Source organism: Bradyrhizobium sp. MV1.5 (assembly GCF_055807615.1).
In genome coordinates this window covers 1-55132 of sequence record NZ_JBVVPL010000015.1, presented here as the reverse complement: position 1 = coordinate 55132, position 55132 = coordinate 1, and the positions used below count along the sequence as shown (strand labels likewise).

The 55132-nt window shown below is 64.5% G+C and carries 59 protein-coding genes and 1 pseudogene (1 of these 60 cut by a window edge); 29 read left to right on the top strand and 31 right to left on the bottom strand.

The window, feature by feature from the left end; translation table 11 throughout:
* The 4 genes from AC0L2J_RS16500 to AC0L2J_RS16485 form a co-directional block, all read right to left on the bottom strand.
* Nucleotides 1–814 carry the 5' portion of a glycosyltransferase family 39 protein gene (locus tag AC0L2J_RS16500; RefSeq protein WP_473392028.1) on the bottom strand. Its footprint begins 689 nt before the window's first position, so 814 of the gene's 1503 nt are visible here — the first part of the coding sequence; its start codon is at nt 812–814; the stop codon falls past the left edge of the window.
* A 6-nt stretch (nt 815–820) separates the two neighbouring features.
* Entirely contained in the window at nt 821–1954 is a 1134-nt protein-coding gene (locus tag AC0L2J_RS16495; RefSeq protein ID WP_007602465.1) for a glycosyltransferase family 2 protein, read from the bottom strand.
* Between the two features lie 274 nt (nt 1955–2228).
* On the bottom strand, nt 2229–2432 hold the full coding sequence (locus tag AC0L2J_RS16490) for a hypothetical protein (RefSeq protein ID WP_007611954.1): 204 nt from the start codon (nt 2430–2432) through the stop codon (nt 2229–2231).
* A gap of 89 nt (nt 2433–2521) precedes the next feature.
* Nucleotides 2522–2902, bottom strand: coding sequence for a hypothetical protein (locus AC0L2J_RS16485; protein ID WP_473392022.1), 381 nt, complete (start codon nt 2900–2902; stop codon nt 2522–2524).
* Between the two features lie 117 nt (nt 2903–3019).
* On the opposite strand from AC0L2J_RS16485, the gene AC0L2J_RS16480 reads away from it, so the two are divergent.
* Both AC0L2J_RS16480 and AC0L2J_RS16475 read left to right on the top strand, forming a co-directional pair.
* A complete protein-coding gene (locus AC0L2J_RS16480; protein WP_007611963.1) occupies nt 3020–3841 on the top strand; it encodes a DUF72 domain-containing protein in 822 nt (273 codons plus the stop codon).
* Nucleotides 3842–3863: 22 nt separating this feature from the next.
* Nucleotides 3864–4325, top strand: a complete 462-nt coding sequence (locus AC0L2J_RS16475; protein ID WP_473392017.1) for a DUF488 domain-containing protein — start codon at nt 3864–3866, stop codon at nt 4323–4325.
* A 146-nt stretch (nt 4326–4471) separates the two neighbouring features.
* Here AC0L2J_RS16475 and AC0L2J_RS16470 read toward each other — a convergent pair whose 3' ends face one another.
* The 6 genes from AC0L2J_RS16470 to AC0L2J_RS16445 all read right to left on the bottom strand — a co-directional run bounded on the left by AC0L2J_RS16470 (nt 4472) and on the right by AC0L2J_RS16445 (nt 10516).
* On the bottom strand, nt 4472–5386 hold the full coding sequence (locus AC0L2J_RS16470; protein WP_473392014.1) for a PhzF family phenazine biosynthesis protein: 915 nt from the start codon (nt 5384–5386) through the stop codon (nt 4472–4474).
* 221 nt (nt 5387–5607) lie between these two features.
* Nucleotides 5608–6915: an adenylate/guanylate cyclase domain-containing protein gene (locus AC0L2J_RS16465; RefSeq protein WP_007611971.1), complete on the bottom strand. Its 1308-nt coding sequence runs from the start codon at nt 6913–6915 to the stop codon at nt 5608–5610.
* A gap of 31 nt (nt 6916–6946) precedes the next feature.
* Nucleotides 6947–8110 carry an ABC transporter permease gene (locus AC0L2J_RS16460; protein WP_473392010.1) on the bottom strand — a complete coding sequence of 388 codons (1164 nt, stop codon included), beginning with the start codon at nt 8108–8110 and terminating at the stop codon, nt 6947–6949.
* The gene (locus AC0L2J_RS16455) at nt 8107–9039 is read right to left on the bottom strand and encodes an ABC transporter ATP-binding protein (protein ID WP_007611975.1); all 933 of its coding nucleotides are present in this window, start codon (nt 9037–9039) and stop codon (nt 8107–8109) included. Before AC0L2J_RS16455 ends, AC0L2J_RS16460 begins: the two co-directional genes overlap by 4 nt.
* Complete coding sequence (locus tag AC0L2J_RS16450; RefSeq protein WP_063995809.1) at nt 9036–9824, bottom strand: HlyD family secretion protein; 789 nt, start codon at nt 9822–9824, stop codon at nt 9036–9038. The genes AC0L2J_RS16455 and AC0L2J_RS16450 overlap by 4 nt, the downstream gene beginning before the upstream one ends.
* The gene (locus AC0L2J_RS16445) at nt 9821–10516 is read right to left on the bottom strand and encodes a TetR/AcrR family transcriptional regulator (RefSeq protein WP_156527101.1); all 696 of its coding nucleotides are present in this window, start codon (nt 10514–10516) and stop codon (nt 9821–9823) included. Before AC0L2J_RS16445 ends, AC0L2J_RS16450 begins: the two co-directional genes overlap by 4 nt.
* 109 nt (nt 10517–10625) lie before the next feature.
* On the opposite strand from AC0L2J_RS16445, the gene AC0L2J_RS16440 reads away from it, so the two are divergent.
* From AC0L2J_RS16440 to AC0L2J_RS16430, 3 genes are read left to right on the top strand one after another with little or no spacing between them, the layout of a single operon-like run.
* Entirely contained in the window at nt 10626–10961 is a 336-nt protein-coding gene (locus tag AC0L2J_RS16440; protein WP_063995808.1) for an ArsR/SmtB family transcription factor, read from the top strand.
* On the top strand, nt 10958–11422 hold the full coding sequence (locus AC0L2J_RS16435; protein WP_473392004.1) for an SRPBCC family protein: 465 nt from the start codon (nt 10958–10960) through the stop codon (nt 11420–11422). The genes AC0L2J_RS16440 and AC0L2J_RS16435 overlap by 4 nt, the downstream gene beginning before the upstream one ends.
* A gap of 12 nt (nt 11423–11434) precedes the next feature.
* Nucleotides 11435–11848, top strand: a complete 414-nt coding sequence (locus AC0L2J_RS16430) for a GFA family protein (protein WP_473392001.1) — start codon at nt 11435–11437, stop codon at nt 11846–11848.
* 159 nt (nt 11849–12007) lie between these two features.
* Here the strand turns inward: AC0L2J_RS16430 and AC0L2J_RS16425 are convergent, their stop codons facing one another.
* From AC0L2J_RS16425 to AC0L2J_RS16380, 10 genes are all read right to left on the bottom strand, one after another.
* Nucleotides 12008–12418 (bottom strand): DUF2000 family protein, encoded by a 411-nt coding sequence (locus AC0L2J_RS16425; protein WP_473391997.1) that lies wholly within the window; start codon nt 12416–12418, stop codon nt 12008–12010.
* A gap of 63 nt (nt 12419–12481) precedes the next feature.
* Nucleotides 12482–12871, bottom strand: coding sequence for a DUF4189 domain-containing protein (locus tag AC0L2J_RS16420; RefSeq protein WP_007611990.1), 390 nt, complete (start codon nt 12869–12871; stop codon nt 12482–12484).
* A 162-nt stretch (nt 12872–13033) separates the two neighbouring features.
* Nucleotides 13034–14638, bottom strand: coding sequence for an NTP transferase domain-containing protein (locus tag AC0L2J_RS16415; RefSeq protein WP_473391993.1), 1605 nt, complete (start codon nt 14636–14638; stop codon nt 13034–13036).
* Complete coding sequence (locus tag AC0L2J_RS16410) at nt 14635–15336, bottom strand: XdhC family protein (RefSeq protein WP_473391990.1); 702 nt, start codon at nt 15334–15336, stop codon at nt 14635–14637. The genes AC0L2J_RS16415 and AC0L2J_RS16410 overlap by 4 nt, the downstream gene beginning before the upstream one ends.
* 2 nt (nt 15337–15338) lie before the next feature.
* On the bottom strand, nt 15339–15662 hold the full coding sequence (locus tag AC0L2J_RS16405) for an XdhC family protein (protein ID WP_007602422.1): 324 nt from the start codon (nt 15660–15662) through the stop codon (nt 15339–15341).
* Between the two features lie 9 nt (nt 15663–15671).
* Nucleotides 15672–16874 (bottom strand): vWA domain-containing protein, encoded by a 1203-nt coding sequence (locus tag AC0L2J_RS16400; protein WP_473391987.1) that lies wholly within the window; start codon nt 16872–16874, stop codon nt 15672–15674.
* A gap of 145 nt (nt 16875–17019) precedes the next feature.
* Nucleotides 17020–17958, bottom strand: coding sequence for an AAA family ATPase (locus tag AC0L2J_RS16395; protein ID WP_007612006.1), 939 nt, complete (start codon nt 17956–17958; stop codon nt 17020–17022).
* A gap of 62 nt (nt 17959–18020) precedes the next feature.
* Entirely contained in the window at nt 18021–18827 is an 807-nt protein-coding gene (locus AC0L2J_RS16390) for an FAD binding domain-containing protein (protein ID WP_473391984.1), read from the bottom strand.
* Nucleotides 18828–18860: 33 nt separating this feature from the next.
* A complete protein-coding gene (locus AC0L2J_RS16385) occupies nt 18861–19346 on the bottom strand; it encodes a (2Fe-2S)-binding protein (RefSeq protein ID WP_007602418.1) in 486 nt (161 codons plus the stop codon).
* Nucleotides 19347–19510: 164 nt separating this feature from the next.
* A complete protein-coding gene (locus AC0L2J_RS16380) occupies nt 19511–19957 on the bottom strand; it encodes an SRPBCC family protein (RefSeq protein WP_018455582.1) in 447 nt (148 codons plus the stop codon).
* 186 nt (nt 19958–20143) lie between these two features.
* On the opposite strand from AC0L2J_RS16380, the gene AC0L2J_RS16375 reads away from it, so the two are divergent.
* From AC0L2J_RS16375 to AC0L2J_RS16365, 3 genes are all read left to right on the top strand, one after another.
* Nucleotides 20144–21520: a 3-carboxy-cis,cis-muconate cycloisomerase gene (locus tag AC0L2J_RS16375; protein WP_473391980.1), complete on the top strand. Its 1377-nt coding sequence runs from the start codon at nt 20144–20146 to the stop codon at nt 21518–21520.
* A 15-nt stretch (nt 21521–21535) separates the two neighbouring features.
* Nucleotides 21536–22318, top strand: coding sequence for a 3-oxoadipate enol-lactonase (gene pcaD, locus AC0L2J_RS16370; RefSeq protein ID WP_007612022.1), 783 nt, complete (start codon nt 21536–21538; stop codon nt 22316–22318).
* Nucleotides 22319–22447: 129 nt separating this feature from the next.
* Nucleotides 22448–22840 carry a carboxymuconolactone decarboxylase family protein gene (locus AC0L2J_RS16365; RefSeq protein ID WP_473391976.1) on the top strand — a complete coding sequence of 131 codons (393 nt, stop codon included), beginning with the start codon at nt 22448–22450 and terminating at the stop codon, nt 22838–22840.
* Here AC0L2J_RS16365 and AC0L2J_RS16360 read toward each other — a convergent pair.
* Entirely contained in the window at nt 22802–23338 is a 537-nt protein-coding gene (locus AC0L2J_RS16360; protein ID WP_473391973.1) for a hypothetical protein, read from the bottom strand. The genes AC0L2J_RS16365 and AC0L2J_RS16360 overlap by 39 nt on opposite strands.
* 342 nt (nt 23339–23680) lie before the next feature.
* Here AC0L2J_RS16360 and AC0L2J_RS16355 point away from each other — a divergent pair, with 342 nt between their 5' ends.
* The 5 genes from AC0L2J_RS16355 to AC0L2J_RS16335 all read left to right on the top strand — a co-directional run bounded on the left by AC0L2J_RS16355 (nt 23681) and on the right by AC0L2J_RS16335 (nt 28772).
* Nucleotides 23681–24598, top strand: a complete 918-nt coding sequence (locus AC0L2J_RS16355; protein ID WP_018455577.1) for an ABC transporter permease subunit — start codon at nt 23681–23683, stop codon at nt 24596–24598.
* Nucleotides 24599–24609: 11 nt separating this feature from the next.
* Entirely contained in the window at nt 24610–25929 is a 1320-nt protein-coding gene (livM, locus tag AC0L2J_RS16350; RefSeq protein WP_007612033.1) for a high-affinity branched-chain amino acid ABC transporter permease LivM, read from the top strand.
* Nucleotides 25926–26759, top strand: coding sequence for an ABC transporter ATP-binding protein (locus tag AC0L2J_RS16345; protein WP_007612034.1), 834 nt, complete (start codon nt 25926–25928; stop codon nt 26757–26759). Before livM ends, AC0L2J_RS16345 begins: the two co-directional genes overlap by 4 nt.
* Nucleotides 26756–27496 carry an ABC transporter ATP-binding protein gene (locus AC0L2J_RS16340; protein ID WP_007612035.1) on the top strand — a complete coding sequence of 247 codons (741 nt, stop codon included), beginning with the start codon at nt 26756–26758 and terminating at the stop codon, nt 27494–27496. The genes AC0L2J_RS16345 and AC0L2J_RS16340 overlap by 4 nt, the downstream gene beginning before the upstream one ends.
* Before the next feature lie 157 nt (nt 27497–27653).
* Nucleotides 27654–28772, top strand: coding sequence for a branched-chain amino acid ABC transporter substrate-binding protein (locus tag AC0L2J_RS16335; RefSeq protein ID WP_473391967.1), 1119 nt, complete (start codon nt 27654–27656; stop codon nt 28770–28772).
* An 81-nt stretch (nt 28773–28853) separates the two neighbouring features.
* Here AC0L2J_RS16335 and AC0L2J_RS16330 read toward each other — a convergent pair whose 3' ends face one another.
* A complete protein-coding gene (locus AC0L2J_RS16330) occupies nt 28854–29240 on the bottom strand; it encodes a response regulator (RefSeq protein ID WP_007612037.1) in 387 nt (128 codons plus the stop codon).
* A 240-nt stretch (nt 29241–29480) separates the two neighbouring features.
* On the opposite strand from AC0L2J_RS16330, the gene AC0L2J_RS16325 reads away from it, so the two are divergent.
* Genes AC0L2J_RS16325 through AC0L2J_RS16315 form a run of 3 tightly spaced genes read left to right on the top strand, consistent with a single transcriptional unit; the run spans nt 29481 to nt 33608 of the window.
* Entirely contained in the window at nt 29481–32291 is a 2811-nt protein-coding gene (locus AC0L2J_RS16325; RefSeq protein WP_473391961.1) for a PAS domain S-box protein, read from the top strand.
* Between the two features lie 58 nt (nt 32292–32349).
* Nucleotides 32350–33345 carry a P1 family peptidase gene (locus tag AC0L2J_RS16320; protein WP_473391957.1) on the top strand — a complete coding sequence of 332 codons (996 nt, stop codon included), beginning with the start codon at nt 32350–32352 and terminating at the stop codon, nt 33343–33345.
* A gap of 50 nt (nt 33346–33395) precedes the next feature.
* The gene (locus AC0L2J_RS16315; protein WP_473391954.1) at nt 33396–33608 is read left to right on the top strand and encodes a KTSC domain-containing protein; all 213 of its coding nucleotides are present in this window, start codon (nt 33396–33398) and stop codon (nt 33606–33608) included.
* A gap of 12 nt (nt 33609–33620) precedes the next feature.
* Here AC0L2J_RS16315 and AC0L2J_RS16310 read toward each other — a convergent pair whose 3' ends face one another.
* Nucleotides 33621–34424, bottom strand: a complete 804-nt coding sequence (locus AC0L2J_RS16310; RefSeq protein ID WP_473391951.1) for an EF-hand domain-containing protein — start codon at nt 34422–34424, stop codon at nt 33621–33623.
* A 251-nt stretch (nt 34425–34675) separates the two neighbouring features.
* Between AC0L2J_RS16310 and rpe the strand changes: the two genes are divergently transcribed.
* From rpe to AC0L2J_RS16290, 4 genes are all read left to right on the top strand, one after another.
* Nucleotides 34676–35377, top strand: coding sequence for a ribulose-phosphate 3-epimerase (gene rpe, locus AC0L2J_RS16305; protein ID WP_063995791.1), 702 nt, complete (start codon nt 34676–34678; stop codon nt 35375–35377).
* A 148-nt stretch (nt 35378–35525) separates the two neighbouring features.
* Nucleotides 35526–35666 carry a hypothetical protein gene (locus tag AC0L2J_RS16300; protein WP_007612044.1) on the top strand — a complete coding sequence of 47 codons (141 nt, stop codon included), beginning with the start codon at nt 35526–35528 and terminating at the stop codon, nt 35664–35666.
* A 4-nt stretch (nt 35667–35670) separates the two neighbouring features.
* Entirely contained in the window at nt 35671–35847 is a 177-nt protein-coding gene (locus AC0L2J_RS16295; protein WP_167552300.1) for a hypothetical protein, read from the top strand.
* A 21-nt stretch (nt 35848–35868) separates the two neighbouring features.
* Nucleotides 35869–36060: a hypothetical protein gene (locus tag AC0L2J_RS16290; protein ID WP_007602380.1), complete on the top strand. Its 192-nt coding sequence runs from the start codon at nt 35869–35871 to the stop codon at nt 36058–36060.
* 24 nt (nt 36061–36084) lie between these two features.
* Here AC0L2J_RS16290 and AC0L2J_RS16285 read toward each other — a convergent pair whose 3' ends face one another.
* The 5 genes from AC0L2J_RS16285 to AC0L2J_RS16265 form a co-directional block, all read right to left on the bottom strand.
* Nucleotides 36085–37509, bottom strand: a complete 1425-nt coding sequence (locus AC0L2J_RS16285; RefSeq protein WP_473391942.1) for a protein kinase domain-containing protein — start codon at nt 37507–37509, stop codon at nt 36085–36087.
* Between the two features lie 6 nt (nt 37510–37515).
* Entirely contained in the window at nt 37516–38256 is a 741-nt protein-coding gene (locus AC0L2J_RS16280) for a metallophosphoesterase family protein (protein WP_473391939.1), read from the bottom strand.
* A gap of 116 nt (nt 38257–38372) precedes the next feature.
* Nucleotides 38373–38978 (bottom strand): hypothetical protein, encoded by a 606-nt coding sequence (locus tag AC0L2J_RS16275; protein WP_473391935.1) that lies wholly within the window; start codon nt 38976–38978, stop codon nt 38373–38375.
* Nucleotides 38971–39657 carry a hypothetical protein gene (locus tag AC0L2J_RS16270; RefSeq protein WP_063995787.1) on the bottom strand — a complete coding sequence of 229 codons (687 nt, stop codon included), beginning with the start codon at nt 39655–39657 and terminating at the stop codon, nt 38971–38973. Before AC0L2J_RS16270 ends, AC0L2J_RS16275 begins: the two co-directional genes overlap by 8 nt.
* Nucleotides 39654–40439, bottom strand: a complete 786-nt coding sequence (locus AC0L2J_RS16265) for a MotA/TolQ/ExbB proton channel family protein (RefSeq protein WP_473391931.1) — start codon at nt 40437–40439, stop codon at nt 39654–39656. The genes AC0L2J_RS16270 and AC0L2J_RS16265 overlap by 4 nt, the downstream gene beginning before the upstream one ends.
* A gap of 179 nt (nt 40440–40618) precedes the next feature.
* Here AC0L2J_RS16265 and AC0L2J_RS16260 point away from each other — a divergent pair, with 179 nt between their 5' ends.
* From AC0L2J_RS16260 to AC0L2J_RS16235, 6 genes and pseudogenes are all read left to right on the top strand, one after another.
* Nucleotides 40619–41989: a sensor histidine kinase gene (locus tag AC0L2J_RS16260; protein ID WP_473391927.1), complete on the top strand. Its 1371-nt coding sequence runs from the start codon at nt 40619–40621 to the stop codon at nt 41987–41989.
* 7 nt (nt 41990–41996) lie between these two features.
* The gene (locus tag AC0L2J_RS16255) at nt 41997–42647 is read left to right on the top strand and encodes a response regulator (RefSeq protein ID WP_473391924.1); all 651 of its coding nucleotides are present in this window, start codon (nt 41997–41999) and stop codon (nt 42645–42647) included.
* 233 nt (nt 42648–42880) lie between these two features.
* On the top strand, nt 42881–43918 hold the full coding sequence (locus tag AC0L2J_RS16250; protein ID WP_473391920.1) for an MBL fold metallo-hydrolase: 1038 nt from the start codon (nt 42881–42883) through the stop codon (nt 43916–43918).
* A 102-nt stretch (nt 43919–44020) separates the two neighbouring features.
* On the top strand, nt 44021–44320 hold the full coding sequence (locus AC0L2J_RS16245) for a hypothetical protein (RefSeq protein WP_063995783.1): 300 nt from the start codon (nt 44021–44023) through the stop codon (nt 44318–44320).
* A gap of 92 nt (nt 44321–44412) precedes the next feature.
* Nucleotides 44413–44523: pseudogene (locus AC0L2J_RS16240) on the top strand (DNA-binding response regulator); the annotation flags it as partial.
* 179 nt (nt 44524–44702) lie between these two features.
* A complete protein-coding gene (locus tag AC0L2J_RS16235) occupies nt 44703–45899 on the top strand; it encodes a calcium-binding protein (protein WP_473391915.1) in 1197 nt (398 codons plus the stop codon).
* A 139-nt stretch (nt 45900–46038) separates the two neighbouring features.
* Here the strand turns inward: AC0L2J_RS16235 and AC0L2J_RS16230 are convergent, their stop codons facing one another.
* Nucleotides 46039–46626 (bottom strand): TetR/AcrR family transcriptional regulator, encoded by a 588-nt coding sequence (locus AC0L2J_RS16230; RefSeq protein WP_473391912.1) that lies wholly within the window; start codon nt 46624–46626, stop codon nt 46039–46041.
* A 562-nt stretch (nt 46627–47188) separates the two neighbouring features.
* Here AC0L2J_RS16230 and purB point away from each other — a divergent pair.
* Both purB and AC0L2J_RS16220 read left to right on the top strand, forming a co-directional pair.
* A complete protein-coding gene (gene purB, locus AC0L2J_RS16225) occupies nt 47189–48496 on the top strand; it encodes an adenylosuccinate lyase (RefSeq protein WP_473391908.1) in 1308 nt (435 codons plus the stop codon).
* Between the two features lie 107 nt (nt 48497–48603).
* Nucleotides 48604–49776 (top strand): M20 aminoacylase family protein, encoded by a 1173-nt coding sequence (locus AC0L2J_RS16220; protein ID WP_007612084.1) that lies wholly within the window; start codon nt 48604–48606, stop codon nt 49774–49776.
* A 33-nt stretch (nt 49777–49809) separates the two neighbouring features.
* On the opposite strand, the gene AC0L2J_RS16215 is transcribed toward AC0L2J_RS16220, so the two are convergent.
* Both AC0L2J_RS16215 and AC0L2J_RS16210 read right to left on the bottom strand, forming a co-directional pair.
* Entirely contained in the window at nt 49810–51624 is a 1815-nt protein-coding gene (locus AC0L2J_RS16215) for a caspase family protein (protein WP_371258289.1), read from the bottom strand.
* A 194-nt stretch (nt 51625–51818) separates the two neighbouring features.
* Nucleotides 51819–53726: an acyl-CoA synthetase gene (locus tag AC0L2J_RS16210; RefSeq protein ID WP_473391901.1), complete on the bottom strand. Its 1908-nt coding sequence runs from the start codon at nt 53724–53726 to the stop codon at nt 51819–51821.
* A 269-nt stretch (nt 53727–53995) separates the two neighbouring features.
* Between AC0L2J_RS16210 and AC0L2J_RS16205 the strand changes: the two genes are divergently transcribed.
* A partial coding sequence (locus tag AC0L2J_RS16205) for a SecDF P1 head subdomain-containing protein (RefSeq protein WP_473391897.1) occupies nt 53996–55132 on the top strand: 1137 nt, incomplete at its 3' end.

Sequence of the window (55132 nt, the reverse complement as noted above, 5' to 3'; positions counted from 1 at the left end):
CGCCGGCCCGGCGCCAGGTCAGGGCGTGCAGCCCCATCGCGCCGAGGATGAACACCAGCGGGGTTGCGAACGCGATCTGGGTCGGGATCAGCTCGGCAATGAAGACCGGACGAAAATCCTCGATCCTGGCGCGCCCGAGCTGCTTTGCGAACGACACCCATTGATGATCGGCGTTCCAGAGGATCACCGGCGCGAACAGCGCCAGCGCAACGCAACCGCCCAGATACGGCCAGGGCGAGAGAAACCAGTGCCGCAGTTTCGGCACGGCAGCGAGCCAGATCAGGATCGCCAGCCCGAAGAACATCGCGGTGTATTTCGACAGGAGCGCTGCGCCGACGGCTGCGCCGACCGCGAGCCACCAGACGCCGCGGCCGCTCTCCAGCACCTTGGCGAGAAAGAACAGCACGAAGCTGGAGGCAACCAGCAGCGGCGCATCGGGCGTGACGATCAGCGTGCCGACCGAGGCCAGCAGCGTCACGTTGAGCAGGATGGCGCTGGTCGCGGCCACCCGCGCGCCGCCGATCAGGATCGCGGCGGAGCGATAGATCGCATAGCTCATCGGCAGCGCGAGCAGGATCGAGACCAGCCGGACGCCGAGTTCGGTGTCACCCGCGATCAGGGTGCCGGCGCGGATGACGTAGGCAACCATCGGCGGGTGGTCGTAATATCCCCCGGCGAGGTTCTGCGACCACATCCAGTAATAGGCTTCGTCGAAGGTGATCGGCGTGACGGCGGCTGCGACGAGCCGCAAGCCGACCAGCGCAAGGATCACCAGCGCCGTATTGCGGACGATCCGCGCATCAGCCCCGCCCATCGTGAGCTATTTCTTGCGCCAGACGAACAGTCCGGACATCGCGTAGTTCCACACCACGCCCATCAGCGCCCCGGCCGCGCCCGCAAGCCACCAGATCGGCTCCTGGTCGTAGACCGAGAAGGCGACGCCGACATTGGCCAGCAGGCCGACGCTGCACACGATGTAGAACGCGATCAGGCCGCGCAGCAGCGCAAAGCCCTTCAGCCGCTGGTCGCGATAGGTGAGGAAGTTGTTGAGAACGAAATTGCTGGTCATCGCGACGATGGCGCCGGAGGCCTGCGCTTCCGCGAACGGTTCCTTGAACAGCTCGAGTGATATGAACAGCGTCGTGAGATGCACCACGAGGCCGATGCCGCCGACCATCGCGAACAGGAGGAAGCGTAACGAGACAGCATCGTTGGTGAACTTCGCCAGCACCAGGCCAAGAAAATCCAGCGCGACCATGGAATCGAGCTTGCTTTCGCCGTGCTGACGCTCACCGAAGGTGTAGGGAATTTCGATGGCGCGCAAGGTGCCGTTCGCGCTCGCGACGAGGTCGAGCAGGATCTTGAAGCCGTGAACGGAAAGTTTCGGCGCGAGCTGCTCGAAACGGTCGCGGCGAACCATGAAGAAGCCGCTCATGGGATCGGCGATCTCGACCCGCAGCGCTTTCCTGGCGAGTTCCGTCGCCAGCGCACTGGCGCCGGCGCGCTGCTTGTTGAAGCCTTCGCTCTTGTAGCCCTCGATGTAGCGGCTGCCGACCACGAGTTCGGCCTGCCCGCTTGCGAGCAGTGACAGCATCTTCGGCAGTTGCGTCTCGTCGTGCTGGAGATCGGCGTCGATCACGGCTGCATAGGGCGCGCTGGAGGCCAGGATGCCCTCGATGCAGGCCCCCGACAGGCCGCGGCGGCCGATGCGGCGGACACAGCGCACGCGGCTGTCGCGCTGGGCCAGCGCACGCACGACGTCCCAAGTGCCATCAGGCGAATTATCGTCGACGAACACGACCTCCCAGGCGATGCCGGCCAGCACTGCCTCCAGCCGCCGGTACAGCACCGTGACATTGTCGCGCTCGTTGAAGGTCGGGACGACGACCGACAATTCCGGCGCCGGCGAGGCCGCCTGTGGGGTATCGGAGCCCGGTCTGATCGCTTGATTCATGACGGCAGCGTATATCCGCCACGTCCTGTGCTGCCAAGAACTTGTGCTGGCAAGAACTTGTGCTGGCAAGCCGGGGTTTCTCTGGGGAGCGGCCCAAAAGGGGCCCAAAAATGCCAACGACCCCGGAACGGCGGGCTGCGCGTACATCCGGCGCAGCCTGTGCTATTCCAAGGTCGTTCCAGCGCCGGAGTTTTTCGCTCAACGTCGCCGTTAGAAGCTAAATGGGAACGGCAACGCCGCTTTACAAGGGTCGAAAGAGGCCTTTTTCACGCCCTTACTGGTTCGGGACTTCCTTGATTACCGGCCCTCGCGGCACGGGCGCGGCAGGGGCCGCCGGCGCCGCAACCCCGGCCGGCTCAGCCTTCGCAGGTTTGGGCGGCTTGCCGTACTGGCCGATCGGCCCAAAGACGACGGCGACCGCGAGCACGATCGCCGCGACGATCGCGCCCAAAATGCCCCCCACGGACTCAGACGACATGGAAACCCATCCCTGTTCCAGATGCGCCCAGTGATACCATGGATGAGCGCGCTGCCGGAAGGGCTTGCCGGACGCACCGGTTCAATGGGCTATTTCTGCGGCGGCTTGTGCTTGACGAAGGCCATCACGATGTCCTTCTGCGCCGCCTCCACCGCCCTGTTCGCGGTCGCGAGATGGGCGCCGGCATCGATAGCCGGATATTGCGTGGTGAGATAATCGAGCAGTGCCACCCGGTAATATTGCCGCTCCGACGGACAGGCTCCGGCGACGGAGCGGCCAAAATCCTGTTCCGACAGGCCCTGATTGCCGTCGCGCGAATATTCCCGCGCCAGGCAATGCCAATAATCGTCGCGGCCCTGCATGGCGAGCTTCTGCGCACCCTTGGCATCGTCATCGTCGGCCATGACTGAAGATATCATGGCAGCAGATGTCATCATGACGAGCGCCGCTCCCACTATCAGCATCCGCATCTTGTTCTCCATTTCTTCGCAGATCCCGTCGCAAGCTTAGACTGGACGTCGAAACTGGCCAATCACAACTGGTTTGATTAGGATGGAGGTCCTCCTCCCGTCATCCGAGATCCTCCCGTGGCCAAAGCAAAAACCGCGTCCAAAAAATCCGGCAACATCTTCATCGGCATCGGCGGCTGGACCTTCGAGCCCTGGCGCGGTGTGTTCTATCCGGAGAAGCTCACGCAAGCCAAGGAGCTGTCCTACGCCGCCTCGAAGCTGACCTCGATCGAGATCAACGGGACCTATTACGGCTCGCAGAAACCGGAGAGCTTTCGCAAATGGGCGAGCGAGGTGCCCGATGGTTTCGTGTTCTCACTCAAGGGACCGCGCTTCGCCACCAATCGGCGTGTGCTGGCCGAGGCCGGAGATTCCATCAAGCGGTTCTATGATTCCGGCGTGCTGGAACTCGGCGATCATCTTGGGCCGGTGCTGTGGCAGTTCGCGCCGACCAAAAAATTCGACGGCGCCGATTTCGGCAAATTCCTCGAGCTGTTGCCGCGCAAGCTCGACGGACGCGCGCTGCGCCACGTCGTCGAGGTCCGTCACGACAGTTTCTGCACGCCGGACTTCGTCGCGCTGATCCGCGAATTCGAGACGCCCGTCGTCTTCGCCGAGCACGGCAAATATCCGGCGATCGCCGACGTCGCCGGCGATTTCGTCTATGCCCGGCTGCAGAAGGGCAATGACGAGATCAAGACGTGCTATCCGCCGAAGCAGCTCGATGCCTGGGCCAAGCGCTTTCAGGACTGGGCCGAGGGAAGTGAACCCGACGACCTGCCGAAGGTCGACAAGGCCAAGCCGAAGAAGGAGCCCCGCGACGTGTTCGCCTATGTCATCCATGAGGGCAAGGTGCGTGCGCCGGCCGGCGCCATGGAACTGATCGCGCGAGTGAGTTGAGGTGTTTCGCTAAAGGTGTCTCATGGCAAAGCCGAAAAAACTCTTCACCATCGGTTATGAGCAGACGCCGCCCAAGGCGGTGCTGGACGAGCTGGAGCAATCCGGCGTCAAGCTGGTGGTCGACGTGCGCGCGGTGACGTCATCGCGCCGGCCCGGCTTTTCCAAGAAGCAGTTGTCCGCGGGCCTCGATGAACGCGGCATCGCCTATGTCCACCTCGCCGCGCTCGGCACGCCGAAGGAAGGCCGCCTCGCCGCCCGCAGCGGGCAATACGATGTGCTGGAGAAGATTTTCTCAAAGCACCTGAAAACGCCGGAAGCCAGGGAGCAGATGGACGAACTCTCGGCACTGGTGAAGAAAGCCGGCCCCGTCTGCCTGCTCTGCTACGAGCGCGATCACACCCATTGCCACCGCCGGATGATTGCGGAGATCATCGAGGATCGGGGTGGCGTGACCGTGAAGAATTTGGCGGGACGGCAGATGTAGCTGCCGCCGTAGCCGTCATCTGAGGTGCCGTAGCGAAGCGAATGCCTCGAAGGACGACGGCGTGACGCCAATGCAGCACCTCGGCCGTACATCCTTCGAGGCTCGCTAGAGCTCGCACCTCAGGATGACGGGGAGAGAGCGGCTACCTACCCCTCCCCAGCGAGCCTAAACGTCCCTTCCATCATCTGCACGCATTGCCCGCCGACATGAGCGGAGACGATCTTGCCGTCCTGCTTGCGCACGCGCGTCAGCAAGTGGCTCGGCCGGCCCATGTCAAAGCCCTGGCCGACCGTGAGCTTCAATTCGCCATCGCGCGTGGCATCGAGCTCGGCGAACAGCGCGGCCGCTGCGACCGTGGCGCTGCCGGTGGCGGGATCCTCGGTGAGGCCGCTGGCGCCGCGCATGAACATGCGCGCCTGCCGCTGGCACGGCGCCTCCGCCGCGGGCACATCGCGCGTATAGAACCACGCCGAGAACGCGCCGTCGCACGGAAATACCTTGCCGAAGGCCGCCGCGTCGGGCCGCGCCCGCTTGAGCGCATCGCGCGAGTTCACCTCAATCACCAGAAACGGCGTTCCAACGCTGACGACCTGTGGCGCGTGACGGTCGACCTTGATGTCGTCTGCACTGAGCGAGATGCAGCTCGCGGCATCGGCGGCAGACAATTGCGACAGGCGGGTCAGAGGCTGCGGCGCGGTAAGCTCGGTGCTGATCACGCGGCTCTGGTCGCGCACAATATCGACGGGCACCAGCCCCGCCTTCTCCTCGAACCGCAGGCGCGGCTTCGGCTCTTTCGCGATCGTCGCAAGCACGAAGGCGGTACCGACATTGGGATGGCCCGCGAAAGGAAGCTCCCTGACAGGCGTGAAGATGCGCACCTCGGCATCGTTCGCCTTGTCGCGCGGCGGCAGCACGAAGGTCGTCTCGGAATAGTTGAACTCGGTCGCGATCGCCTGCATTTGCGTGGTCGACAACCCGCCGGCATCGAGTACCACGGCGAGCTGGTTGCCGCCGAAGGCGCGGTCGGTGAACACGTCGACGGTGATGTAGCGGCGCTGCATCTTTCATTCCCTCATGCAAGGCGCGGCCGCAACCGGCCGCATCGCGCGCCAGTCTACAAGCCGGCGGCACCGCTCGTCATGCCCCACAATTCGGTGCAATCGGAGCAATCGCGATGACGCGTTGAAGCCGAGAGCCGGCTTCCACAATGCAAGACCCGAAAGCTAGCGGAGATAGTCCATCACGCGCCTTCACCGAAGCGCAACTCGCGCTTGAAGACCGGTTACCCCAATTGAAACACTGCCACCTTTTGCTCATAGCCGCGCACCTCGACCTCGCCGAGCGCGACGGCATCGCTGCCGTCCTCGCCCAGCGCCTCGCGCACAGCCGCCGAGATCAGGAGCTGCGAACCGAACTCCTTGTTCAGCGCCTCCAGCCGGGAAGCGAAGTTCACGGTGTCTCCGATGACGGTGTATTCCTTGCGCCGGGGCGAGCCGATATTGCCGGCGACGACCTCGCCGAAATGGATGCCGATTCCGATTCTGAGCGGCCAGCTCGTCTGCGCGTTGATGCGCTCCATCGCGGTCAGCATCTCGCGGCCCGCGGCGACCGCGCGGTGCGCGGCGTCGGAGGCCTCGAGCGGCGCACCGAACAGCGCGAGAAAGCCGTCGCCCAGAAACTTGTTCACGATGCCACCCTCGCGGTCGAGAATGTCGACCAGCACGGCGAAGGCGCCGTCGAGCCGGTCGACCACCTCCTGCGGAGTGCGCGACTGCGCGCCGGCGGTGAAGCCGCGGAAATCAACGAACATCACGGCGACGCGGCGTAGGTCGCCGGCGGCGCTTGTCCCTGCCGCCATCAGCCGCTCGACGACCTGCGGCGAAACGTGCTGGCCGAACAGGTTAGTCACCCGGTCGCGCGCGGTCGCAGCCGCAATGCTCGCGGCGAACTGGCGGCGGAGCTGCGCACCGACCGCGCCTGCAAGCACGCCGCAGATCAGGATGATGGTGCTTCGTACCGCGTGAAAATAGATCTGCGGCTCGCCGCTCCCGCTGGCAGGATCGAAGATCAGCGCCACGGCGAACAGCTCGGCCGCGGCGACAAAACCGGTGAAGGTGGAGAGCCAGAAATCCAGCCGCAGGGTCGAGAGGATGACGAAGATGAAATAGATCAGTGGCACCGCGAAGCCCAGCGCCTGATTCGCGCCCATGGTCCGGATCTGGAGGATCAGGATCACCGTGGGTACCGAGGTTTCGATCAGCGCGCCGATATAGCGCCTGACAACCGGCAGATCGCGATCTAGCTTGAGGTTCTTCCTGATCTGGGTGTGGACCCAGACCTCGAACAGGATGAAGCCGACGAGCAGGCCGTAGACCTCGGCCAGCCCTTCGGTGCCGCGCCAGACCCGGCCGACGACGGCGGGATCGACCAGGTTGATCGCAGTGAGGAACAGCATCATGACGCAGCCCGTCATGATCAGCGCCCTCACCCGCAACAGCTCGGTCCGCAGCACCTCCCGCGTCAGCTCGCGCTCGAAGTCCTCGGACATCACGGCGTGTTGCCGGGCCTTCCTGCTCGCAAAACTGACCATTCCGCCCCCTTGATTCCAGGGGCATCTTGCCTCAATCCAGCGTGCGGCGGAAGCGCGTCACGGCGATGGTCATGGCGAGCAGCATCAGGACAGCCAGGGCCAACGCATCGAAACGCAAATTTTGCATGCTCGCGCCCTTCAGCATGATGGCGCGGACGATGCGCAAATAATGCGTCAGTGGCAGGCACTCACCGACATATTGCGCCCAGGCCGGCATCCCGGCAAACGGGAACATGAAGCCGGACAGCAAGATGCTCGGCAGGAAGAACATCATCGACATCTGCATCGCCTGGAGCTGGTTCTGCACCAGCGTCGAGATCGTATACCCGATCGCCAGGTTGGTCGTGATGAACAGCGTCGAGAGCAGGGCCAACAGGAACAGATTGCCGAGCACCGGCACGCCGAACACGCCGACCCCGATGCCGATGATGAGGAACGCCTGGACGAAACCGACCAGCACGTAGGGAATGATCTTGCCGAACATCACCTCGACCGGCTTGATCGGCATCGACAGCAGGGCCTCCATCGTGCCGCGCTCGACCTCGCGCGTGACCGAGAGCGCGGTGAAGATCAGCATGGTCATGGTCAGGATGGTGCCGACGAGGCCCGGCACGATGTTGAGGCTCGACGCGGCGGCGGGGTTGTAGCGGGCGTGCGCGCGGATCTCGAACGGCATCTCAGGAGGATCTCCGATGTAGAGATCGTGCTTGAGCGCGGTCTGCACGACCATGCCGAGCGAGCCGATCGCCGCGCTCGCCGCCACTGGATCGGTGGCGTCGGCCGCGACCAGCAGCGCGGGCTTATCGCCGCGCCGCACTGCCCGCTCGAAGCCACGCGGGATCTCGACGCCGAACAGCACCTTGCCGGATTTCAGGAGATTGTCGAAATCCTCGACGTCGTGGACTTCGTAGAGAAAGCGGAAATAGGCGGTGTTCTCCAGCGCCTTCAGGATCGAGCGTGCGAGATCGGAGTCCTCCTGGAGCAGCACCGCGCTCGGCAGATTGTGCGGCGTGGTGTTGATGGCGTAGCCGAACAAGAGCAGCTGCATCACCGGCAGCATCACGATCATCGCAAACGACACCCGGTCCCGCCTGAGCTGGATGAACTCCTTGATCAGCATCGCATAGGAGCGCCTCCAGAAGCCGAAGCGCTCCCGGATCGCGTGCCGTGGTTCGGGACGATCGACGGCGGTCATTGGAAATTGTCCTTGGAACGGCCCATCAACTCGATGAACACATCTTCCAGTGACGGCGACGATTTGTGCCAGTGCAGCCCGCTTTTCTCGCACCATGGTGCGATGCTGGCTTCGAGCGCGGCGACGTCGCGGCCGGAGACGTGCAGCGACGTGCCGAACGGCGCCACCATGTCGATTCCCGGCTTGCCGGTGAGCGCAGCCGCGAGCTCGTTCAGGTCCTCGCCCGTCACGGTGTAGGTCGTCAGCGCGGATTTCGCGATCACCTCCTCCACGGTGCCGTGCACGAGCAGATGGCCATAGGCGATATAAGCGATCTCGTGACAGCGCTCGGCCTCGTCCATGTAGTGGGTCGAGACCAGCACGGTGAGACCGTCGGCCGCGAGTGCATGAATTTCGTTCCAGAAATCGCGCCGCGCCTTCGGGTCGACGCCGGCGGTCGGCTCGTCGAGCAGCAGCAGTTTCGGACTCGGCAATGTGCAGGCACCCAGCGCCAACCGCTGCTTCCAGCCGCCGGAGAGCTCGCCCGCGAGCTGTTCCTCGCGCCCCGAGAGCCCGATCCGCTTGATCATGTCGCGCGCGGCGCCGCGTGCATCGCGAAGGCCGTACAGCCGCGCGACGAATTCGAGGTTTTCGCGGACTGAGAGATCCTGATAGAGGCTGAACCGCTGGGTCATGTAGCCGACCTGGCGCTTGATCTTTTCGGCATCGCGCCTGATGTCGTAGCCGAGGCAGGTGCCCTCGCCGCTGTCGGGCGTGAGCAGGCCGCAGAGGATGCGGATGGTCGTCGTCTTGCCGGAGCCGTTTGGGCCGAGGAAGCCGTAGATCGAGCCGCGCTTCACCTGCATCGACAGATCGTGCACGACCTCGCGGCCGCCGAACGATTTGGTCAGGCCCTTGACGTCGATCGCAATGCCATTGGCGCCGCTCATCGCTTGTCCGCCACCGGAGTCTTTGGATTGAAATGGACGTCGATGGGTTGTCCGACACGCAGCGCATCGGGGCGCGAAGGCCGCGCTTGGATCAGATAGACGAGTTTGTTGCGCTCCTCGAGGCTATAGATGACAGGCGGCGTGTATTCGGCCGAAGTCGCGATGAAATAGATCTTTGCGGTGAGATCGGCGGCGCAATTGTCGCACGCGATCCGCACGGTATCGCCGATCGCAAGCTTCGGCAGCTCGGTCTCCGGCACGAAGAAGCGCAGCTTCATGTTGCCGGGCGGCATGATCGAGAGCACCGGCCGCTGCGCCGCCACCATCTCGCCCTCGCGAAAATAGATCTGCTGGATGGTGCCGGCGACTGGCGCAAACCCTTTGCGCCGCGCCATCCGCGTCTCCGAGGTCGCCACCCGCGCCTCGGCGACGCGCAAGGCGGAGACGGCCGAGTCGAGATTGGCCTGCGTGCCCGAGCCGGTCTTGCTCAGCGAGGCCGCGCGGTCATAGGTCTGCTGCGCATTCGCCAGCGTCGCCTTGTTCTGGTTGAGATCGGCAAGCTGGAGATCGTCATCGACGGAATAGAGGTGATCGCCGACCTTGACTTCGTCGCCCTCGCGGATGTTCAGCTTCGTCACGCGGCCGGCCTCGTCCGGGCTGACGAAGATCATGTCGGCCTCGACCCAGCCCTGGAAGCCGGGCTCACGCTTGTCCTTGCAGGCCGCCAGTGCAATCGCGAGCAGGATAGCCAATGCAAGTCTGAAAATTGCCTGCGACGACCTCATGTCGTGCTCCGTTCGCCAAAAATCAAATCGAGATGAACGCGCAGCATGTCCTGCGCGTCGAGCGGCGCGTGCCGCGCAAACAGGCTCTGCCAGATCACCGCGATCATCGCGGGTGCGACCAGGATCTGCGGATAATGCGCCAGGTTCTTCTGGCGTATCTCGCCGCGGGCAATGCCGAGCTCGATCAGCGCGCGCATGGCGGCGATGCCGCGCGAGACAACCTCGCGGTAGTAGAAATCGGCCACGGAGGGAAACCGTGGCCCCTCGGCCACGATCAGGCGCACGAGATCGCCGCGCCTGGTGCCGATGACCTCCTTCAGGAAGTTGCTGGCAAACGCCTCGACGAGATCGCGCACCGAGCCCGCCGGTGGCGGCAATGCCGTCAACCGGGTCACGACAGGCACGATCACCGTCCGCACCAGCTCCTCGAACATCGATTCCTTGTCCTTGAAGTGCAGGTAGATGGTGCCCTTGGCGACACCCGCGCGCTTCGCGATGTCGTCGAGCCGCGTGGCGGCAAAGCCGCGCGCGATGAATTCCTCCATCGCGGCCTCCACGATCGCCGCACGTCGTTCCGCCGCACGCGTGGCGCGGCTCGACGCGGGCATGGCGTCGTTGCCAGCGCGTGAATTGGCCTTCGCGTCGGCGCGAGCTGCGGGTGGCGTGGCGGCTTTGGTGGGCTTTCTGGTCATGCGCAATATTTGACTGACTAGTCAGTCATAGTCAAGACAGCACGGCGGACCCAATCTGACAAACAAATTAGCCTTGACTAATTCATTAGCATATACTAATCTTAATCCTATGATCGAAGCCGCTCCAAATCCCGTGACCACCGTGATGCGCGCCCTCGCCGATCCGACACGGCGCGCCGTGTTCGAGCGCGTCTTCGAGAGCAGGGAGATCAGCGTCGCCGAGCTCACGCGCGGAAGTGGCGTGACGCAAGGCGCGATCTCGCAACATTTGAAGTCCCTCAAGCAGGCCGGCCTCGTCGCCGAGCGTGCCGAGGGCCGCAACGTCTATTACCGTGCCGCGCCGCAAGGCCTCGAACCGCTGGTCTCCTGGATGGACCATTACGGCGTGTTCTGGCGCGAGCGCTTCCAGAACCTGCGTGACCTCTTGAAGGAGATCGATCCGTGAGTGCTGTTGAATTGAAAGCCGAGACAAAAGACATCGTCCTCGACGAGGTGCTCCCTCACGCACCGGAGACGATCTGGAAGGCGCTGACCAGCGCCCAGCTGATCGCGCGCTGGCTGATGCCGCCGACCGGTTTCGAGGCCGTCGAAGGCAACACTTTCACCTACCAGACCACGCCGGGCGGCGCCTGGGATGGCGTCATCCATTGCCGCGTCTTGGAGGTCATGCCGAACCGCCGCCTCGTCTACGCGTGGAAGGGCGGGGATGAGCGCAACACCGGTTACGGCGCGCCGCTCGACACTGTCGTGACGTGGTCCCTCACCCCGGTCGAGGCCGGCACGCGGATCCGTCTGGTTCATGCGGGCTTCGTCATGCCCAGGAACGAATCCGCCTACACGGGCATGAGCGGCGGCTGGAAGAAGGTCGTCCGCCAGCTCGATGAGATCAGCGGCGAAGACAAGTAAGGAGTTATCGCAATGACCAAGCCGTTTACCGGCGGCTGCGCCTGCGGCGCGATCCGCTATTCGATTCTGGGTGAGCCCCTGTTCAGCAATCACTGCCAATGCCGGGACTGCCAGCGCGAAAGCGGTAGCGGCCACGGCTCGTACATGACCTTCGCGCGCGCCGGCGTCACCGTGACGGGCGAAGCGAAGCACTGGGAGATGGTCGGCGACAGCGGCAACGTGAAAACACGCGGTTTCTGCACCCAGTGCGGCTTGCCTGTTTATCTGACCTTCGCGGCCATGCCCGACATCTTCACCATCCGCGCCGCAAGCCTCGACGAACCCGCCCGCTACGAGCCGCAAGTGGTGACTTACGCAGCGCGCGGACATGCCTGGGATCGCCTCGACCCGGACCTTCCGAAGTTCGCGGGCATGCCGCCGGGGTGATAGCTGCCGCGCAAACGGTGCGCTCCCTCCCCCGCTTGCGGAGGGTTGGGGAGAGGGTGTCGCCGCAACGGGACAATCCCCAAGCGGAGAGAGCCCTCACCCGCGCCTTCGGCGCGACCTCTCCCGCAAGCGGGAGAGGTGAAACAACAAGCACCTGCCTCAACTATGAAACTTCAACCCATCGACGATCTTATCGATCACCTTGCGCTCGGCGCGCACAGCGAGACCGACGAGGTTGAGATCGGCCCGCGCCACCGCCCTCACCGCTTCGCGATTGGCGGCATCATGTGTGGTCTTGAACATGTCCTCGGTATAGACCGCCGGCTTGACGCTACGCGTCAGTGCCCGCTCGAGCGCGCGCGTCAATGCGGGACCGTCGGCGCCATAGATCAGGATGGGCTGGCCGATGAGCGCGTGATAGTTCGTGCCCGAAGCGTCTTCATAGGGTTCGCCAATGCAATCGGGAAACGCAGCCGCGATGCCGCTGGTGAGGAAGGCCGCGACGTTGAGCTTCTGCCAGGCTTGAAGATCGGTGCGGATCACGATGGCGATCTTGGTATCGAACTGCATGCAACTCCTCGACTGTCATTCCGGATTCGATGCTACGCACCATCCGAATGACTGCAACAGGAATCAACCCTTCGCGTCGCAGGCCCAGGCGCGGATCACGCATTCCTTGCCGCCGTATTTGTAGCATTCACGCGTGGCGGCATTGAGCGTGGCCGAGATCTTCGGCTTGACGGCATAGCCGTAGGCGCCGCAGGGATTGGAAAGATCGACCGACATCGCGGCGCAGGCGCGCTTCATCGTCACGGTCGTGCAGTCGCCTTTGCACTGCTTCTGCGCCGCCGCACGCGCTTCGTGCTCGGCGCCATAGTCAAAGGCCTGGCCATAGGCGCCGCACTTGCCGACCGCAAATGCACCGGCGGCATGTGCGTCCGTGATGTGGCGAGCGCCCGCGACGCAGACGGACAGCGCAAAGAAAAACATCGCGCAACGGCGCGCGACGACGTTCGAAGCCATGGAAAAACCCCTCCCCCCAAGGCAGGTGGAGTGGACTGTAAGCGCCGGTCGTTTCCAGATGGTGAACGGGGCGTTGAAATTGAGGCGTGCCACCAATTTCGGATCGCAGTCTGGGCAATGGTGGGCATGGCGCTACGCGCCTTAGTCCACCCTAGGTCAGCGTCAGCCCCGCCGTGCCGCTTCCAACGCCTGCGGCGTGTCGATGTCGAGAAAGGCGCTCTCGCCGTCGACCGGCACTTCGGCGACCGCCTCGGTGTGCTTGGCGATCAGATGGCGCGCGCCGACATCGCCATCGAGCGTCATCAACTCCTTGAAGAAGCGGCGCGACCACAGCACGGGGTTGCCGCGGCGGCCTTCGCTGACGGGCACGACGATGAGATTGCCGCGGTCCGGTGCGAACGCGTCGATGAGACGGTCGATCAGACCGGCATCGATCAGCGGCATGTCGCCGAGGCACACCACAGCGCCGTCGGACGTCTCGGGCACGGCCGCAATGCCGGCCTTGACCGAGCTTGCGATGCCGCCGGCGAAATCCGGATTCCGAGCGAAACGCACCTTCAGGCCTTGCAAGGCTTGCTCGATCAGCTCGGTCTGGTGGCCGGTGACGACGATGACCTCCGATGCTTTCGAGGCCAACGCCTGCTCGGTCGCAATCCGCACCAGCTTCTTGCCGTCGAGCTCGGCCAGTAGCTTGTTCGGCCCACCCATCCGGGTCGAACGGCCCGCCGCGAGTACGATGACCGCGACGTGGTTGTTGCCCTCGATCTCCGGTTTTGCGCGCGGCTGCGGGCGCGTGACGATCTCCATGAGGAGGCCACCGACGCCCATACCCATGAGCTCGGAACGGGTCACCTTGATGCCGGCCAGCAGCCGCATCAGCACCCAGTCGAAGCCGTTCTCGACCGGCGACCGCGCGCAGCCGGGCGCGCCCAGCACCGGCACGGTGCCGGCCCGGGCAATCAGCAGCAGATTGCCGGGATCGACCGGCATGCCGAAATGCTCGATCTCGCCGCCGATGCCGGTCACGGCCGCAGGGATCACGTCGCGGCGGTCGGCGATCGCAGATGCCCCGAACACGATCACGAGCTCGGCGCCAAGTCCCAGCAGTTCCTTGACCGCAGCCGACAGCGCCTGCTCCTCATGCGCAACCCGCCGCTCGGCGATGATGCCGGCGCCGGCTGGCGCCAGCCGCTCGGCGGTGACGCGCAACGTCTTGTCGATCACCTTGGAGGACAGGCCGGGCAACAGCGTCGAGACCACGCCGACACGCTTGATGACGTAAGGCGCGATCTTCAGAACGTCGCGACCCGCGGCCTTCACCGCGGCATCACGCAAGTTTCCTTCGACGCCGAACGGGATGATCTTGACGGTGCCGACCATCTCGCCCTCGACCACCGGCTTGAAGGCGGAGAGCGTGGCAAAGGTGATGGCCTCGTCGATATTGTTGATGCGTTCCACCGCGGCGCGATCAATCACCAGCACGCCGGGGCGGGCGGCGAACAGATTGGCGCGACCGGTGAAGGCCCGCTCGACATGAATGCCATCGCCACCGACCGCGAGCGCGATGCTGGCGGCAGCGATGTCCTCGGAGACATCGCCCTCCTCCATCCGCACCACCACAATGTCCTTGATGCCGGCACGCTCCAGCGCCTCGACCTCGGTGGGCCCGATCGTCGTGCCCTTTTTCAACACCAGCGGCCCCTGTCGCAGGGTGTGGACGGTCACCCCGCCGATCGCATCCCTGGGGCTCGCCGGGCCGAACTTCATGCGGCTTCTTCTTTTTCTTTGGGCGGCAGGCGAAGCACGGCCGTGATCTCAGCCATGATCGACACCGAGATCTCGGACGGCGAGACCGCGCCGATCGCAAGCCCGATCGGCGCGTGGATGCGCGCGATGTCAGCCTCCTTGGCGCCCTGCGCCCGCAGCCGGTCGCCGCGCTTGGCGTGCGTCTTCCGCGAGCCGAGCGCGCCGATATAGAAGCAGTTGCGCTCGAAGGCGTGCAGCAGCGCGGGGTCGTCGATCTTGGGATCGTGCGTCACCGCGACGAAGGCCGTGTAGGCATCGACATTGAGCGGCGGCAGCGCCGTGTCTGGCCATTCCGCGACCAGCGGAACGTCGGGGAAGCGCTCGGGGCTCGCAAAGGCCGTGCGCGGATCGACCACGGTGACGTCGTAGCCGAGCGAGCGCGCCAGCGGCGCCAGGGCCTGGCTGATATGGACGGCGCCGACGATGACGAGCTTGGCGGTCGGCGCGTAGACGTTGAGGAAGAGCTTCTTGCCGCCGGCTTCGACGCTGGCGCTCTTGCCCATGCGAAGCTGCTTGTCGAGTTCGGCGCCTAATGGATCCTTGGCAAAATCCTTGGCCTTCACCAGGCGCTGATCACCGCTCTCGGTGTCGGTTACCAGGATCACCGGGCGGCGCGCGGCGCGCTCGGCATTGAGTTCGTGCAGGATTGCGAGCTTCACGGCTAGCCGACCTTCTCGACAAAGACGCGGATGGTGCCGCCGCAGGACAGCCCGACATTCCAGGCAGTCTCGTCGGCCACGCCAAACTCCAGCATCCTGGGCTTGCCGCTCTGGATCACATCCATGGCCTCCGTGACCACGGCGCCCTCGACGCAGCCGCCGGAGACGGACCCCAGGAACGTGCCCTCGTCGTTGATGACGAGGCTCGAGCCCGCCGGACGCGGTGCCGAGCCCCAGGTCTCGACCACGGTGGCTAGCGCGACGCCGCGGCCGGCCTTCTGCCAGTCCTCCGCCGCCTTCAGAATATCCTCGTCGCGATCGAGCATGGCTACCTCTCAGGCTGCGGAGCGGATCAGGCTGCGGTGATGCGGCGGCAGCGGCCGGGAGAGCGTGGTGATCAGCTCCTGGATCGAGCTCAAATTATGTACCGGACGGAATTCGTCAACGTGCGGCAGCATCATTTTGATGCCCTGGGCCTTGGCCTCGAAGCCGCCGAACCGCAGCAGCGGGTTGAGCCAGATCAGCCGCCGGCAGGAGCGGTGCAGCCGGTCCATCTCGAAGGCGAGCTTGGAATCGGCCTCCCGCTCGAGTCCGTCGGAGATCAGCAGCACGATGGCGCCCTGGCTCAGCACGCGCCGCGCCCATAATTTGTTGAAATTGTGCAGGGAAGCCGAGATCCGCGTGCCGCCGGCCCAGTCCTCGACCGAGGCCGAGCAGCTCGCCAGCGCCTCGTCGGGATCGCGCTGGCGCAGCGCCCGGGTCACATTGGTGAGGCGCGTGCCAAACAGGAACACCGAGACACGTTTTCGCGCGTCCCCTATGGCATGCAGGAAATGCAGGAACAGGCGGGTATACTCGCTCATCGAACCCGAGATGTCGAGCAGCGCGACGATCGGCGCCGGTTTCTCGATCCGCCCAAGGCGATGGATGTCGATGATGTCGCCGCCGGTGCGCAAGGACGCGCGTAAGGTGCGGCGCAAATCGAGGCGAAGCCCGCGCGAGTCGGGCCGGTGCCGACGCGTCAGAAGCTCGGCCTGCGGCAATCGCATCCGCTCGACGGCGCGGAGCGCCTCAGTGATCTCAGCCGCGCTCATCTGCGCAAAATCCTTTTTCTGAAGGATTTCCTTGTCCGAGACCGACAGGCGCAAATCCTGCTCCTGGTGCTGCGGCGTCTCCGTCATGCGCGGCTGCGACATCGCCTCCTGGACGCGGCGGGAGCCGGCCTGGGGCTTCTTCTTGGCCTGTTCCGGCAACGGCACCGAATCCAGCATGTGCTTCCACTCTTCCGATGCACGGAAGAACAGGTTGAAGGCCTGCTTGAAGATCAGCGCATGCTCGTGGCGCTTGACGAAGATCGCCTCCAGGGTGGTGAAGACGTCGGCGCGTTTGCCGATGTCGATCACCTCAAGCGCGCTCATGGCATCGATGACCGCACCCGGCCCGACTGGCATGCCCGTCGAACGCAGCGCACGGGCGAAGCCGACGATGTTGTCGGCGAATTGCTCGGTTTGCTCAGGCGCAAGGTGGTTGATGGCCATGCTTCATCACTCTCAGCCGTCATTCCGGGGCGCGCCTCTTGGCGCGAGCCCGGAATCCATTCATCTACTCACTCTGCGCACCAATGGATTCCGGGTTCGCGCTACGCGCGCCCGGAATGACGAGCTCAGTTATGACGCGCCCGCGTCAATTCTCGCTCGTCGCTTCCTTCAGCACCTTCTGCAAGGTGTCGCCCTGCATCCGCGTGATGTCGTCCTGGTATTTGAGCAGCGCGCCCAGCGTGTCGCCGACCACTTGCGGGGTCAGCGAGCGGGCATCGAGCTCCGACAGCGCGGTGGCCCAGTCGATGGTCTCGGCGACGCCGGGCGACTTGTAGAAATCCTGATTGCGCAGCGCCTGGACGAAGCGCACGACCTGCTGCGACAATTTTGCGGAGATGCCCGGCACGCGCGATTTGACGATCGCGAGCTCGCGATCGGCGTCGGGATAATCGACCCAGTGATAGAGACAGCGCCGCTTCAGCGCGTCGTGGATCTCGCGGGTGCGGTTGGAGGTGATGATGACGATTGGCGGGCTTGGCGCCTTGACGGTGCCGAATTCGGGGATCGTCACCTGGAAGTCGCTGAGGATTTCGAGCAGATACGCCTCGAACGCCTCGTCGGCGCGGTCGAGCTCGTCGATCAGGAGCACCGGCGGTCCCGCAACGTCGGGCTCCAGCGCCTGCAGCAGCGGCCGCTTGATCATGTAGCGGTCGGCGAAGATATCGGAGGAGAGCTGATCGCGATCGGTGTCTCCGGCGGCTTCCGCCATCCGGATCGCGATCATCTGCGCGGCGCTATTCCACTCGTAGACCGCGGAGGAGACGTCGAGGCCTTCGTAACACTGCAGGCGGATCAGCTTCCGCCCCAGCGCCGCCGACAGCACTTTTGCGATCTCGGTCTTGCCGACGCCGGCCTCGCCTTCCAGAAACAGCGGCCGGCCCATGCGCAGCGACAGATAGGTCACCGTGGCCAGCGATCGCTCGGCGAGATAGCCGCGCGACGTCAGGAGTTCGAGCATCGAATCGACCGATGCCGGCAATACAACTGAAGTGTTGGCACCGGGCGTATTGGCCGCTGAGGTCATGAAAAAGCCAGTCTCGCTACGCCCTCACCGGGGACAAGTTTGGGCCGAGGCGTGAGGATCACTCACTCCTTGGCGTTGGCGGCGTCGAGGGCGCGCCGCGTCAGCACGCCGATGAGGTGCGCGCGGTATTCGGCGCTGCCATGGATGTCGCTGTTGAGGCCGTCCGCCGGCACCTCGATCCCGTCAAGCGCCTTCGCGGCGAAGCGCTTCTTCAAGGCTTCCTCGAACGCGGTGACACGAAACACGCCTTCGGAGCCGGCGCCGGTGACCGCGACCCGCACGTCTGAGGGACGCCGCGCCACGAACACGCCGACCAGCGCGTAACGCGAGGCCTGGTTACGGAACTTGATATAGGCCGCCTTCTTCGGCAGCGGGAACATCACCTTGGTGATGATCTCGTCGGCTTCGAGTGCCGTCGTGAACAGGCCCTGGAAATACTCCTCTGCCTTGAGGCGGCGCTTGTTGGTGACGATGGTCGCGCCGAGCGCAAGCACGGCAGCCGGATAGTCCGCGGTCGGATCGTTGTTGGCGAGCGAGCCGCCGATCGTGCCCTTGTGGCGCACGGCGGGATCGCCGATTCCGCCGGCCAGGTTCGCGAGCGCCGGGATCGCCTCGCCGACGATGGCGGAGCTTGCGACCTCGGCATGCCTGGCGGTGGCACCGATCACGAGCGCGCGGCCCTTCATCTCAATCGTGTTGAGACCATCGATGTGAGAGAGGTCAACCAGATGCGGCGGGCTGGCCAGGCGCTGTTTCATGACGGGAATCAGCGTGTGGCCGCCGGCGATCACCTTGGCGTCTTCGTTCTTCACCAGGAGGTTAACGGCCTGCCGAACGGTCCCGGGGCGATGATATTTGAAATCGTACATCTGAATGTCCTGATCGCAGAGTGCGCGCGCGGCTTAAGCGAGATCGGATTTCGCCATCGCCTTGGCGCCGGCGGAGATCGAGGTGACGATGTTCTGGTAGCCGGTGCAGCGGCAGAGATTGCCTTCCAGCTCCTCGCGGATGGTGTGGTCGTCGAGCTCGTTGCCCTTGCGATGGACGATGTCGATCGCGGTCATGATCATGCCGGGCGTGCAGAAGCCGCACTGCAGGCCATGGTGTTCGCGGAAGGCCTCCTGCATCGGATGCAGCGGCGCGCCGTCGGCGGCCAACCCCTCGATCGTCTTGACCTCGTGGCCGTCGGCCATCACGGCGAGCGTGGTGCAGGACTTCACGGCCTTGCCGTCCAGATGCACGACGCAGGCGCCGCACTGCGAAGTGTCGCAGCCGACATGGGTGCCGGTGAGCCGCAGATTCTCGCGCAGGAACTGCACCAGCAGGGTGCGGGGATCGACATTGGCCGTGACAGGATTGCCGTTCACGATGAGGGAGATTTTTGCCATAAGCACTCTCTATCAGCGCCCCGACGGGTCCCGTCGAAGCGGTTCTTATAATTATTCCAACCCATCATATGGGCCATTATGCCCCGGGGCAACATCACCGGGAATGCAAGGTGCCATGACAAAACGCGATATGCCGAAAGTCGCGATGTTTGAGGTATTGGCCTTCAGCCCTGTACCGCCTTGGCGAAGTTCGCGAAAAATTCGTCGGCCAGTTTCTTGGCGGCGCCATTGATCAGGCGCTGGCCGAGCTGCGCCAACTTGCCGCCGATCTGCGCCTCGACCTCGTAGGACAAAAGCGTGCCGCCGTCCTTCTCCGCAAGCTTGACCACGGCGCCACCCTTGGCGAAGCCGGCCACCCCGCCCTCGCCTTCGCCGGAGATCTTGTAGCCGTTCGGCGGGTCGAGATCAGACAGCGTGACCTTGCCCTTGAAGCGCGCCGACACCGGACCGACCTTCATTTTCGCCGTTGCGCGAAAGCCGCCATCGTCGGTCTTCTCCAGCTCCTCGCAGCCGGGGATGCAGGCCTTCAGCACCTCGGCATCGTTGAGCTTGGCCCACACGGCCTCGCGCGGCGCCGCAAGCTGGACTTCGCCGTTCATCGTCATGGCCATTGGGTGCCTCCCGGGATATCGAACTTGGATCGCGCAACTAAATAAGGCTGCTCAAGTACCGCAGAGAGGCGGCAAAAGAAAGGGTGGCCCTCGGTCACGTGCAATGCATATTCGCAACTGCAAAAAGCTTGCGCCGCCGGTTTGGGATTGGCACAGGCGGGCCATGGTGGTTAGGTCCCGCACAATATGAGCACATCCCTCTCCCCCCTGCTCGCGCCGATGCTGTCGAGCGTGGCCATGCGCGCGGTCTGCGACGACCGGTCGACCCTCCAGAATATGCTCGATTTCGAGGCAGCCCTGGCCCGAGCCGAGGCGGCAACGGGTGTGATTCCCGCGTCAGCGGTGGGCCCGATCGAAGCCGCGTGCAAGGCCGATACCTTTGACATGGCCGCGCTGGCCGAGGCCGCGACGCGGTCCGGCAATCTCGCGATCCCCCTGGTCAAGATTCTAACCGCCAATGTCGGCAAGGCCGACGCCGAGGCCGCCCGCTATGTGCATTGGGGCGCGACCAGTCAGGACGTCATCGACACCGCGACCATGCTCACGCTTCGCGCCGGCATCGATGCGTTGGACGCCGATCTCAGCCGCGCCATCAAGGGCTTTGCCGCGCTGGCACGAGCCCACCGCAACACGGCAATGGTGGCGCGAACCTGGCTCCAGCACGCGCTGCCGATGCCGTTCGGGCTGAAGGCCGCCGAATACGCCGCAAGCCTTGCCCGCGCCCGCTGCCGCCTCAGGCGGCTGCGCCGCGAAGGCCTCGCGCTGCAATTCGGCGGTGCGGCCGGCACGCTAGCCGCGCTCGGCGACAAGGGGCTCGCGGTCGCCGAGCGATTGGCGCAGGAGCTCAACCTGCCGCTGCCAGAAGCCCCCTGGCACACCCACCGCGACCGCATCGCGGAAGCCGCGTCGAGCTTTGCGATTCTCGCCGGAAGCTGCGGCAAGATCGCGCGCGACATCTCGCTGCTGATGCAGACCGACGTGGCCGAGGCGTTCGAGCCTGCCGGCGAAGGCCGCGGCGGCTCCTCGACCATGCCGCACAAGCGCAACCCTGTGGCCGCAGCAAGCGCCCTGGGCTGCGCAACCATGGCACCCCAGCTCGCCGCGACGATTTTTGCCGCACAGGTGCAGGACCATGAGCGCAGCGCCGGCCCGTGGCACGCGGAATGGCCGACGCTGCCGCAATTGATGCTGGTCACCTCCGGTGCCCTCGCGGCGATCGTCGATATCGCCGAAGGCCTCGATGTCGATGCGGCGCGCATGCGCAGCAATCTCGATGCGACGCACGGCCTGATCATGGCGGAAGCGGTCACCTTTGCGCTAGCCGAGACGATCGGCAAGAGCGATGCGCATCATCTCGTTGAAGCCGCGAGCAAGCGCGCGGTCGCCGAGAAGAAGCATCTGCGGGAAGTGTTGTTGGTTGATTCGCAGGTCGCCGCGCATCTTACGGCACAGAAAATTGCGGCGTTGTTCGAGCCGATGGCCTATCAAGGCGCTTCCCAAGCCCTGATCGACCGCCTGCTCGACAGCCTCGAACGCGAATGCAGCAGTCCTGAGCGCAAATAAAACGGAGACGCCCGCATGCCCATGATCGATGCCGACGGTTGCCTGATCAACGTCTCCGTCGAGGGCCGCGACGGCGGGCCGACGCTGATGCTCTCGAACTCGCTCGGCTGCACGCTGCAGATGTGGGAGCCGCAGATGAAGGCACTGACGCAGATATTCCGCGTCATCCGCTACGACCGCCGCGGACACGGCAAGTCCAATGTTCCGCCCGGCCCCTATACGATGGAGCGCTTCGGCCGCGACGTGCTGGCGATCCTTGACGACCTCAATATCGAGAAAGTGCACTGGTGCGGCCTGTCGATGGGCGGCATGGTCGGACAATGGCTGGGCGCGAATGCGCCGGAGCGCTTCGGCAAGCTCATCCTCGCCAACACCTCCTGCTACTATGCCGAGCCGACCAAATGGCTGGAACGCATCGATGCCGTGAAAAAGGGCGGCATCGCCGCCGTCGCCGATGCCGTTATTGCCGGCTGGCTCACCCAGGATTTCCGAGAGCGCGCGCCCGACATCACCGCCAGGATGAAGGCGATGCTGCTGGCCTCGCCGGTCGAAGGCTATCTCGCCTGCTGCGAGGCGCTGTCGACGCTCGACCAGCGCGCGCTGCTGCCGAAGATCAAGAGCCCGACGCTGGTGATCGCCGGCCGCCACGACATGGCGACGCCGATTTCGGCGGCTGAATTGATCCGCTCAAGCATTCCCGGCGCGAGCATGACCATCATCGACGCCGCCCACATCTCCAATGTCGAGCAGCCGCACGCGTTCACCGACGCGGTGGTCGGCTTTTTGACGCAACGCTGATTGCGCCATCGTCATTCCGGGGCGATGCGAAGCATCGCACCCGGAATCTCGATCCGCATTCACCCACTTCGAGATTCCGGGTTCGCCTCTCCGAGGCGCCCCGGAATGACTGATCCGGAGGAGAACAGCATGGACGACCAGAAACGCGGCGATGCCGGCATGAACGTGCGCCGAAAAGTGCTGGGCAATGCCTGGGTCGACAAGTCGATCGCGGGTCGCAATGCATTCAACACCGATTTCCAGGACATGATCACGCGCTACGCCTGGGGCGAGATCTGGACGCGGCCGCATTTCGACGAGCGCACGCGGCGAGTGCTGGTGATCGGCACCATGGTTGCGCTTGGCCAATGGGACGAATTTCGCCTGCATGTGCGCGCGGCCCTCGCCGAGGGTGGCTTCACGCCCGACGACATCAAGGAAATCCTGCTGCAGCAGGCGATCTATTGCGGCGTGCCGGCGGCGAACCACGCCGTCAAGGAAGCCTCAGCCATTGTGCAGGAGCTCGGCCTGCTCAAGACCTAGCGGCGGGGTGGCCTCGACGGTCTTCTGAACGATCTTGGGCGCCGCCGCGGGCCGTTCGATCACCACCACGATGGCGGCACCGAGCAGGAGCAGGAGCTCGGTGGCGTGCAGCCGCAGCGCGGCCATCTCGCCGACCTTCGAAGCCATGATCATGCTCGCAAACGAGATCAGGCTGCCGATCGCGAGCGCGATGCCGAGCGCTTCGTCGCTGCCGCCGTTCTTGCGGACGCGGGGGATGCAGAGCAGCGCAAGGTAGATCGCAAAGAACGCCACCACCGTCAGTCGCCCCAGTGCCAGCAGCCAGGCGGCGCGCACGGTGTCCATCCCCGCCATGTGGAGATGGTCGCTGAGGAAAAGAGCCACTGCGACGCTCGGCCGCTCATAAAGGCCGTGAACCGGCGCCACCATAATGTTGAAGGCAACGAGGGTCCAGGCCGGGATGAAATAGGTCGCCAGAAGTGCGCCGTTGACCGAACCGATCCGCCAGTTTCCGAACATGCCGCTTCCCGCTTCGCTTAGCCCGCGCCTTCGATGGAAGGCCTTGCCGGGAGCTAACTCGCATCAGACTGTGGCGGCAATTTAAACCCTTCGTTTACCTTAACTGCTCCCGACAGGCATCCAATCGGGCGCCAGCGGAACCGGTTCCGCCCCTTGGTGGGGAACCGGAGCCCCAAATGATCTCTGTAAAAGCCTTGATGCGGAGGCGGGGCCGGTTGCAGCCGCCAGTTCCCTCCTGTTACAAAACGAGAATGCTTAAGGGCTGCCGGGGCCCGAGAAGAAACCAGCACACTCTCTCGAAGAGCTCCCTTTGAGCCGCGTCAGATTTGGGTACGGCAGCCTATGGATTATTTCGCCCAGCAGCTCATCAACGGCCTCGTGCTCGGCTCGATCTACGGGCTGATCGCGATCGGCTACACGATGGTCTACGGCATCGTCGGGATGATCAACTTCGCCCATGGCGATGTCTTCATGATCGGCGGCTTCATCGCCCTGATCACCTTCCTTCTCCTGGTCTCGACCGGCCTGACTGCGGTCCCGGTGATCCTTTTGATCGTGATCCTGGTCTCGATGGCGATCACCGCCCTGTATGGCTGGACCATCGAGCGCATTGCCTACCGTCCGCTGCGCCACTCCTTCCGCCTCGCGCCGATGCTGTCGGCGATCGGCATGTCGTTCGTGCTGACCAACTATTCGCAGGTGGCGCAAGGCGCGCGGGTGAAGCCAGTGCCGCCGGTGATCACCGGCGGCTACACGCTGCACGAGAGCGCCGATGGCTTCGTCATCCAGCTCTCCAACATCCAGATCGTGGTGGTCATCACCACCATCGTGCTGCTGGCGATCTTCACCTGGCTGGTGTCGCGCACCCGGCTCGGGCGCGATATGCGCGCTTGCGAGCAGGACCAGACCATGGCGGCGCTGCTCGGCGTCAACGTCGACCGCACCATCTCCATGACCTTCGTGATCGGCGCTGCGCTGGCCGCGGTGGCCGGCCTGATGTACCTGCTCTATTACGGGCTGGTCGATTTCTTCATGGGCTTCGTCGCCGGCATCAAGGCGTTCACCGCGGCCGTACTCGGCGGCATCGGCTCGCTGCCCGGCGCCATGCTCGGGGGGCTCGCGATCGGGCTGATCGAGACGTTCTGGTCGGCCTATTTCTCGGTCGAGTACAAGGACGTCGCCGCGTTCTCGATCCTGATCGTCGTGCTGATCTTCATGCCGACCGGCCTGCTCGGCCGCCCCGAAGTCGAAAAAGTCTGACGGTCGCGCGCGTGAAAACTCCCTCGATCAATACGGCCAAGACTGCATCGGGCATCCCCGCTCTCCTGAAGACCGCCTGCTTCAACGCACTGATCGCGCTGGTGCTGTTCTCGCTGATGGTCGGCGTCCGCACCGAAGCCGGTTCCGACGGCCAGCTCACCTATTGGACGCGCTTCGGCGAGGTCGCCTCCCTCGTCGCCGCGGTATTCGGCGGCTCGATCGTGCTCGAGCTGCTCAAGCAATGGATCGGTCCGACCGGCGCCGAGAAGCTGGTGCCGCCGGCGGTGCGGAGCGGAATGTCGTTCCTCGGCCGCTATCTCGCACCGGCGCTCCTGATCTTCACGCTGCTGGTGCCCGTGATCTTCCATGACCAGCGCTACATCCTCGATCTCGCCATTCTCGTGCTCACCTATGTGATGCTTGGGTGGGGGTTGAACGTCGTGGTCGGCCTCGCCGGCCTGCTCGATCTCGGCTACGTCGCCTTCTATGCGGTCGGCGCCTATTCCTACGCGTTGCTTGCGACCAATTTCGGCTGGTCATTCTGGATCTGCCTGCCGCTAGCGGGCGTCCTCGCCGCATTCTGGGGCGTGCTGCTCGGCTTCCCCGTGCTGCGCCTGCGCGGCGACTACCTTGCGATCGTGACGCTTGCCTTCGGCGAGATCATCCGCCTCGTCATCATCAATTGGCAGGATCTGACCGGCGGGCCCAACGGCGTCTCCAGCATTCCCCGCCCCTCCTTCTTCGGCATCCCGCTCGACAATAGCGACAACGGGCTCGCCGCCAGGCTCGGCATCGAATATTCGCCGACCCACCGCATCGTCTTCCTGTTCTACCTGATCCTGGCGCTCGCGCTGCTCACCAACTGGGTGACGATCCGGCTGCGCCGCCTGCCGATCGGCCGTGCCTGGGAAGCCCTGCGCGAGGATGAGGTCGCCTGCCGCGCGCTCGGCATCAACACCACGACCACCAAGCTCACGGCATTCGCGACCGGTGCGATGTTCGGCGGCTTTGCCGGCGCGTTCTTCGCGACCCGCCAAGGCTTCATCAGCCCGGAATCCTTCACCTTCCAGGAATCGGCGCTGGTGCTCGCCATCGTCGTGCTTGGCGGCATGGGCTCGCAGCTTGGCGTCGCGCTCGCAGCGCTCGCCATGATCGGTGGTTTCGAGCTGTTCCGGAGCCTCGAGAGCTATCGCATGCTGGTGTTCGGCATGGCCATGGTGCTGATCATGATCTGGCGGCCGCGCGGCCTGATCGGCCATCGCGCGCCGACCGTGTATCTGACCAAGGCCAACGCGATCTCATCCGACCTCGTCAAGGAGGGGCACGGATGAGCCGCGACCAGATTCTCGAGGTTGACCGGCTCACCATGCGCTTCGGCGGCATCGTCGCGGTGCAGGACCTGTCGTTTGCTGCCGAGCGGAAGAAGATCACCGCGCTGATCGGACCCAACGGTGCCGGTAAGACGACGGTCTTCAACTGCATCACCGGGTTCTACAAGCCGAGCGGCGGTGTCATCCGCCTCAGCCATGACGACGGCAAGGTGATCGCGCTGGAGCGGCTGAACGATTTCCGCATCGCCAAGCAGGCCAAGGTCGCCCGCACCTTCCAGAACATCCGCCTGTTTCCCGGCATGACCGCACTGGAAAACCTGATGGTGGCGCAGCACAACACGCTGATGCGCGCCTCCGGCTTCACCTTGCTCGGGCTCATTGGCGCGCCCGTCTATCGCGACGCCGAGAAGCGCGCGATCGATCTCGCCACAGACTGGCTCAAGCGGGTCAATTTGCTCGATCGCGCCGACGATGCCGCCGGTAACTTTGCCTATGGCGACCAGCGACGACTCGAGATCGCACGCGCGATGTGCACCGAGCCCGCGCTCTTGTGCCTGGACGAACCCGCCGCCGGCCTCAATGCGCGCGAGAGTGCCGCCCTGAGCGAGCTGCTGCTGTCGATCCGCAACGAACTCGGCACCTCGATCCTGCTGATCGAGCACGACATGTCTGTGGTGATGGAGATCTCCGACCACATCGTGGTGATGGACCACGGTGTGAAGATCTCTGAAGGCTCCCCGCGCGAGGTTCGCGACGATCCGAAGGTGATCGCCGCTTATCTCGGCACCGATGAGGAAGAGGCGGCGGCCGTGATGGAGAGCGGGTCGTGACGGCGCCCACTGCCCTGCTCGCGATCCGCAGCCTTCGCGCCGCCTACGGCAAGATCGAGGCGCTGAAGGGCGTCGACCTCGAGATCAATGCCGGCGAGATCGTGGCGCTGATCGGCGCCAACGGTGCCGGCAAGTCGACGCTGATGATGACGATCTTCGGCAAGCCCCGCGCTCGCGCCGGCCAGATCCTGTACGAAGGCCGCGACATCACCGAAGTGCCCACCCACGAGATCGCGCATTTGCGCATCGCGCAATCGCCGGAAGGCCGCCGCATCTTCCCGCGCATGAGCGTGGCGGAAAATCTCCAGATGGGGGCGGACGCCACCGAATGCACTGACGCCGAACGCGAGGCGACGCTACAACGCGTGTTCACGCTGTTTCCGCGGCTGAAGGAACGCTACGCCCAGCGTGGCGGAACCCTGTCCGGCGGCGAGCAGCAGATGCTGGCCATCGGTCGCGCCTTGATGAGCCGTCCTCGCCTGCTCCTGCTCGACGAGCCCTCGCTCGGTCTGGCGCCGCTGATCGCGCGCCAGATTTTCGATGCGATCCGCACTCTGAACCGGCAGGACGGCCTGACCGTGCTGATCGTCGAGCAGAACGCCAACCACGCGCTCAAGCTCGCCCATCGCGGCTATGTCATGGTCAATGGCCTGATCACGCTGGCCGGGACCGGTGCCGAGTTGTTGCAGCGCCCCGAGATTCGCGCCGCCTACCTGGAAGGCGGCCGGCACGGCTGAGGCGGCCCAAGACGAGCCCGTGCGGCCGAATTTGGCGATATCTCTGCCAATGCCCGTATTTTGCCGGTGACTTCTCCTCGAATTCATTCAAGAATGGCGCCGGTTTGAACCGGGCATGCCCGGTAACTTCCACAGGCGACCACCCTCGAGGTATCTCATGAAATCACTGAAGCTCATCGGTCTGGCATTCGGCGCATCGATCGCGCTGTCGAGCGCGGCATTCGCGCAGGATCTCACCGTCGCAGTCGCAGGTCCGATGACCGGCGGCGAGTCCGCCTTTGGCCGCCAGATGAAGAACGGCGCCGAGATGGCCGTAACCGACATCAACGCCGCCGGCGGCGTCAACGGCAAGAAGCTCGCGCTGTCCATCGAGGACGACGCCTGCGATCCGAAGCAGGCACGCTCGGTCGCCGAGAAGATCGCCGGCGCGAAAATCCCGTTCGTGGCCGGGCATTATTGCTCGTCGTCGTCGATCCCCGCGTCGGAAGCCTATGCCGACGGCAACGTGCTCCAGATTACTCCCGCCTCCACCAATCCGAAGTTCACCGATAGCGGGCTGTGGAACGTGGCGCGCGTCTGCGGCCGCGACGATCAGCAGGGCCTGGTCGCCGCCCAGTACATCGCCAAGAACTACAAGGGCAAGAATATCGCCATCCTCAACGACAAGACCACCTACGGCAAGGGTCTTGCGGACGAGACCAAGAAGGCGCTCAACAAGGCCGGCGTCACCGAGAAGATGTACGAGTCCTACAACAAGGGCGACAAGGACTTCAACGCGATCGTCTCGCGGCTGAAGCGCGACAACATCGATCTCGTCTATGTCGGGGGCTACCATCAGGAGAGCGGCCTGATCCTGCGCCAGATGCGCGACCAGGGCCTCAAGACCGTGCTGATGGCCGGCGACGCGCTCGCCGACAAGGAATACGCCTCCATCACCGGCCCGGCCGGCGAAGGCACGCTGTTCACCTTCGGCCCCGATCCGCGCAACAAGCCGACCGCGAAGAAGATCGTCGAGGCCTTCAAGGCCAAGAACATCGACCCCGAGGGCTACACGCTCTACACCTACGCGGCGATGCAGGTCTGGTCGCAGGCGGCCAAGAAGGCCGGCACCACCGATGCCAAGAAGGTCATGGCGGCCATCAAGGCCGGCAAGTGGGACACCGTGATCGGTCCGATCGAGTATGACGCCAAGGGCGATATCAAGCAGCTCGACTACGTCGTCTACAAATGGGACGCCAAGGGCGGCTACGCCGCGATCAGCGGCAACGGCACCTAAACACGCTTGCCGAGGCCTGAAGGCCTCCTCCAATCGTCATCGCGCCCCGGCTTGCCCGGGGCGTTTCTTCCTGCGTCAGGGTCAGACGGCTGCGGGGAGCGCGCCGTCCACCGCGGCTTTGGCCTTCCGCAGTGCCTGAAGAAGATCGTTCGGCCGAAACGGCTTTTGCAGGCAGACCACGTTGGCGAGGTGGGGCGATTGTTCCATGAAGTCCAGCGCCGTCATCCCCGACACGGCAACGACCGGCAGGCCGGGTGCAAGCTCGCGCAGGGTCGAGATGACCTCGACGCCGCTGGTATCGCCGAGGAAAATGTCCACGATTGCCGCGTCGAAGCAGGCTTCGGTGAAGGCTTTCACCCCGGCTGCGCCGCTGTCGGCCTCGACGACGTCATAACGGTTGACGCGCAGCACGATCGCGACCATCGCCCGGACGTCCTTCTGGTCGTCGATGATGAGAACGCGGGACATAGGGAACAACTCCCGGATCCTGAATTCAAAATGCTTGATTCAAACCTGGAACCCGTAGCGGCGGGAGAGCATTATGGCACCGTCCAGTAAAGCGCATCTTACCCGATCCCCCGTGCGCGCTCCCTATTAAATTAAGTAAGCTGTAACCTTCGGTTGAGTCGCGACCGGTTTTGTCATGATGCGTGCCCAGAACCCGCTACCATGGACGGAAATTCGTTGGGCCAAATGAGATTGGCAAAAATGCTCAAGACCGATCTGCGAGAGCTGCACGTGTCCGCGCCGACCGATCGGAACACATTCCTTTCGACGCTGCCGGCTACCCCGAAAGACCGCACCGCAGCATTGGCGATCGTGGGCGTCTCCTCGATCCTGTTCGCAATGGCCGTACCCTTCGCAGGTATCCCGCTGCTGCCTGTGCCAGCCTTTGTCGCGAGCTATCAATCCGCCCTCGTGGTCGCGGACATCGTCACCGCGGTCCTGCTGTTGTCGCAGTTTGCGGTGCTCAGGACCCGCGCGCTGCTCGTGCTCGCGACCGGCTATCTGTTCACCGCCGCCGCGGCCGTGGTCCATGCCCTCACCTTCCCCGGACTCTTTTCGCCGGCCGGGTTGCTGGGGGCCAACCAGCAGACCACGGTCTGGCTCTACATGATCTGGCACGGCGGCTTCCCGCTCTGCGTGCTGGCCTACGCCTGGCTGAAGGAGGCCGACGGCGGCGCCCAGATCGCGGGCTCGGCAAGCAAGGCGATCTACGCCAGCGTGGTCGGCGTCGTCGCGGTCATGATCGTTTTGACCTCGATCGTCACTGCCCAGCACGACCTGCTTCCGGTCCTGCTGCGCGATGGCCGTTACACGCAGATCATGATCGGCGTGGTGTCCTTTGTCTGGTCCTTGAGCTTCGCCGCGCTGGTCTCGCTGTGGTTCCGCCGTCCGCATTCGGTCATCGACGTCTGGCTCATGGTTGTGATGTGCGCGTGGCTGTTCGACATCGCGCTGTCGGCGATCGTCAACGTCGCGCGTTTCGATCTCGGCTTCTACGGCGGTCGTGTCTACGGCCTCTGCGCGGCGACCTTCGTGCTTGCGGTGCTCCTGATCGAAAATGTCCGCCTCCAGGCGCATACGCTGGGTCTCGTCGGCAGGCTGCGCCAGCAGTCGGCGTTGGATCGCGACTACTACGGCAAGCGCCTTGCCCTGTACGGCGCCGTCGTCGAATCCGCCAATGATGCCATCATCACGAAGACGCTCGACGGTGTCATCACGGGCTGGAACAAGGCCGCCGAACATCTGTTCGGCTATGCCGCCGCGGAGGCCGTCGGCCAGCCGATCGACATCATCGTGCCGGAGGACCGCAAGGCTGAGGTCAGGGGTATCCTGAACCGGGTCGGCGGCAACGAAACGATCGCCCAGCACGAGACGGTCCGCATCCGCAAGGACGGCCGGCGCGTCGACGTTGTCCTCAATGTTTCCCCGCTCAAAGCAGCTAGCGGAGAGATCATCGGCGCCTCCAAGATCGCCCACGACATCACGGAAGAGAAGCAGGCACGAGAAAAACTGCGCCGTGAGGTCGAGGAGCGGCAGCGGATATTCGAGACCTCACAGGACCTGATCCTGGTCACCGACGGTTTTGGCAATTTCATCCAGGTCAGCCCGAGCGTGAAGACCATTCTGGGCCTGAGTCCGGAGGACATGATCGGGCACAGCGCCACAGAGTTCATTCATCCCGATGACCTCCAGAAGACGCGCGACGAGATGCGCGCGGCGCGGCGTGGCGCGGTCAAGCGCAGCTTCGAGGCGCGCTACTACCACTACGACGGTCACGAGGTCACCCTGAACTGGATGGGCACCTGGTCCGAACCGGTCAAGCGCCATTTCTTCATCGGCCGCGATCTCACTGAGAAGCAGGCCGCCGAGGCGCAGTTCAGGCACGTCCAGAAGATGGATTCCATCGGTCAATTGACCGGCGGTGTCGCGCACGACTTCAACAATGTGCTGACGGTCATTACCGGCACGATCGGTATTCTGGCGGACGCGGTCGCTGACCGTCCCGAGCTCGCCGCCATCACCAAGCTGATCGACGACGCCGCCGAGCGCGGCGCGCAACTGACCAAGCATCTGCTCGCCTTCGCCCGCAAGCAGCCGCTCCAGCCGCGCGAAATCGACGTCAACGCATTGACGCTCGAGGCCGCAAAGCTCCTGCATCCCACGCTCGGCGAGCATATCACCATCATGCCGCAACTCACCGAGGATGCGTGGCCGGCACTGATCGACCCGGGCCAGCTTTCCACCGCGATCCTCAATCTCGCGTTGAACGCGCGCGATGCGATGCCCGACGGCGGCACGCTGGTGCTGGAGACGCGCAACATCTTCCTCGACGACGGTTATGCCAGCATGAATCCCGACGTGGTGGCTGGCAATTACGTCATGATCGCCGTCAGCGACACCGGCTCCGGAATCCCGCCGGAGTTGATCGACCGGGTGTTCGATCCCTTCTTCACCACCAAGGAGGTCGGCAAGGGCACCGGCCTCGGGCTCAGCATGGTGTTCGGCTTCGTCAAGCAGTCCGGCGGACACATCAAGATCTACAGCGAGGAAGGCCACGGCACGAGCGTGAAGATCTACCTGCCGCGCTCGAGCGGCGTGCAGGAGACCGAATTCGAGGCGCTCCAGAACGCGCCCGTCACCGGCGGCCACGAAAAAATCCTGATCGTCGAGGACGACGCGCTGGTGCGCCAATATGTCGTGACCCAGATCAAGAGCCTCGGCTATACCGCCCTCGAAGCCGCCAACGCGGCCGAGGCCCTCGTCATCATCGACGCCGACAAGGACATCGACCTGCTGTTCACGGACGTCATCATGCCCGGCAACATGAACGGCCGCCAGCTCGCCGATGAGGCGGCTCGCCGCCGCCCCGACCTGAAGACGCTGTTCACCTCGGGCTACACCGAGAACGCCATCGTCCATCACGGGCGGCTCGATTCCGGCGTGCTGCTGTTGGCAAAGCCCTACCGCAAGTCCGAGCTCGCCAAGATGCTGAGGACCGCGCTCGCGGGTTGAGCCTGCGGCATCCCTGCGATATCGCTGAAGCGGACGCCTTTCAGCCTGCGGAGCCGCCTTGAAAAACCTTCTCACCGATATCGCCGGCGTCCGCGTCGGCCATGCCGAGGACGCGAAAATCGCCACTGGCACGACCGCGATCATCTTCGACGCCCCCGCGGTTGCGGCCATCGATGTTCGCGGCGGCGGACCCGGCACGCGCGAAGACGCGTTGCTCGACCTCGCCAGCACCGTCGATCGCGTTGACGCCATTGCGCTGTCCGGCGGCTCAGCCTTTGGAATCGACGCCGGCGGCGGCATCCAGGCCTGGCTCGCCGAACTAGGCCGTGGCTTGCGGATTCGCGAGGCAGTGATTCCGATCGTCCCGGGCGCAATCGTTTTCGACCTGCTCAACGGTGGCGACAAGGCCTGGGGACGCTTCGCGCCCTATCGCGATCTCGGCTACGCCGCAGCGTTGGCCGCCAGCGACGATTTCGCACTCGGCAGCGTCGGCGCCGGCCTCGGTGCCACCACCGCGACCTTCAAGGGTGGACTGGGGTCGGCCTCCGCGGTCCTGGCCAATGGCATCAAGGTCGCCGCGATCATGGTCGTCAACGCGGTCGGCAGCACAACTGTTGGCGAAGGGCCCTGGTTCTGGGCTGCGCCGTTCGAGGAGAACGGCGAGTTCGGCGGGCGCGGGCTGCCGTCCGTGTTCACGCCGGACATGCTGGCGATGCGCATCAAGGGCGGACCGGCCGCGAGCGCACGTGAGAACACCACGATCGGCCTCGTCGTTACCGATGCCATGCTGACCAAGGCCCAGGCCAAGCGGCTTGCGATGATCGCGCATACCGGATTTGCCCGCGCGATCTATCCGGTGCATGCGCCGACCGACGGCGACGTGCTGTTCGCCGCCGCAACGGGCGAGAAGCCGATCGAGCCGCTGGTCGGCCTTACCGAGCTCGGAACGATCGCCGCCAACGTGGTCGCACGCGCGATCGCGCGTGGTGTCTACAATGCGACGGCCCTGCCGTTTGCCGGCGCAACGCCGGCGTGGAAGGATCGGTTCGGCTAGAAACGAAACGGCGGACAGCGCGTTACCCTGGCGGGCCAAGGTGCACCGCCATGCCGTCTTCCGTGATCCGCTTTTTCCGCTATGCGCCCGAGACGCGCGAAATGAAGGTGACTTTCGTCAGCGGACGGCTCTATGTCTACGAGGACGTCCCGCCCGAGGTCGCCGCGGCATTCAAGGCCGCGCGCTCAAAGGGTACGTTCTTCAACCATGAGATCCGTGACCGGTATGCCTGTCGTGACATCACGCACGAATATGCCGGCTAACCGTGAGCACGGCTACACTGTCATCGACGTCGATGACCCCGATGATCCCGCCGAAGCCTGCGCCTGGCGCTGCATCATCTGCCCGAACCAATCATAGGGCGAATTGCGCCCGCCTGCCCCGTTCGAAGAGCTGGAGGCGCCCGGGACCGTCGTCGACATCTTGAAGCCGTCGGCGTAGGTGACGGTGGTGGTGGTCGAACCGTCGGCGCCGGTCGTCGAAGTCGAGGTCGAGCCGCCGCTGGACGGCGAGGAGGAATCCGAGCCGCTGCCGGAGGCATCGCCGGCACCCTGCGCGTGATGGTGGCCGTGGTGGCCGCTCTTCAGCGCCTTCGACATCTCATCGAGGTTGACGCTGCCGTCGGTATTCGAATCCAGCTTCGAGAAAACGTCGTCGGCCTGCGCGAGGTTGGTGCCACCAGCGCCGAGCGCATTCTCGAATTCCGACTTGGTGATCTTGCCGTCGCCATCGCCATCGATCTGCGAGAACAGATCCTTCAGGGCGGCATCGCGGCGCGTCGAGGACGAGGATGTCGAGCTCGACGAGGTCGAGTTGGCGGCGCTGCCAGTGCTGTCCGTCGACTGGCTCTGCGCTGCGAACAGCGCTTTCATCGTCTCCGGCGAGATCTGCGGTGTTTTGCCCGCATTGACCGACGAGGTCGCGCCGGTCGTGCTGTTGCTGCCGCTGTCGATCGCGAACGGATTGGTCGGAGGCTTTTGCGAGGACCCCGTCTTCTGCGTCGACGAGGACGATTTCGAATTTGTCAGCGACTGGATCGCGTCGAGCGCGCTCGATACGGCCCCAAGAGCGAACAACATTGCACAACTCCAACCGATGCGGCATGCCGCGGCCAATGTTCTGTTCAGGTCAAGTCAGCAAACGCCGTGCCAGCGCAAAAAGCTCAATGAAATCCGCTTTCACCACACTTTGCACGGCCCGGGAACACCGGCAATTCATGCCGGTCGCGGCAGAAATTTCCGCCCACAGGAAGCACGCCGCCCCTGCATTGCCCGGCTGAGGGGCCCATGTTAGGCGAGTCCATCTTTCACGGCCGCCACGGGAAACCGCCATGACCCAAGCCTTCGTCCCCCGCCCCCTGGCAATCGCGCCCTCGATACTGGCCTCGGATTTCTCCAGGCTCGGCGAGGAGGTGCGCGCCGTGGACGCCGCCGGAGCCGACTGGATCCATCTCGACGTCATGGACGGGCACTTCGTCCCCAACATCTCGTATGGCCCCGACGTCATCAAGGCGATGCGCCCGCACACCAAGAAGATCTTCGACGCGCATCTGATGATCTCGCCCTGCGATCCCTATCTGGAGGCCTTCGCGAAAGCCGGCTGCGACCACATCACCGTGCATGCCGAGGCCGGTCCCCATCTGCACCGCTCGCTTCAGGCGATCCGCGCACTCGGCAAGAAGGCCGGCGTTTCGCTCAATCCGGGCACGCCGATCAGCGCGCTCGAATACGTCCTGGACCTGGTCGACCTCGTGCTGGTGATGTCGGTCAATCCCGGCTTCGGCGGCCAGGCCTTCATCCCCTCCGCGATCGGCAAGATCCGCGACATCCGCGCCATGACAGCGGGCCGTCCGATCGACATCGAGGTCGATGGCGGCGTCGGGGCCGACGTCGCAGGTCCCCTGGCTGCAGCCGGGGCCAACGCCTTCGTCGCCGGCACGTCCGTGTTCAGGGGCGGCACGCAGGACGCCTACAAGACCAACATCGCCGCAATCCGCAACGCCGCCGCGGGTGCACGCGGCGAGGCGATCTGAGGGCCCGCTCGGCTCCGCCGACGTGCGGCTTCTACGGTGTTGCGGCGCGCAATGCCTAAATTTGCAACCTTGATCCGTACTCCTCCGGGCTTCCCTGATTCGCGCAAATCACCGCTAGTGATTCTTGCCTGTTTCGCGGGAGCACATCATGACGACGACCCTGGTTTGGACTGGCGTGGCGTTGTGGCTTGGTTTTTGTGCGTTTGTTGTGTTTGGTCCATCGGCCGGACCGGTGAAGGTCTCGCTACGCTCGGCCCGCATCGCTCGTCGCGACTGGTATCGGGCCTGACCCCATGCAGATCGCGCTTGTGAAACGTCAACCGAAGCGCCGGTGCCGCATCCCGCGGCGCCCGCATCCTGATCTCGATTTTTTCTTCGGTCGACTCGAACGCACCGAAGGCGAGATGCGCGACGACACCGGGCCCGAGATGGACCTGGATCACCCGCTCCGGTCACCGCACCGGCATTGAATTCTTTTCTGGACCAAACTCATGAAGCCGCATTGCCCGAACTGCCTGAAGGAAATGACCAAGGCATCCGCGTCGCGTAACCTGTTCAACTGCGAGCCCTGCCGCGAGATCATCCAGTTCTTCGGCGGCAGCGCGGATCACGGCGAGCCCGGCCCGCAATTCTCCTGGCCGATCCGTCGCAAGCGCTCCGTCCACACCGCTCACGCGGCCTGAACCTCCAGTATCCAGAGCGCGGCCCTATCCGGCCTCCTCGCCCGCATCCGCAGCCATTCGCGGCGGCCGGACCACGGTGACGGTGCAGGCCGCTTCCGAGGCCACCTTGGCCGAGACGCTGCCGAGCAGCGTGCGGCGGAACGAGCCCTGCCGCGCGCCGATGATGATGTGGTCGACGTGGTTGACCTCGCAAAACTCCAGGATGGCCGCGGCGGGGTCGACCGCTTCCAGCACGTGAGCCGACAGCCGGCTTTCATCCAGCTTGAGCGGCGTGGCCCAGTGCCTGAGCGCCACCAAGCGGTCGATATGCTTGTTGGAGCCCTGCTCATCCAGCGTCCTGTCGATCGCGATGCGGTTGAGCTTCAGCACGTTGAGACAGGCGAGCCGCGCCGACGGCAGCGTGGCGAGAATACGCTCGGTGGTGACGCGCAACGCTTCGTTCAGCTCGGGGGCGCCTTCCACCGTGTCGAGCGCGACCGCGAGGATCGGGCTTGATGCGATCTGGGCTGCGACATCCGATTTCGCGCGCGGCTGCATGACGCCCTGGTTGAAGCGGCGCCGCCAAGCGACGCTTAACGGATCGCGCTTCATCCGCTCCGAGCGTGTGGTGAGTCTGACCTGGTCCGGATGGGTGAGATCGAAGGCGAGCTGGGACGCGGTCGGATAGCGCCGCACCGGCTCGATCTCGAGGCATCGCAGCACCACCTCCTGGAGCCAGGGCGGATAGTCGGCGCGAAGCGAGCGCGGCGGGTGCGGATCGCGCCACAGCCGGCGCCGCATCGCGCGCAGCGTCTCGCCCTCGCCGAACGGCCGCTCGCCGGTCGTGAAGAAATAGAGCAGCACGCCAAGCGAGAACAGATCGCTGCGCGGATCGTCGCGCACCCCTGACAACCGTTCCGGCGCCATATAGGGCGCAGTGCCGTAAGGCAGGCGGAATTCCTCCTGCAACAGGTCCGGCAGATGGTTGTGATGCGACAGGCCATAGTCGATCAGCACCGCCTCGCCGCTCTCGCGGAACATGATGCTGCTCGGCTTGATGTCGTGATGGATCACGTTCTGCCGGTGCAGATCCGCGAGCCCCGTCGCGATCCTGGCGACGAGCTGCCGCGCCTCGTCATACGGCAGCGGCAGGTCGGGCAGCCGCTTGTAGAGTGTGGTCCCGGAGATGCGCTCGATCACGACATAGGCTTGGTGGGCGAAGTCGCCGGTGCCGAAACATGAGGGCACGTGCGGCCCGGCCAGCCGCGGCAGGATCATCATCTCCATCTCGAAGGAGACGATCGCCGCGGGGTCTTCGCCCTCCGACACCCGCGGAATCTTCATCAGCAGCGGCACGTCGAGGCCGGGACGGGTGACCGTCCACAGCGTCGCCATACCGCCGGCATGGACGCATTCGCCGATCGTGTAGCCGTCGATCTCTGCGCCTGTTTTGACGAGGGGTTTCGGCATCGGCCTCTAGCGCCCCTGCGACAGCCGGTCGGCGAGCCAATGCGGCAGGCCGTTCTCGCGGATCCGGTTCGCGGCCGTCTCGACATCGTAGGGCGCGCGGCAATAGGTGATCTGGCACGAGACGGTGTCGAACAGCACGAAAGCCGCGGATGGATCGCTATCGCGGGGTTGGCCGACCGAGCCAAGCACCGCAAGCCATTGCCGCCCGCGCAGCAGCGGTACGGAGACGTCGGTCTTGGGCACGAGCCCCGACATCTTCGCCGTCACCGACATCGAATAGATCGCCGGGCGGTGGATGTGGCCGCAGAACGTGACATGAGCCGGCGTCGCGATCAGGCTTTTGGCGGCATCGGCGGTCGTTCGGACATAGTGCCAGCTTCGGGGGCTCGAGGCTTCCGAATGCACGAACAGGCGATCGCCGTCCTCCACCAGCATCGGCAATTCCGCCAGGAACCGCCGCTGCGCGGTGTCGAGCCGGCCGCGGGTCCATTCGATCGCGATTTGCGCCTCGGCATTCATGGTCTCGGCCGAGGAATTCACCGCCTGGTCATGATTGCCGCGCACGGCGACGGCGCCTTGGGCAACGAGCTCCATCGCGGTATCCACCACCCATTCCGGATCGGCGCCATAGCCGACGAAGTCGCCAAGCAGGATGAAGCGCTCGGCGCCACGCGCCCGCGCGACTTTCAGGCACGCCTCGAACGCCTGCCGGTTGCCGTGGATATCCGAGAAGACAGCGAGAAGCACGCACCCTCCACCCTCGAACCTTATTGGGAGCCGATAAGGCCAAATTGAGGGAGGTCAAGAACATGCGCCAGCGGAGCGCGGTTTGCCAGCACTGCCCTGTCGCGATGGTGAAGAGCCTATTGCTCGTCCTTCGGCGGCATCCGGGGCGGCGGCAACGGCGTGAACACGGCGCCCTGCGCGCCGGCCGGGGGTGCCAGGAATTCGCCGGTCGAGGAATCGCCTCCGCTCGTCTCCATGATAGTCTTGGGCGTCACATATTCCCTGACCATGTCGATGAGGCTGCCATCGCCGCCGCCGAAATCGGCGGCCCGGCCGCCTTGCGGATGTCCCAGCGCGATCTCGTTCTCCGCCGCATGGGTCTTGTCGGCCAGCCTGTCATTGTAGGGCACACGAAAGGCGCGCGGGATGCCGCTCGGCCGATTGTCCTCGTCGAGCTGCTCGACCCAGAGATAGATCGAGCCGGGATCGCCCTCCAGCGAATGCGGCTCGACGATGCGGGTCTTCAGCAGCTTGAAGGAGGCCGGCAGCCGGTCGGCGCTGGCCCAGCCGAGCAGCCCGCGCATTTCCGTGAAGCTGACGACATAGAAGGCGCTGGTCACGACCACCGCGACGGCCTTGATTGACCAGTGCAGCCGCGCATAGACGAGCACGACCAGCAGCAGCGCGCCGATGACGGCGTAGGCTATCGATAGCGTGAGGATGACCGTCTGCAGGCTAGTCACGGCGCACCCTCACAGCGTTCCTGCTCACGCCGGTGTTCGGGTCGAGATCGGCGCCGTTGCGCCAGCCGCTGCGGAAGGTCTCCAGCAGCGATTTCGGCCGCTGATCCACATTGACGACCTTGCCTTCGGCGTCGAGCCGGAACCGCACCGCCGTCTTCTCGTCGCCGGTGTGATCGACCGTGAACTTGTTATCGAAGATCACCTGCGCCGTCGGATTGAGTTTTTGCACCTTCACATTGGCCGTCACGGGCTCGCCGGTCGTGGCGACGAAATGTGAGACATTGACGGTGTATTCGCCGGGAACGATGCCCCGCACCGTGACGATCTCCTCGCGGATCGGCGAGGCAATCTTCTTGCCGTTGACCATGATGAAGTCGTTGGCTCCGCCGCGATCGTCGCGGTCGAGCGTGAGGAAGCCGGCCTCGCGGTGGCGATACCAGGCGATATTGCCCACGGGATCCTGCACGAACAGGTCGAGATCGTCGGGGTGGCTGTCCGGCCAGTCCAGCGTGATCATGAACTCTGCCTTGGAATCGATCTTGCCGTCCTTGGCGTCCGGCGAGACCGCGAGCAGCGCCAGGAAGAACAGGAAAGCGATCACCTGGAGCGCCTTGAACAGCATCACGCCCAGCGGGTCGAACGGCTCCTCGCGCGGATAGAGACCGAAATCATCCATCATGTCGCGATTCCAGCGCGCTTGATTCCAGAACCCTTGCGCTCCAGCACCGGCGTCACATAGGTCTCGGTCAGCACCACCGCATCCGAGAACACCTTCTGGGTCGCGGCATCCAGCATGTAATACTGGATGCGGACCAGGATCGAACCGACCAGGCCCGCCAGCGTCGTGTACATCGCGACCGCCATGCCGTCGCTCATCAGCCCCATCGAGGATCGCATCGCGACCTTGTCGGCGGCATCCAGCCCCGCGATCGGCGCCAGCATGATGATGAAGCCGACGATGGTGCCGAGCAGGCCGAGCTTCATCAGCGTGTCCGAGACGAAGGCGCCGAAGCCGTTGGAACCGCGCAGGCGGTCGGCGAGCGTTCGCAGCAACAGCGTCTGGTCGACAGGCCGGTAGTCCTGCGCCGCGGCCTTGGTCACGAGGCTCTCGATGTGGTCCCGCACCAGCCCGCGTGCCAGCTCGGCTGCGCCGGCGTCGAGCGCCCTGCCGCCCTCGGGCGCCGCAAGCACCGCGCGGCAGCGCCGGGCCGCCGCGCCCTCGTGGGCAATGGCCCGCGTGCGCAGGAAGCAATGACCGCAGGTGAGGACATAGAGCAGCGCGATCAAGCTGGAAATGTAGGTCCGGTCCGAGGTCAGCATCAGACGGATCAGGCCGAACCGCCACAACAGCACGACGGCGAAGATCGAAAGCCCGGTGAAGATCATCCAGAACAGGAGCGCGCTACGCTCGGATGGGTCGGCAGCAGGCCCCGCGATCGGCCCAATCGTCATCGAACTCATGCTGCACCGCTCCTGGCCGTGAATTCCGCCCATTAGATCAAAGCCGCCGCGCCCGGTCCAAAGAGCCATGCCCAATCCGGCTTGGGAAATTTGCCCGAGATTCAATCTTGCCGTGCCTCGCAATTGGCAAGGCGCGGCGGCGTTGTTAGGCTGACCTTACCAAACTTTGGGGTGATCGCATGCGCCTTGTGCTTCAGCTTGTCGCCCGTCTGTTTCTCATCGTCGCCCTCTGCCTTGGCGCGGCGACCATCTGGGCCACGTTCGACGCCTATCGCAGCGTCGACCGGGCGACTGCGGCCTCGGCGCAGCGGGTCGCCCAAGCGCTTCAGGCTCTGTACTGGCACGAATTCTTGTTGCGTAGCAGCAGAACACGCGAGCAGCTTCTGCCGGTTCCGGAGTGGCGCACGCTGGAGACGATGAAGCTGATCTCACCCGGCGTCTGCGTCGAATTCCAACCGGCCATCGCCTTCGAAAAGCCGCTCTGCGGCCAGAGCGAGGGGCTGGGCAAGACGCCGCCGCGCTGGTTCGCGTCGATCGTGCCGACCTTCCTCGGCAGCCATGCCGAAGTGATACGGCCGGTCAGTCCCCGCGCGGCGACCGCCGGAGCGGTGGTTGCGACGCCGGATGAAGCGGCCGCCATCTCGCTCGCCTGGGAATACATCCTCAACGTGATCGACGTCGCGCTTTTGATGGCGGCAGCGATCGCGCTCCTGGCCTCGCTCGCGATTGCGCATGCGCTTGCGCCGGCACGCACGATCGTGACCGCCCTGCAGCGCATGGCGCGCGGTCAGTATCGCACGAAACTACCGCGCTTCCGCTCGATGGAGCTGGCGATGATCGGCAGCGCCGTCGGCGAGCTCGGCGGGCGGCTGGAGGAAGCGACCGAGCAGCGCGCGGCGCTGACGCGGCGCCTGATCGAGATCCGCGACGACGAACGCCGCGCGCTCGCCCGCGAGCTGCACGACGAGTTCGGACAGAATCTCTCGGCCATCCTCGCCTTCGCCAACACCATCGAGACGGCGAGCACGAAGGGGGATAAGCACAGCGACATCGTGCAGGACGCGCGGATGATCTCGCAGGCCACGCATCATCTGATGGCCTCGCTGCGCGACGCGCTGAAGCGCCTGCGCAATCCCCTGCCCGCCGAGCTTGGGCTGGAGGCGAGCCTCGTGAATTTGGTGGATAGCTGGCGCTCGCAGAGCGCGTCGCGGCCGACGATCCAGCTCGATCTCAAGGGCGACCTCACCGACATCAGCGGCCCGGCCGCGACCACCGCCTATCGCGTCGCGCAGGAATGCCTGACCAACGCGTTGCGCCACGGCACGGCACGCGAGATTTCTCTGCACGTCGAGCGGCGCACGGGCGACGACGATGCGTTGCTGATCCGCGTCGAGGACGATGGCGGCGGCAACGCGGCACGCGTTGCGCAGTCGGCGGGCTTCGGCCTCACGGGGATCCGCGAGCGCGTCGCAGGGGCCGGCGGATCATTGTCGATCCTGCCCGCCCGCGGCGGACTCAGCGTCGCCGCCACCATCCCGCTCGCCGCGTGAGGCCGGGATGAACGAGATTACCGCAACAGGCATCTCCGTGCTGCTGGTCGACGACCATCCGATCGTGCGGCAAGGCTATCGGCGCGTGCTGGAAAGCCAGGGCGATCTGCATGTCGTGGCGGAAGCCGACAACGCCGCGGATGCCTACGGCGCCTTCAAGGCGCGCGATCCCGACGTGGTCTTGCTGGATATCTCGATGCCCGGCGCGAGCGGGCTGGAAGCCATCCGCAACATCCGCGCGCGCAGCCCGCGGGCGCGGATCCTCGTGTTCACCATGCACAACGAAGCCGTGCTGGTGAAGGCAGCCTTCAATGCCGGCGCAAGCGGCTTCGTCACCAAGAGCAGCGAGCCGTCCGCGGTCGTCGCCGCGATCCGCAGCGTTGCCCGCGGCGAGCGCGCCATGAGCGACGACATCGCGCACATCCTGGCGGAGGACAGCCTGTCGGCGGGCTCGGCGCTGGATCAACTGGGAGAACGCGAGATCGAGATCCTGCGCCAGTTCGCCGGCGGTGCCACGACCGAACAGATCGCAGCGTATCTCAATCTCAGCGTCAAGACGGTGCAGAACTATCACTATCTGATCAAGACCAAGACCGGCGCGCGCACGGATGCGCAACTGGTGCGGCTGGCAGCCAATTGTGGGCTGACGAGGATCTAGAGGGTGGCGGCGTGCCGTTTGCTGCGACCAGAATATCTGGTTCCCGACTGGCCACCCCCAGCGAAGGTCTCCAAGTCTCTCTCAGATTGTGCTAGGCTCCACCACAGGCACAGCGTCAAGCGGCCAGCGGATCTGTGTCCGGCTCCGATCTTTCGTCGAGAGCCAGTTTGGACGGCTCTCGGAGCCGCCCTCGTTCCCGTTGTATGTCTTGCACGACAACAGGAGACGCTTCCATGAACATCAGGGACAGCCTTCTTGCCGCACTGATCGCCTCCAGCGTTTTCGCGACCGGGCTTACGGGAAGCGCGGCAGCTGAGGCGAAAGACCAGATCACCATTCTCTATGACGCCTTCGGCACAGATGAGGCGATGACAAAGGACTGGGGTTTCTCCGCCCTTGTCGAAATCGCGGGAAAACGCATCCTGTTCGATACGGGTAACGATCCCGAAAGCTTCGCGGCGAACGTGAAGGCCAAGGGAGTTGATCTCTCGGACCTCGACTTTGTCGTTCTGTCGCACCGCCACTCCGATCATATGGCGGGCTTGTCCTACCTCCTGAGCATCAATCCGACCGTCAATATCTACGCGCAAAAGGAAGGATTTGGCATCTACGGCTCGTCTCTGCCGTCCGGCTTCTACCGCAAGGACGAGGCCTTGCCGCCGGAGATGCGGTACTATGCAGGCAAGCCGCCCGCGGTGATGAAGTTCGGCACGGCATGGGCCCATGCGAACTTCGAACTGATCGATCAGACCACCGAGATCGCTCCCGGTATCACACTTATCTCGCTGATTTCCGATGCACCGGGCACGAGAGAACTCAAAGAGCTGTCCTTGGCTGTCAACACGGCCGACGGCATGGTCCTTCTGGTCGGTTGCTCGCACCCCGGGATCGAGCGCATCGTCGAAGCGGCGACGGGTATCAATCCCAGGATTCATCTCGTCGCGGGAGGATTTCATCTGGTCGTCGCACCTGACGAAGCTATCGCGAAAGTCGTTACCGCCCTCAAGGACAGGTTCAAGGTGGACAGCGTAGCCCCGGGACATTGCACCGGTGAGCCGACTTTTGCCGCGCTCAAGAAGGCTTTCGGCGACAACTATCTCTACGCAGGCCTCGGCACGTCGATTCCGGTTGCAACGGTTGCGGGCCTGAATGTCAGACGCGGGGAAGGTCCGACGCTTGACGACCTTGCGACCTATCGCAAACTCGCTGGGCGCGAAGACCCGTTCGGCATATTGCGCTTGCGCAGCTCGCATTTGGCACCCGCGCTTTAGGGCGCTGGCGCGCGGCTCGCACCTTTAGATCATGTGTGGCCGGGTAGGATTGGAACTGACGCCGTCGCGCCGCGGTTAGTAGCGGAGTGAGGGAGTTGCGCCATGAGTAAGGCTATCCGCGAAGCCATCCATCATCCCCCGATCATCACTGTCGGCGAGCTCATCGATGAACTCTGCCGTCTGCCAGACACAGCGACGATCCAATTCCACTGCCCCATTCTCGAACAGGAACTTGCATTCTACCGCCTTCGAAAACGGTCGAAGGACGTGGTCGAAATCGAAGTCAATACCTATCCGGAAAGCCCGTCGGTCGTGCCCTCGGCCAACGCCGCCTTGCGTGCGCGAAAAAAGACCCATCATCCGCGCTCGCTCGGCAATGGCAACGTTGCCCACAAGGTCTGAGATAGAACCGCGACAGGTCACGTCAGGTGTCACGGCTTCGGAACGCGTGAAGGAAGTTGGCTTACGCCTTCAGCCCGCGCAATACCAGCGCGAGCGTCAAGACGGTGCAGAACTATCACTGTCTGATCAAGGCCAAGACCGGCGCGCGTACGGATGCGCAGCTGGTGCGGCTCGCAGCGGCTTGCGGGCTGACGAATTTCTAACGTCGGTCGAGCTCCGTACCCCGCGTCGAAGTTCCTCCGGCCGCAATGAAATCCAACCCAAAGCAAATCTCCGCCATCAACTCCGAGCAGATTCAACGTCAAGCGCGGCCACAGCGCGTCTCGCAAAGACTCCGCTGCTTTCAGGCCCCGCGACTGAAATGAAATCGGAGTGAAGCGACATGCACCACCTGCCAAACGACACTATCGCAGTCACCCTGCCGGACTTCGGTCAATCCATGACCGTGCTCGGAGATCCCGGGTTGGCAACCGATGACTGGGGCGGAAACGATGCGCTGACGGCAGCCATATCGAGTCTCAACTCGAACGTGACGCTCGTTGGGGAAGACCTGGCGGCCATGCATGGCAATTCTCACGGAGGAAACGACAGTCTCGTGGTGAGCGTGGATGGCGGCTGGGATAGTGCCGTTGCCGTTGGCGATGCCCAATCCATGGCGGACAACACTCAGGGCGGTAACGACACCCTCAATGTCGATGCCCACAACTCGCTCTACACCAATGTTTATCTCTATGGCGATGTCCAAGGTGACATGTCGGGCAACGCGGGAGGCGGAAATGACACACTGACGGCGTCGACCGGATGGAGATCGTTCGGATCGCTCAGCGGGGACGCTGGTGGCGCCATGAGCGGCAATGCGCACGGCGGGAATGATACGCTGAGCGCGACGGACTATGGGATAAATGGCGGCGGCGACGCACTCAGCGGCGATGCCACTGGCGCCATGACCGACAACGCGGTCGGCGGAAACGACATCCTGGCCTTTGCCGCGAGCAGCGACGCCCAGCTCGGAGGAGGAAGCCTGTCGGGCGATTCCGGAACGTCCATGTCCGACAATGCCCAGGGCGGGAACGATATCCTCACCGCCGTCGTCGATGGCGAGCGAGCTGCTTTCAGCACGACGTTGTACGGCGACGCTCCCACAATGTCGGGCAATGCTCACGGCGGGAACGACATCCTCACCGGGGGATCGAGCCCCGATCGCCTGGCGGGCGATGCGATGAGCTACGCTCCTTCCTCACCCGGCTCGATCACCGGAGGCACGGATACCCTAAACGGTGGCGGCGGCAATGATCTCCTGTGGGGCGGCCCGAACAACGACACGTTCGTCTTCAACACGGGCTCCGGCCAGGACATCATCAACGACTTCAATCAAGGCAACCAGGCTGTCGGCAGCACCACCACCGAACACGACGTGATCAACCTGCATGACTACGGCTTCGCAGACTGGGCAGCCGTCTCCAGCCTCATCGGCGACAATAGCGCCGGCGATGCCGTGATCCACCTCACCACCAACGATACGATCACGTTGGACGGCGTGCACACGGCGGCGCTTCACCCAACGGACTTCGTCATCTGACGGCTCACAGCCACGCAGGATGATGGGATGGTGGTCACGAGAGAATCGTCGAGGCCAGGCCCGTCATCCTGCCGATCGCCAAAGGCATGAGCAGGAGCGGATCAAGCCCCAAGCTGCGATACGCGTTGGCTTCGCAACCTCACGCCGCCTTCAGCCCGCGCAACACCAGCGCGAGCGTCGCATCGACGCGCGCCGAGAGATCGGCATCCTTCCATTCGTCGGCGTGGGCCGGATGGTGGAAGCGGACGGTGGCATCGAAAATGGCGCGCGCGGTGGCCTTGACGTCGTCCACCTCGAACACGCCCTGCGTCACGCCGTCGGTCAGGATCGCCGCAATCTGGTCGATCATGGTGTCCTTGTGACACTTGACGGCTGCACAGGCCTCGCGCGCCAGGGTCAGATAGGTCTCGAACATCTCGGGATCGTCGAGCACGCGCGAACGCTTGGCGGCGAACAGGGTGCGCAGCCAGCGGTCGAGTCGCGCCGGGGCCGGGCCCTGCTCTTCGGCAAGCTGGCGTAATGGCGCGTCGATGCGGTCCAGCCAGCGTTTGGCGACGGCCTCGCGCAGCGAGGCCTTGCTCGGGAAATGGCGGTAGACGCTGCCGTGGCTCACATCGAGCGCACGGGCCACGTCGACCACTGTGGCCTTGGCGAGTCCGTAACGCCGCAGCACGTCCTCGGTGACTTCGAGGATCCGCTCCGGCGTCAAGATAACGGCTTCGTTCATGCCAGCACCATGTTCCCGTTGAGGGCTCAGTTACCCGGCGACGGAGCTGCTTCCGAAGCGCCCGTACCGGTCGTTTCGGAAAGCTCTCGCCTTAATGAGGCAGTTTTGCAGCCTGCGCCGCGATCTGGCGCGCCACCAGTAAATTGAGCCAGTGCCCAATCGTCCCGGTCAAATTGATGATTTCGGTCGTCATTGTCGTAAGTCTCCAATCAATTGGCGGTCCCGATTGTTCAATTGCGACCCTCAATCCCATTTGTTTGGGACGTCGGGCTCCCGGGATGCCGCCAGACGCCCAATCGGAGCGTCCGAGTACGGATATACACGTCTCGCTGACAGATTTCAATATCTGTCAGTCAATGATCCGTGATTGACAGTTAATATCTGCGGGCCTCCCCCTTGAGGCGGGCGCCCATCGCCGATGGTCCTGTCCAGCCCAATCATCCCCCGCTACGTTGCCGGCCCGTTTGTTTCGCCCTCCCCGCTCTGCTAGATCACGGCGTAAAAAGCATTTTGGCAGGTCGCCCCCTTCTGGGTCGCCCGCCCACCTTCCTGGAGCAGTCCAATGATCCCCCGCTATACCCGCCCGGAAATGGCCTCGATCTGGGAGCCGCAGACCCGGTTCAAGATCTGGTTCGAGATCGAGGCGCATGCGGCGGACGCGCTTGCCGAGCTCGGCACGATTCCCAGGGAGGCCGCCAAAACGGTCTGGGCCAAGGCCAAGGACGCCACTTTCGACGTCGCCCGCATCGACGAGATCGAGCGCGAGACCAAGCACGACGTCATCGCGTTCCTCACCCATCTTGCCGAGATCGTCGGCCCCGAGGCGCGCTTCGTGCATCAGGGCATGACGTCCTCCGACGTGCTCGACACCTGCCTCAACGTCCAGCTCACCCGCGCCGCCGACCTGCTGCTCGCCGACCTCGACAAGGTGCTGGCGGCGCTGAAGAAGCGCGCCCTCGAGCACAAGATGACGCCGACCATCGGCCGCAGTCACGGCATCCACGCAGAACCCGTGACCTTCGGCCTCAAGCTCGCTTATGCCTATGCGGAATTCTCTCGCGCCAAGGAGCGCCTGATCGCCGCGCGCAAGGAAGTCGCCACCTGCGCCATCTCCGGCGCGGTCGGCACTTTTGCCCAGATCGATCCGCGCGTCGAACAGCATGTTGCCAAGGCGATGGGTCTCGTGCCCGAGCCGATCTCGACGCAGGTCATTCCCCGCGACCGCCACGCGATGTATTTCTCGACGCTCGGCGTGATCGCGTCCTCGGTCGAGCGTTTTGCGGTGGAGATCCGCCACATGCAGCGCACCGAAGTGCTGGAAGCCGAGGAGTTCTTCTCCGAAGGGCAGAAGGGTTCGTCCGCGATGCCGCACAAGCGCAATCCGGTGCTCTCGGAAAACCTCACCGGCTTGTCACGCATGGTGCGCGCCTATGTGACGCCGGCGCTGGAGAACGTCGTGCTCTGGCACGAGCGCGACATCTCGCACTCCTCTGCCGAGCGCATGATGGGCCCCGACGCGACGGTGACGCTGGACTTCGCGCTGGTCCGCCTCGCCGGCCTGATCGACAAGCTGCTGGTGTACCCCGCCAACATGCAGAAGAACCTCGACCGCCTCGGCGGCCTGGTGCATTCGCAGCGCGTTTTGCTGGCGCTGACGCAGAAGGGCGCAAGCCGCGAGGACGCCTACAAGCTCGTGCAGCGCAACGCCATGCCGGTCTGGCGCGGCGAAGGCGACTTCCTCCAGCTCCTGAAGAAGGACGCTGAGGTGAAGAAGTATCTCACCGACGCCGAGATCGAGGAGCAGTTCGACCTCGGCTATCACTTCAAGCACGTCGACACGATCTTCAAGCGCGTGTTCGGCGAAAGCTGAACGTCATTCGCAGCCCGGGTGAGCGCAGCGACACCCGGGACTTCTCTCACAAAGATCCCGGATGTCGCTTCGCTCATCCGGGCTACAAATCAAGGCGGACCTTCCCCATGCCCATCGTCAACCGCGTTGCCGCCCTCTCCGACGAAATGGCCGCCTGGCGCCATGACTTCCACGAGAACCCGGAGCTGCAATACGACGTCCACCGCACCGCCGGCATCGTCGCCGACCGCTTGCGCGAGTTCGGCTGCGACGAGGTGGTGACGGGCATCGGCCGCACCGGCGTCGTCGGTGTGATCCGCGGCCGCAAATCCGCCTCGGGCAAGACCATTGGCCTGCGCGCCGACATGGACGCGCTGCCGATCATGGAGACGTCGGGCGTCGCCTACGCCTCCAAGGTCCCCGGCAAGATGCACGCCTGCGGCCATGACGGCCACACCGCCATGCTGCTCGGCGCCGCCAAATATCTCGCCGAGACGCGCAATTTCGACGGCACGGCCGTGGTGATCTTCCAGCCGGCGGAAGAAGGCGGCGGCGGCGGCAAGGCGATGGTCGAGGACGGGCTGATGACGCGCTGGAACATCCAGGAGGTCTATGGCATGCACAACATGCCGGGCCTACCAGAAGGACATTTCGCGACCACGCCGGGCGCGATGCTCGCCTCCTCCGACAACATCCAGATCACGGTCCACGGCAAGGGCGGCCACGCCGGCGCGGGTCCGCACAAGTCCATCGACAGCGTGCTGATCGGCGCACAGATCGTCAACGCGCTGCAATCGATCGTCGCGCGCAACGTCGATCCGCTGAAGTCCGCCGTCATCTCGATCACGCAATTCCACTCCGGCACGGCCTTCAACATCATCCCGGAGATCGCCGAACTCGGCGGCACCGTGCGCACACTCGATCCTGAAGTGCGCGATCTCGTCGAGCGCCGCATCGGCGAAGTCGCCGACAGCGTAGCACGCGCCTATGGCGGCTCGGCCGAGACGAAATACACGCGGATGTATCCGGTGACCATGAACCATGCGCGCGAGGCCGGCCTTGCCGCCGACGTCGCCCGCGACATCGTCGGTGCCGAGCGCGTCAACGACAAGTTCATTCCGATGATGGGCGCCGAAGACTTCTCCTTCATGCTGGAAGCGCGCCCCGGCGCGATGATCCTGGTCGGCATGGGCGACGGCAACGAGTGCCACCATCCGGCCTATGTCTTCAACGACAACATCCTGGGCCATGGCGCGTCCTATTGGGCGCGACTCGTCGAAACGCGGATGCCGGCGGGGTAGGTCAGGCAGCGGCGGTGGGAAGGCCCGGTTTTGTCAGTTGCAGATCTCGCCGGTAATCTTCGTGACTCCGTTGCCTGGACCGGGCACAAGACCAAGGCGGCAACCCTTTGCGACTGGTCTGCAGCCTGCTTGGCCGCAGACGATCTGACCGGATGCTTGCGACTTCGGTGTCGCAGATTCCGCCTGTTTCCGGTCCTGATCGCTCCTCTTTGCGTCCTCGCGCGTCGCGACCGGCTTCTTCTCCAGCACCTTCTCGCATTCGTTGTCGTCACCGACGCGATAACCGGCCCGGCAGGTGATCTTCACGCATTGATCGCCGTCGGCCTTGGAGCCGAAATTGCAAATGAGCGGGCAGACCCGTCCGGGCTTCGCTTTCAGGGCGTCGAGTGCGTCGACGCTTGCAAGCTTGGCGTCGAACTGGGTGCCGGCATATTTGTTGAACAGTGTCAGCGAGCGCTGCGAGGCTGAATTCCAGTCGCCGTCCGCAGCCGAGGCAAAGCAGCCGACGCGGCGCAATTCGCTCTGCACGGATTTTGTCAGATCAGCCGCCGACAATGTGGATGCCGGCGCCGGCGCAAGAGCTGCAACTTTTTGCTCGACCTCAGGCATCTGCCGATCGGCCGTCGGCTTTGCCGCCTGCTCCGCCTTCTCGGCGGCCTGCTTGGCGGCAAGTTCGGCCTTGGCCTTCTCCGCCGCCTGCTTCTCGGCCTGTGCTTTTGCCGCGGCAGCTTCGGCCAGCTTGCGCTGGTGCTCCGCCGCGTCCGCTCTTGCTTGCTCGATCTGCTTCTGCTTCTCCGCCGCGATCCGCGCCTCTTCGGCCGCTTTGGCCGCCGCGGCCGCCTTGTCCTGCTCGGCCTTCTGAGCGCGTTCGGCAATAAGCCTTGCCTTCTGCTGCTCGGCCGCATTCGCTTTCTGCTCGGCTGACGCGCGCGTCTCTTCAGCGGCGATCTTGTTCATCTGGCCCTTAGCCAGGTTAGCATAGAAACCGTCGTGATATTGCGCCAGGAAGGCTTCCCAACCGTCGCGCGTGGCAAGCTGCAGCGCGAGCTCGTAATCCCTGCGAATAGAATCCTGCGGACTGGCCTGCGGCCCGGTCGCGGCCGGTTTGATTGCCACCAGCGGTACATCGTCGCCGCCGAGCGAGCCGTAGACATAGGGCTCCTGCTTGTAGCCGGTGCTCTTGAGCACGTCGTCGCGCACGAATCCGAACGCCTTGCGCAGGTCGAGGCCCGGCTTCGGAAGGTGCTCGACCAAAGCGACGGCGAACGGGCTGTTTCTGGAATCGCCGTCGGACGCGGTCGAACCGGCCTTCGCGGCGAACGCAATCATGGTGTTGGGGCTGGTCGGCTCGACCTTGGCAAGCCCCCTTCCGATCGCGCGCGAGGCCAGCGTCCGCTTCATGGTCTTGGAAAACGGATTGTCGCGGCAGGCATCCAGGATGATCAGGCGCAGCTGCTTGGCCGGCTCCACCGCGAACAGCGCGCGCTCCACCGGGATGGTCTCGTCGAGCACGTCGCCATCCGTCTCCAGCGTCGCGTCAACCGGAATAAGATAGTTGGTGCCTTCCAGCTCGATGCCATGGCCGGCGTAGTAAATGACCGCCATGTCGGCATCGCGCGTCCTGCCGGCAAACTCACGCAACATGCGCCGCATCTCGCTGGCACTGAGATCCAGCCTGACATCAACGGAATCAAAGCCCGCCTTCTTGAACATGCCGCCGACCAGAGTGGCATCGTTGACGGGATTGCCGAGCTTGGGCGCGCTCTTGTAAGTGGAATTGCCAATGACAAGCGCGACCCGCCGGTCCGCATGGGCCGGTCCGCAGGCGAGGCCAATGGCTAAAATCAACAAAGCAAATATCCGAAACGGAATCACTTGCGTCCCCCCGGATGCAATTGCACGAGACTATTCGGACCATGTCTCAATTGCCAACGCTTCCTATGTGATATTCGTCACATAGGGGCTCTATCGGGCGTATGGATAATGCGGCGAAGCGTCGCCCTGCTTTCGCAGCTGACGGCCGAAGCCGTCTGTTGAGCCCGTTACATTTGCACCACCTCGTGGCGCATCACGAACGGTGCAAGCAGTGCGTGCACCTCGCTCGCAACCGCCTCGTACCGATCCGCCGGCAGGCCCGCCAGCGTCACAGTGGCGATCGAACCGTGGCTGCCGTGAGCGCCGACCCTGACCTTGCAGTCGATGCCGCGCTCAGTGAGCGGTGTCAGCACCTTGGTGAACACGCGCTGCGCTGCGTCCCAGCGCAGCTGCGGCTTGAACACTTTGCCGACGCCCGTCACCGGCATCGGATCGATCGGGATGACCTGCACCGGGACAGCCGCGCGCTCCGGCGTGCGCTCGCGCACCCATGTCTCCAGCTCGCCCGGTTCGACGGTCGCGCCCGGCTTCAGCTGCACATAGCCCACCGGCAGCTCGCCGGCATAGGCGTCGGGCTGGCCGACCACCGCGGCAAAGCCGACGGCAGGATGCCGGAACATGATCTCCTCGATCGGCGCCGGATCGATGTTGTGGCCGCCGCGGATCACGAGATCCTTGGCGCGGCCGGTGATCCAGAGATAGCCGTCGGCATCGAGCCGGCCAAGATCGCCGGAATTGACCCAGACTTCATCGACGAAGGCACCCTTGTTGTGCTCGTCGTTGAGATAGCCGCCGAACACGCCTGGGCCGGCCATGATGACGACGCCAATCTCGTCCGGCGCGCAGTCGCGGATCAGCTTGCCCTCGCCATCGAGCTGGACGATGCGGACCCGCGCGTAGGGCATGGGAAGGCCGACCGAACCGAGCCGGATCGGCCGCGACGGATAGGCCAGCGTGTGAACGCTCGATGTCTCGGTCATGCCGTAGACCTCGACGACCGGCAGCTTGAGCTTGTCCTGGATTGCAGACCCGACCGCGACCGGGATCGCGGAGCCGCCGCCGGCTGCATATTTCAGGCTGGAGATGTCCGCATTGCCAGGCGGCACAGCGAGCGTCGCGGCGAGTACCGTCGGGACGCTCGACAGCGCCTCCGGCTTGAAGCGCTCGACCAGCCCCCAGATGTTCTTCACGGAATTCGGATTGCGCCATCCGCTAGGCGACAGCACGACCAGCGAACCGCCGGCCGACAGCGTCGTCAGCACCTGCGTCAGCGAGCCCCCGACGTGAAACAGCGGCATGCCGAACAGCATGTTGGCGCCCGGCTTCGACTTCAGCAGCAGATTGAGCGCCCAGGCCTGATAGACTTGGTTGGCATGGGTGTGCCGCACCAGCTTTGGCGTGCCGGTGGTGCCGCCGGTGTGGAAATAGGCGGCGACGTCGCTGCCCAAAATCTTTCGTCCGCTGATCAGGCGGTCCGAAGGCTGCTGCTTGATCAGGTCGCTGAAAGCAAAGACTCCCTTCCCCGGGTCACCGCCACCGAACACCTGGACGATCGCCTTGAGATGCTTGAGTTGCGGCCTGATCTGCTCGACTTTCTGCCAGATGTCGGTGCCCGGCATCGGCCCGAGCGCCACCAGGACTTTTGTGTTCGCCGCTTCCAGAATCTCCGCAATTTGGTGCGGCTCCAGCAGCGGGTTGACGGGATTGGCGATGCCGGCGGCCTCCGCGCCGAACAGCGTTACGAAGGCGTCGGGCACCAGCGGCAGCATGAAGCTGACGACGTCGCCCTTCTCGACGCCCAGCGCGTGAAACATGTTGGCGGCCTGCGTGACGCGCGCGATGAGGTCGCGGTATGCGACCACGACCGGCGTGTCGGCCGGATCGGCATTTTGCAGGAACTGGATTGCCGGCCCGTCGGGGTTACGGCCCGCACCCAGTCTGATGGCGTCGTAAGTGCTCTCGGCCGCGACGCGATCGACGTAGGGGACCTGCTCGAAGGCTCGAACCTCGGCGTCCGTCGCCAGGTCCGGATAGTCGCTGCCGATGAGCCGATCGAGCGCGTGGATGCCCGCCATGAAATTCCGTCCTCCCTCAGATGCATGTCCCCGCGCCCTGTCTTTTGACTTTGGGGTTGGCGGGGCCTCGACCGATGGCCGGCCGAGCAGGGCCAGAATGATGGATGATTTGGCGTTCGTCCATGACCTACCGTCGGCGGGAATGGGCTCCCGCGGAGGCCTTTGAACCTGCGCGCCCGATCCGGGGACCAAGATTTGGCATCGGACTCACATGCCGGCTTCCTTGCCAGCGCCGTTGCCAGCGCCCTGCCGCAAGACTTGAGGTGATCATGACTACGCCCCCGCGGGATTGCGCCACCCGGCTGTTCATCACGTTCGCCGTCACCACGGGGATCTTGACATCGGTGATCATGACATCGGTGATCGCCCTGCCCCGCGCGGCACTCGCGGAGGATGGCCAGCTCGACAAGATGCGCGCCAAGATCTCGGCCTTCATCAGCGACAAGATGGAGAAGCTCGGCGGGTCTCGCATCGTCTACAAGGTGGACACCGATGGCCTGCGCGAGAGCGTCGTCACGGATTTGCGCGACGACGTCTACAAGAACCTGCGCGAGGGCAAGATCGCCTTCTCCGGTCTTGCGATCCGCGACGGCGGCGTCGAGTTGAAGATTGCCGACGTCAAGGGCCGCGAGCAACTCGCGCGCAAGCTCGCCTCAGCGGCGGAAGGATTGCCGTCGCATGCACTCGCCGTGACCGACGGCAGCGACGGACTCGTCCGGCTCGCGCCGACCAATGCGGCATCCGCCGCGCGGTTGCACGAACTCGTCGAAGATGCCATCGCCATGATCGAGCAGCGTCTGAAGGAGGCCGGCGTCCAGCTCGCCAGCGTCCAGCCCGATGGCACCGACCGCATCCGAATCTTCCTGCCCGGTGTGATGGAGCCCGAGCGCGTCACCGCGGTCTTCGCCCGAAGGGTCAAGGTCGGCTTCCGCCTGATCGACCTCTCGATGCCGCCGGAGCAGGCGCAATCCGGCACGCCGCCGACAGGCACGGAAGTCCTGCCCGGCTTCAAGGACAAGAGCCTTTATCTGGTCGCCAAGGACAGCGTGCTCGACGGCGACGACATCAGCTATGCGGGCCCGGGATTTGCGAGCGCCACGAAAGAGCCGATCGCCTCGTTCCGCTTCAACGGCCGCGGCACGCGGCGCTTTGCCCACATCACCGAGGAGAATATCGCAAAGCCGTTCGCCATCGTGCTCGACGGCAAGGTGATCTCCGCCCCCATAATCCGCGAGCCCATCACCGGCGGCTCTGGCCAGATCTCCGGCAATTTCACCCTGGAGGAAGCAAACAGCGTCGCCATGCTGCTGCGCGCCGGTTCGCTGCCGGGGCACCTCGGCCTGGTCGAGCAGCAGGTCGTGCCGCCCGCCAAGCCCTGCGGGGGGGGAGCGCCCCCCGCCCACGAC

Excerpts from the sequence above, each read along its gene's own strand:
- AC0L2J_RS16355 (WP_018455577.1), top strand. The coding sequence starts at position 23,681 with ATGGATTATTTCGCCCAGCAGCTCATCAACGGCCTCGTGCTCGGCTCG.
- AC0L2J_RS16290 (WP_007602380.1), top strand. The coding sequence starts at position 35,869 with ATGAAGCCGCATTGCCCGAACTGCCTGAAGGAAATGACCAAGGCATCC.
- AC0L2J_RS16490 (WP_007611954.1), bottom strand. The coding sequence starts at position 2,432 with ATGTCGTCTGAGTCCGTGGGGGGCATTTTGGGCGCGATCGTCGCGGCG.
- AC0L2J_RS16255 (WP_473391924.1), top strand. The coding sequence starts at position 41,997 with ATGAACGAGATTACCGCAACAGGCATCTCCGTGCTGCTGGTCGACGAC.
- rpe (WP_063995791.1), top strand. The coding sequence starts at position 34,676 with ATGACCCAAGCCTTCGTCCCCCGCCCCCTGGCAATCGCGCCCTCGATA.
- AC0L2J_RS16450 (WP_063995809.1), bottom strand. The coding sequence starts at position 9,824 with ATGAGGTCGTCGCAGGCAATTTTCAGACTTGCATTGGCTATCCTGCTC.
- AC0L2J_RS16285 (WP_473391942.1), bottom strand. The coding sequence starts at position 37,509 with ATGCCGAAACCCCTCGTCAAAACAGGCGCAGAGATCGACGGCTACACG.
- AC0L2J_RS16465 (WP_007611971.1), bottom strand. The coding sequence starts at position 6,915 with ATGGTCAGTTTTGCGAGCAGGAAGGCCCGGCAACACGCCGTGATGTCC.
- AC0L2J_RS16420 (WP_007611990.1), bottom strand. The coding sequence starts at position 12,871 with ATGGCTTCGAACGTCGTCGCGCGCCGTTGCGCGATGTTTTTCTTTGCG.
- AC0L2J_RS16400 (WP_473391987.1), bottom strand. The coding sequence starts at position 16,874 with ATGGCCATCAACCACCTTGCGCCTGAGCAAACCGAGCAATTCGCCGAC.
- AC0L2J_RS16455 (WP_007611975.1), bottom strand. The coding sequence starts at position 9,039 with ATGAGCGGCGCCAATGGCATTGCGATCGACGTCAAGGGCCTGACCAAA.
- AC0L2J_RS16245 (WP_063995783.1), top strand. The coding sequence starts at position 44,021 with ATGAGTAAGGCTATCCGCGAAGCCATCCATCATCCCCCGATCATCACT.
- AC0L2J_RS16470 (WP_473392014.1), bottom strand. The coding sequence starts at position 5,386 with ATGCAGCGCCGCTACATCACCGTCGACGTGTTCACCGACCGCGCCTTC.
- AC0L2J_RS16385 (WP_007602418.1), bottom strand. The coding sequence starts at position 19,346 with ATGGCAAAAATCTCCCTCATCGTGAACGGCAATCCTGTCACGGCCAAT.
- AC0L2J_RS16430 (WP_473392001.1), top strand. The coding sequence starts at position 11,435 with ATGACCAAGCCGTTTACCGGCGGCTGCGCCTGCGGCGCGATCCGCTAT.
- AC0L2J_RS16405 (WP_007602422.1), bottom strand. The coding sequence starts at position 15,662 with ATGCTCGATCGCGACGAGGATATTCTGAAGGCGGCGGAGGACTGGCAG.
- AC0L2J_RS16495 (WP_007602465.1), bottom strand. The coding sequence starts at position 1,954 with ATGAATCAAGCGATCAGACCGGGCTCCGATACCCCACAGGCGGCCTCG.
- AC0L2J_RS16440 (WP_063995808.1), top strand. The coding sequence starts at position 10,626 with ATGATCGAAGCCGCTCCAAATCCCGTGACCACCGTGATGCGCGCCCTC.
- AC0L2J_RS16260 (WP_473391927.1), top strand. The coding sequence starts at position 40,619 with ATGCGCCTTGTGCTTCAGCTTGTCGCCCGTCTGTTTCTCATCGTCGCC.
- AC0L2J_RS16295 (WP_167552300.1), top strand. The coding sequence starts at position 35,671 with ATGCAGATCGCGCTTGTGAAACGTCAACCGAAGCGCCGGTGCCGCATC.
- AC0L2J_RS16415 (WP_473391993.1), bottom strand. The coding sequence starts at position 14,638 with ATGAAGTTCGGCCCGGCGAGCCCCAGGGATGCGATCGGCGGGGTGACC.
- AC0L2J_RS16375 (WP_473391980.1), top strand. The coding sequence starts at position 20,144 with ATGAGCACATCCCTCTCCCCCCTGCTCGCGCCGATGCTGTCGAGCGTG.
- AC0L2J_RS16425 (WP_473391997.1), bottom strand. The coding sequence starts at position 12,418 with ATGCAGTTCGATACCAAGATCGCCATCGTGATCCGCACCGATCTTCAA.
- AC0L2J_RS16360 (WP_473391973.1), bottom strand. The coding sequence starts at position 23,338 with ATGTTCGGAAACTGGCGGATCGGTTCGGTCAACGGCGCACTTCTGGCG.
- AC0L2J_RS16395 (WP_007612006.1), bottom strand. The coding sequence starts at position 17,958 with ATGACCTCAGCGGCCAATACGCCCGGTGCCAACACTTCAGTTGTATTG.
- AC0L2J_RS16250 (WP_473391920.1), top strand. The coding sequence starts at position 42,881 with ATGAACATCAGGGACAGCCTTCTTGCCGCACTGATCGCCTCCAGCGTT.
- AC0L2J_RS16325 (WP_473391961.1), top strand. The coding sequence starts at position 29,481 with ATGCTCAAGACCGATCTGCGAGAGCTGCACGTGTCCGCGCCGACCGAT.
- AC0L2J_RS16330 (WP_007612037.1), bottom strand. The coding sequence starts at position 29,240 with ATGTCCCGCGTTCTCATCATCGACGACCAGAAGGACGTCCGGGCGATG.
- AC0L2J_RS16365 (WP_473391976.1), top strand. The coding sequence starts at position 22,448 with ATGGACGACCAGAAACGCGGCGATGCCGGCATGAACGTGCGCCGAAAA.
- AC0L2J_RS16265 (WP_473391931.1), bottom strand. The coding sequence starts at position 40,439 with ATGAGTTCGATGACGATTGGGCCGATCGCGGGGCCTGCTGCCGACCCA.
- AC0L2J_RS16485 (WP_473392022.1), bottom strand. The coding sequence starts at position 2,902 with ATGCGGATGCTGATAGTGGGAGCGGCGCTCGTCATGATGACATCTGCT.
- AC0L2J_RS16345 (WP_007612034.1), top strand. The coding sequence starts at position 25,926 with ATGAGCCGCGACCAGATTCTCGAGGTTGACCGGCTCACCATGCGCTTC.
- AC0L2J_RS16230 (WP_473391912.1), bottom strand. The coding sequence starts at position 46,626 with ATGAACGAAGCCGTTATCTTGACGCCGGAGCGGATCCTCGAAGTCACC.
- purB (WP_473391908.1), top strand. The coding sequence starts at position 47,189 with ATGATCCCCCGCTATACCCGCCCGGAAATGGCCTCGATCTGGGAGCCG.
- AC0L2J_RS16315 (WP_473391954.1), top strand. The coding sequence starts at position 33,396 with ATGCCGTCTTCCGTGATCCGCTTTTTCCGCTATGCGCCCGAGACGCGC.
- AC0L2J_RS16310 (WP_473391951.1), bottom strand. The coding sequence starts at position 34,424 with ATGTTGTTCGCTCTTGGGGCCGTATCGAGCGCGCTCGACGCGATCCAG.
- AC0L2J_RS16475 (WP_473392017.1), top strand. The coding sequence starts at position 3,864 with ATGGCAAAGCCGAAAAAACTCTTCACCATCGGTTATGAGCAGACGCCG.
- AC0L2J_RS16235 (WP_473391915.1), top strand. The coding sequence starts at position 44,703 with ATGCACCACCTGCCAAACGACACTATCGCAGTCACCCTGCCGGACTTC.
- pcaD (WP_007612022.1), top strand. The coding sequence starts at position 21,536 with ATGCCCATGATCGATGCCGACGGTTGCCTGATCAACGTCTCCGTCGAG.
- AC0L2J_RS16335 (WP_473391967.1), top strand. The coding sequence starts at position 27,654 with ATGAAATCACTGAAGCTCATCGGTCTGGCATTCGGCGCATCGATCGCG.
- AC0L2J_RS16300 (WP_007612044.1), top strand. The coding sequence starts at position 35,526 with ATGACGACGACCCTGGTTTGGACTGGCGTGGCGTTGTGGCTTGGTTTT.
- AC0L2J_RS16270 (WP_063995787.1), bottom strand. The coding sequence starts at position 39,657 with ATGATGGATGATTTCGGTCTCTATCCGCGCGAGGAGCCGTTCGACCCG.
- AC0L2J_RS16220 (WP_007612084.1), top strand. The coding sequence starts at position 48,604 with ATGCCCATCGTCAACCGCGTTGCCGCCCTCTCCGACGAAATGGCCGCC.
- AC0L2J_RS16460 (WP_473392010.1), bottom strand. The coding sequence starts at position 8,110 with ATGACCGCCGTCGATCGTCCCGAACCACGGCACGCGATCCGGGAGCGC.
- AC0L2J_RS16210 (WP_473391901.1), bottom strand. The coding sequence starts at position 53,726 with ATGGCGGGCATCCACGCGCTCGATCGGCTCATCGGCAGCGACTATCCG.
- AC0L2J_RS16390 (WP_473391984.1), bottom strand. The coding sequence starts at position 18,827 with ATGTACGATTTCAAATATCATCGCCCCGGGACCGTTCGGCAGGCCGTT.
- AC0L2J_RS16380 (WP_018455582.1), bottom strand. The coding sequence starts at position 19,957 with ATGGCCATGACGATGAACGGCGAAGTCCAGCTTGCGGCGCCGCGCGAG.
- AC0L2J_RS16445 (WP_156527101.1), bottom strand. The coding sequence starts at position 10,516 with ATGACCAGAAAGCCCACCAAAGCCGCCACGCCACCCGCAGCTCGCGCC.